Source organism: Blautia sp. AM47-4 (assembly GCF_003479865.1).
GTDB lineage: Bacteria > Bacillota > Clostridia > Lachnospirales > Lachnospiraceae > Fusicatenibacter > Fusicatenibacter saccharivorans.
Map to the genome: position 1 here is coordinate 115,344 of NZ_QUHY01000005.1, position 57,671 is coordinate 173,014.

At 46.8% G+C, this 57,671-nt stretch carries 46 protein-coding genes and 6 pseudogenes (2 of these 52 cut by a window edge); 46 read left to right on the forward strand and 6 right to left on the reverse strand.

Annotation, left to right across the window (positions count from 1 at the left end):
• The 10 genes from DW965_RS04965 to DW965_RS05010 all read left to right on the forward strand — a co-directional run.
• Positions 1 to 515, forward strand: the 3' portion of a protein-coding gene (locus tag DW965_RS04965) for a type I restriction endonuclease subunit R (protein ID WP_117761532.1). The gene continues 2,503 nt to the left of window position 1, outside the view; the window shows 515 of its 3,018 coding nt (coding positions 2,504-3,018); the start codon falls outside the window, past its left edge; the stop codon is at positions 513 to 515.
• Positions 516 to 620: 105 nt separating this feature from the next.
• Positions 621 to 1,502 (forward strand): hypothetical protein, encoded by an 882-nt coding sequence (locus DW965_RS04970; RefSeq protein WP_117761531.1) that lies wholly within the window; start codon positions 621 to 623, stop codon positions 1,500 to 1,502.
• A gap of 257 nt (positions 1,503 to 1,759) precedes the next feature.
• Positions 1,760 to 1,966 (forward strand): AlbA family DNA-binding domain-containing protein, encoded by a 207-nt coding sequence (locus tag DW965_RS04975; protein WP_243004575.1) that lies wholly within the window; start codon positions 1,760 to 1,762, stop codon positions 1,964 to 1,966.
• 150 nt (positions 1,967 to 2,116) lie between these two features.
• Positions 2,117 to 3,895: a GmrSD restriction endonuclease domain-containing protein gene (locus tag DW965_RS04980; protein ID WP_117761530.1), complete on the forward strand. Its 1,779-nt coding sequence runs from the start codon at positions 2,117 to 2,119 to the stop codon at positions 3,893 to 3,895.
• Positions 3,896 to 3,996: 101 nt separating this feature from the next.
• Positions 3,997 to 4,590: a class I SAM-dependent methyltransferase gene (locus DW965_RS04985; protein ID WP_117761529.1), complete on the forward strand. Its 594-nt coding sequence runs from the start codon at positions 3,997 to 3,999 to the stop codon at positions 4,588 to 4,590.
• Positions 4,554 to 6,500, forward strand: coding sequence for a DEAD/DEAH box helicase (locus tag DW965_RS04990; protein WP_119198109.1), 1,947 nt, complete (start codon positions 4,554 to 4,556; stop codon positions 6,498 to 6,500). Before DW965_RS04985 ends, DW965_RS04990 begins: the two co-directional genes overlap by 37 nt.
• On the forward strand, positions 6,497 to 7,090 hold the full coding sequence (locus DW965_RS04995) for a hypothetical protein (RefSeq protein WP_119198110.1): 594 nt from the start codon (positions 6,497 to 6,499) through the stop codon (positions 7,088 to 7,090). The genes DW965_RS04990 and DW965_RS04995 overlap by 4 nt, the downstream gene beginning before the upstream one ends.
• 289 nt (positions 7,091 to 7,379) lie before the next feature.
• Entirely contained in the window at positions 7,380 to 7,547 is a 168-nt protein-coding gene (locus DW965_RS05000; RefSeq protein ID WP_227094077.1) for a hypothetical protein, read from the forward strand.
• Positions 7,541 to 9,040, forward strand: a complete 1,500-nt coding sequence (locus tag DW965_RS05005; protein ID WP_243036427.1) for a S8 family peptidase — start codon at positions 7,541 to 7,543, stop codon at positions 9,038 to 9,040. Before DW965_RS05000 ends, DW965_RS05005 begins: the two co-directional genes overlap by 7 nt.
• Before the next feature lie 24 nt (positions 9,041 to 9,064).
• Positions 9,065 to 10,090: a U32 family peptidase gene (locus DW965_RS05010; RefSeq protein ID WP_119198111.1), complete on the forward strand. Its 1,026-nt coding sequence runs from the start codon at positions 9,065 to 9,067 to the stop codon at positions 10,088 to 10,090.
• A gap of 140 nt (positions 10,091 to 10,230) precedes the next feature.
• Here the strand turns inward: DW965_RS05010 and DW965_RS22015 are convergent.
• Positions 10,231 to 10,434 (reverse strand): annotated as a pseudogene (locus DW965_RS22015) (DUF6783 domain-containing protein).
• Here DW965_RS22015 and DW965_RS22020 point away from each other — a divergent pair.
• From DW965_RS22020 to DW965_RS05030, 4 genes and pseudogenes are all read left to right on the forward strand, one after another.
• Positions 10,384 to 10,503, forward strand: a pseudogene (locus DW965_RS22020) (DUF6783 domain-containing protein); the annotation flags it as partial. The pseudogenes DW965_RS22015 and DW965_RS22020 sit on opposite strands and share 51 nt — an antisense overlap.
• 79 nt (positions 10,504 to 10,582) lie before the next feature.
• Complete coding sequence (locus DW965_RS05020; RefSeq protein ID WP_022461118.1) at positions 10,583 to 10,795, forward strand: ferrous iron transport protein A; 213 nt, start codon at positions 10,583 to 10,585, stop codon at positions 10,793 to 10,795.
• 229 nt (positions 10,796 to 11,024) lie between these two features.
• Positions 11,025 to 12,263 carry an MYG1 family protein gene (locus DW965_RS05025; protein ID WP_119198112.1) on the forward strand — a complete coding sequence of 413 codons (1,239 nt, stop codon included), beginning with the start codon at positions 11,025 to 11,027 and terminating at the stop codon, positions 12,261 to 12,263.
• A 280-nt stretch (positions 12,264 to 12,543) separates the two neighbouring features.
• The gene (locus tag DW965_RS05030; RefSeq protein ID WP_119198113.1) at positions 12,544 to 14,430 is read left to right on the forward strand and encodes a phage tail tip lysozyme; all 1,887 of its coding nucleotides are present in this window, start codon (positions 12,544 to 12,546) and stop codon (positions 14,428 to 14,430) included.
• A 103-nt stretch (positions 14,431 to 14,533) separates the two neighbouring features.
• On the opposite strand, the gene DW965_RS05035 is transcribed toward DW965_RS05030, so the two are convergent.
• The gene (locus DW965_RS05035; protein ID WP_117761524.1) at positions 14,534 to 15,214 is read right to left on the reverse strand and encodes an HAD family hydrolase; all 681 of its coding nucleotides are present in this window, start codon (positions 15,212 to 15,214) and stop codon (positions 14,534 to 14,536) included.
• A 180-nt stretch (positions 15,215 to 15,394) separates the two neighbouring features.
• Here DW965_RS05035 and DW965_RS05040 point away from each other — a divergent pair.
• Positions 15,395 to 16,518 (forward strand): annotated as a pseudogene (locus DW965_RS05040) (DUF362 domain-containing protein).
• Positions 16,519 to 16,862: 344 nt separating this feature from the next.
• Here the strand turns inward: DW965_RS05040 and pdxT are convergent.
• Positions 16,863 to 17,444, reverse strand: coding sequence for a pyridoxal 5'-phosphate synthase glutaminase subunit PdxT (gene pdxT / locus DW965_RS05050; protein ID WP_117761521.1), 582 nt, complete (start codon positions 17,442 to 17,444; stop codon positions 16,863 to 16,865).
• A complete protein-coding gene (gene pdxS, locus DW965_RS05055; RefSeq protein ID WP_117761520.1) occupies positions 17,444 to 18,325 on the reverse strand; it encodes a pyridoxal 5'-phosphate synthase lyase subunit PdxS in 882 nt (293 codons plus the stop codon). Before pdxS ends, pdxT begins: the two co-directional genes overlap by 1 nt.
• A gap of 144 nt (positions 18,326 to 18,469) precedes the next feature.
• On the opposite strand from pdxS, the gene pdxR reads away from it, so the two are divergent.
• The gene (pdxR, locus tag DW965_RS05060) at positions 18,470 to 19,924 is read left to right on the forward strand and encodes a MocR-like pyridoxine biosynthesis transcription factor PdxR (RefSeq protein WP_117761519.1); all 1,455 of its coding nucleotides are present in this window, start codon (positions 18,470 to 18,472) and stop codon (positions 19,922 to 19,924) included.
• Between the two features lie 90 nt (positions 19,925 to 20,014).
• Entirely contained in the window at positions 20,015 to 20,782 is a 768-nt protein-coding gene (locus tag DW965_RS05065) for a GNAT family N-acetyltransferase (protein WP_118666231.1), read from the forward strand.
• On the opposite strand, the gene DW965_RS05070 is transcribed toward DW965_RS05065, so the two are convergent.
• Complete coding sequence (locus DW965_RS05070) at positions 20,777 to 21,778, reverse strand: LacI family DNA-binding transcriptional regulator (protein WP_119198114.1); 1,002 nt, start codon at positions 21,776 to 21,778, stop codon at positions 20,777 to 20,779. The two genes, DW965_RS05065 and DW965_RS05070, sit on opposite strands and share 6 nt — an antisense overlap.
• Before the next feature lie 415 nt (positions 21,779 to 22,193).
• Here DW965_RS05070 and DW965_RS05075 point away from each other — a divergent pair, with 415 nt between their 5' ends.
• A complete protein-coding gene (locus DW965_RS05075; RefSeq protein ID WP_119198115.1) occupies positions 22,194 to 23,948 on the forward strand; it encodes a glycoside hydrolase family 13 protein in 1,755 nt (584 codons plus the stop codon).
• Between the two features lie 203 nt (positions 23,949 to 24,151).
• Here the strand turns inward: DW965_RS05075 and DW965_RS05080 are convergent.
• Positions 24,152 to 25,551, reverse strand: a pseudogene (locus DW965_RS05080) (sodium-dependent transporter).
• Between the two features lie 190 nt (positions 25,552 to 25,741).
• Here DW965_RS05080 and DW965_RS05085 point away from each other — a divergent pair.
• The 28 genes and pseudogenes from DW965_RS05085 to lspA form a co-directional block, all read left to right on the forward strand.
• Positions 25,742 to 26,254, forward strand: coding sequence for a MarR family winged helix-turn-helix transcriptional regulator (locus tag DW965_RS05085; RefSeq protein WP_022461532.1), 513 nt, complete (start codon positions 25,742 to 25,744; stop codon positions 26,252 to 26,254).
• A complete protein-coding gene (locus DW965_RS05090) occupies positions 26,244 to 27,974 on the forward strand; it encodes an ABC transporter ATP-binding protein (RefSeq protein ID WP_119198116.1) in 1,731 nt (576 codons plus the stop codon). Before DW965_RS05085 ends, DW965_RS05090 begins: the two co-directional genes overlap by 11 nt.
• The gene (locus DW965_RS05095; RefSeq protein ID WP_119198117.1) at positions 27,974 to 29,608 is read left to right on the forward strand and encodes an ABC transporter ATP-binding protein; all 1,635 of its coding nucleotides are present in this window, start codon (positions 27,974 to 27,976) and stop codon (positions 29,606 to 29,608) included. Before DW965_RS05090 ends, DW965_RS05095 begins: the two co-directional genes overlap by 1 nt.
• A gap of 188 nt (positions 29,609 to 29,796) precedes the next feature.
• Entirely contained in the window at positions 29,797 to 30,894 is a 1,098-nt protein-coding gene (locus DW965_RS05100) for a hypothetical protein (protein ID WP_119198118.1), read from the forward strand.
• A gap of 22 nt (positions 30,895 to 30,916) precedes the next feature.
• The gene (locus DW965_RS05105; RefSeq protein WP_119198119.1) at positions 30,917 to 31,582 is read left to right on the forward strand and encodes a hypothetical protein; all 666 of its coding nucleotides are present in this window, start codon (positions 30,917 to 30,919) and stop codon (positions 31,580 to 31,582) included.
• A gap of 18 nt (positions 31,583 to 31,600) precedes the next feature.
• Positions 31,601 to 32,368, forward strand: coding sequence for a hypothetical protein (locus tag DW965_RS05110; RefSeq protein ID WP_119198120.1), 768 nt, complete (start codon positions 31,601 to 31,603; stop codon positions 32,366 to 32,368).
• A gap of 280 nt (positions 32,369 to 32,648) precedes the next feature.
• A complete protein-coding gene (gene mutS / locus DW965_RS05115) occupies positions 32,649 to 35,285 on the forward strand; it encodes a DNA mismatch repair protein MutS (protein ID WP_119198131.1) in 2,637 nt (878 codons plus the stop codon).
• A gap of 55 nt (positions 35,286 to 35,340) precedes the next feature.
• On the forward strand, positions 35,341 to 37,371 hold the full coding sequence (gene mutL, locus DW965_RS05120; protein WP_119198121.1) for a DNA mismatch repair endonuclease MutL: 2,031 nt from the start codon (positions 35,341 to 35,343) through the stop codon (positions 37,369 to 37,371).
• 10 nt (positions 37,372 to 37,381) lie between these two features.
• Positions 37,382 to 38,359 (forward strand): tRNA (adenosine(37)-N6)-dimethylallyltransferase MiaA, encoded by a 978-nt coding sequence (miaA, locus tag DW965_RS05125; protein WP_118666330.1) that lies wholly within the window; start codon positions 37,382 to 37,384, stop codon positions 38,357 to 38,359.
• Entirely contained in the window at positions 38,353 to 39,639 is a 1,287-nt protein-coding gene (locus tag DW965_RS05130; RefSeq protein WP_055228136.1) for a methionine gamma-lyase family protein, read from the forward strand. Before miaA ends, DW965_RS05130 begins: the two co-directional genes overlap by 7 nt.
• A complete protein-coding gene (locus DW965_RS05135; RefSeq protein ID WP_055228137.1) occupies positions 39,639 to 40,826 on the forward strand; it encodes an NAD(P)/FAD-dependent oxidoreductase in 1,188 nt (395 codons plus the stop codon). The genes DW965_RS05130 and DW965_RS05135 overlap by 1 nt, the downstream gene beginning before the upstream one ends.
• Positions 40,823 to 42,435, forward strand: a pseudogene (locus tag DW965_RS05140) (NAD(P)/FAD-dependent oxidoreductase). Before DW965_RS05135 ends, DW965_RS05140 begins: the two are co-directional and overlap by 4 nt.
• Before the next feature lie 94 nt (positions 42,436 to 42,529).
• Entirely contained in the window at positions 42,530 to 43,219 is a 690-nt protein-coding gene (gene radC / locus DW965_RS05145) for a RadC family protein (RefSeq protein ID WP_022462847.1), read from the forward strand.
• 56 nt (positions 43,220 to 43,275) lie between these two features.
• The gene (locus DW965_RS05150) at positions 43,276 to 44,289 is read left to right on the forward strand and encodes a rod shape-determining protein (RefSeq protein ID WP_117761507.1); all 1,014 of its coding nucleotides are present in this window, start codon (positions 43,276 to 43,278) and stop codon (positions 44,287 to 44,289) included.
• 21 nt (positions 44,290 to 44,310) lie between these two features.
• Positions 44,311 to 45,141 carry a rod shape-determining protein MreC gene (gene mreC / locus DW965_RS05155; RefSeq protein WP_119198123.1) on the forward strand — a complete coding sequence of 277 codons (831 nt, stop codon included), beginning with the start codon at positions 44,311 to 44,313 and terminating at the stop codon, positions 45,139 to 45,141.
• A gap of 20 nt (positions 45,142 to 45,161) precedes the next feature.
• On the forward strand, positions 45,162 to 45,689 hold the full coding sequence (gene mreD, locus DW965_RS05160) for a rod shape-determining protein MreD (protein WP_022462850.1): 528 nt from the start codon (positions 45,162 to 45,164) through the stop codon (positions 45,687 to 45,689).
• Positions 45,674 to 48,658, forward strand: coding sequence for a penicillin-binding transpeptidase domain-containing protein (locus DW965_RS05165; protein ID WP_119198124.1), 2,985 nt, complete (start codon positions 45,674 to 45,676; stop codon positions 48,656 to 48,658). The genes mreD and DW965_RS05165 overlap by 16 nt, the downstream gene beginning before the upstream one ends.
• A 129-nt stretch (positions 48,659 to 48,787) precedes the next feature.
• A pseudogene (gene minD / locus DW965_RS05170) lies at positions 48,788 to 49,566 on the forward strand (septum site-determining protein MinD).
• A gap of 12 nt (positions 49,567 to 49,578) precedes the next feature.
• The gene (locus tag DW965_RS05175; RefSeq protein WP_022462853.1) at positions 49,579 to 49,839 is read left to right on the forward strand and encodes a cell division topological specificity factor MinE; all 261 of its coding nucleotides are present in this window, start codon (positions 49,579 to 49,581) and stop codon (positions 49,837 to 49,839) included.
• Positions 49,823 to 51,019 (forward strand): FtsW/RodA/SpoVE family cell cycle protein, encoded by a 1,197-nt coding sequence (locus DW965_RS05180; RefSeq protein WP_022462854.1) that lies wholly within the window; start codon positions 49,823 to 49,825, stop codon positions 51,017 to 51,019. The genes DW965_RS05175 and DW965_RS05180 overlap by 17 nt, the downstream gene beginning before the upstream one ends.
• Positions 50,994 to 51,398: a methylglyoxal synthase gene (gene mgsA / locus DW965_RS05185; RefSeq protein ID WP_022462855.1), complete on the forward strand. Its 405-nt coding sequence runs from the start codon at positions 50,994 to 50,996 to the stop codon at positions 51,396 to 51,398. Before DW965_RS05180 ends, mgsA begins: the two co-directional genes overlap by 26 nt.
• Positions 51,373 to 52,458, forward strand: coding sequence for a D-alanyl-D-alanine carboxypeptidase family protein (locus tag DW965_RS05190; RefSeq protein WP_243004573.1), 1,086 nt, complete (start codon positions 51,373 to 51,375; stop codon positions 52,456 to 52,458). Before mgsA ends, DW965_RS05190 begins: the two co-directional genes overlap by 26 nt.
• 221 nt (positions 52,459 to 52,679) lie before the next feature.
• Complete coding sequence (locus tag DW965_RS05195) at positions 52,680 to 53,099, forward strand: hypothetical protein (RefSeq protein ID WP_022462857.1); 420 nt, start codon at positions 52,680 to 52,682, stop codon at positions 53,097 to 53,099.
• Positions 53,100 to 53,304: 205 nt separating this feature from the next.
• Positions 53,305 to 54,588: an HlyD family efflux transporter periplasmic adaptor subunit gene (locus DW965_RS05200; RefSeq protein WP_147345099.1), complete on the forward strand. Its 1,284-nt coding sequence runs from the start codon at positions 53,305 to 53,307 to the stop codon at positions 54,586 to 54,588.
• Between the two features lie 20 nt (positions 54,589 to 54,608).
• Complete coding sequence (locus DW965_RS05205; RefSeq protein WP_022462859.1) at positions 54,609 to 55,304, forward strand: YggS family pyridoxal phosphate-dependent enzyme; 696 nt, start codon at positions 54,609 to 54,611, stop codon at positions 55,302 to 55,304.
• A gap of 89 nt (positions 55,305 to 55,393) precedes the next feature.
• Positions 55,394 to 56,005, forward strand: coding sequence for a cell division protein SepF (locus tag DW965_RS05210; protein ID WP_055217838.1), 612 nt, complete (start codon positions 55,394 to 55,396; stop codon positions 56,003 to 56,005).
• 133 nt (positions 56,006 to 56,138) lie between these two features.
• Positions 56,139 to 57,251 carry a 3-dehydroquinate synthase gene (gene aroB / locus DW965_RS05215; RefSeq protein ID WP_055217839.1) on the forward strand — a complete coding sequence of 371 codons (1,113 nt, stop codon included), beginning with the start codon at positions 56,139 to 56,141 and terminating at the stop codon, positions 57,249 to 57,251.
• Positions 57,241 to 57,671, forward strand: the 5' portion of a protein-coding gene (gene lspA, locus DW965_RS05220; RefSeq protein ID WP_022462862.1) for a signal peptidase II. It continues 106 nt past the right edge of the window; only the first 431 of its 537 coding nucleotides appear in the window; its start codon is at positions 57,241 to 57,243; its stop codon lies beyond the right edge, outside the window. The genes aroB and lspA overlap by 11 nt, the downstream gene beginning before the upstream one ends.

Consider the following 57,671-nt stretch of genomic DNA (forward strand, 5'->3'; position numbering starts at 1 on the left):
ATGATGAATACATTTTCTGTTCTTATTTGGCAAAGGTTGTACCCGCTGATCCCCAAATTCCGTTTGACCTTGGTGATAGAGTAAAACTTAAGTATTATAATCTTGAGAAAACATACGAAGGTTCTATCGGGCTTGTAAAGGAAGAAAAGGGTGTTTATAAAACTGCTAAATTAAAGAAGCCTGTAAAAATGACAGAGACACTTAGTCCATTGGAGCAGGTCATTGAAAAGATTAATCAGCAGTATATGGGTAATTTTACAGATGGTGATAAGGTTGTAATAACTGCATTGCATCAGAAATTGAAAAACAATAAGAAGCTGATAAAAGCTGCAAAGACAGATGGTCGTCAGATTTTTGAAAAGAATATTTTCCCACAGTTGTTCGATGATGCAGCACAGGAAGCATATGTTGAGAGTACGGAAACATATACGAAGTTATTTGAGGATGCCGGAAAATATCATGCTATCATGGGTGCATTAGCTCAGGCAATGTTTGACGAAATGAAGAATGAATAATAATTTGAGAAGATGGCGGCAAATAGAATGATGCGTGAATCTTATATTGATTTGCAGGTGTTATTTTATTTGTCGTTCTTAATGATTTGAAGGAAGGTGTTGGATATGCTGGGTACAGAATTAATAGATAAATACCGCGACAAATTATCATCACCTGATTGTACAGATGATGATAAACATTCTGCCTTATTATTTGCTTTACAGATACCTAGCATCTGTAGCCGAATTGAATATCCGGCAGATAAATATACTGAGTTTTACCAGGAAAATGGTAGACCTATTGATAATAAGCTTTATAAATATTGGATTAGAAATCATAAAGGCAAATTTGAAACATTATGGCGTTTAATTATGAGTGTTGATGAACTTGCAGAAAGAATTTATGGTTTACGAAATCAGTTGACACATGAAGGGTATATCGTTGGAAAAACAACGAAATTCTATTTTACTGATGATTCGGATAAATCCATATTTGTTGATGAGATATTAATCATTTCCATTAAGTCATTTTGTGAAATATTTTTTGATATTGCATATGATGTTTTCAAACAGAATAGAATTGAAATTTCTCCGATGTCTAGTTTGACATTAGAATCTAAAGATGTTGACAACATTTTGAATGATATTTGTAAAACATATCGTGAATTTTGGAAGACACATACGACTTTAGATAATGAATTATTTATGCTTTATGATATGGTTTTTAAGTATGATTCAGATTTATGTGACAATGCAGATGATTTTTTTGCAAAAAATCCTGATAGTGTTTATGTAATTAAGAATTTTGATATGAAATATTCGCAGGTTAATGTTGATAATGAACTGTTTTGGGAAAGAGAAATAGATGTTCCATTTGGAGAAAACAATAAGCTGCACCGTATTGATTGCCATATTACAAAAAGTCAGTATGAGCGTATGAAACAGATACGCGATGATATGGCTGATTTTGAATCGCAACACAGATTTGATATTCGTAAATATCTCTGATAAATTATTCTGTATCAGGACTGTAAAAGAATACTTTTACGCATGACATTTATTAGGTCTGTGACCGCATTGGAGTCTGACCTCTTACGAACTGTAGCAGAATTAAGAAAATGATAAAAAGCGATTAGTTCATTTGAAAAATGGGGGAGAATATGAATATAAAGGATTGGTGAGACAACAGAATATGATAAAAAATTTCATTAGAAGTAAAGAAACCAAAAAGCTGGTGTAAAAGTGTCAGTGTATTTGCGAATACATTGGGTGGAGCGTTAATCTTTGGAATATCTGATGACGAACAAATTGTAGGGCTTGGAAATCCTCAGGGGGATGCTGAAAAAGATAAGGAAATCATTAAAACGAGGTTGACTCCCATTCCGGAGTTTCGGCTTAGATTTGAGCAGGTGAATGGCAAGATATTAATTATTCTGGATATTTTTAAAGGCGAGGAGACAGGTTGGCCATAAGAAGCGTGCAATGGCTGCCAGCGAATCTGGAGCTGACATAAGATTAAACGCGCAATAGCGAAAGGGTAGGTTTCGACTGCATACGTTTATACAGCTGGATTTTTTTGAAGAGGGATGTAATATGCCAGAAAAGGAAAGGAGAGCACGAAAATGGGAAAAGAATTATTCGACAATATTCCCAGCAAGGTATCTGATTTGCTGTCTGATGTAAAGAATGGACGGATCGGTCTGCCGGACCTTCAACGTCCTTTTGTCTGGAAAGATAATAAGGTTCGTGAACTGCTGGATTCTATGATGAAAGGCTATCCAATCGGATATATCATGCTGTGGTCATCTCCGGATGATTATGAAAATACGGGACATATTGGCAAGAATGAAAAAGTTTATAAACGCCCGGATGACCTTGTTATCGATGGACAGCAGCGTTTGACTGCATTACTTGCAGCAATGTATGGCGTGACCATCAAAGATCAGAATTATGAGGAAAGAAAAATCAAAATCTCCTTCAATCCTCTAACGTGCGAATTTGCCGTCTGGACACAGGCGTATGAACGCAATCCAGAATGGATCAGCGAGATTTGCAGCGTGTTTGCGGCGGACCAGGAGCACACTATTTCAAGATTCCGAAAGTCTTTTATCCGATCGGTAAATGAAAGCCGGGAGAAAAACGGGAAAGAGTTGCTTACGGAAGAGGAAGAAGATGTCATTGAAGAAAACATCAATAACCTTTTGAATCTTGGAATTTATTCTCTGCCAACCCTGAAAATCAGTTCAAAAGCGGATGAAGAAGATGTGGCCGAGATTTTTGTCCGTGTAAACTCCGGCGGTCAGAATCTTACGGAAAAAAATTTTATTGAAACTCTGATTGCTGTCTATGATAATGATGTCCATGCAAAGATTAACCAATTTTGTGCGGAATCAAGAGTACCGTCAAATGGAACCGCATTTAATCAGATTCTTCAGGTTGACCCTTCTCATCTGATTCGAATGTCTGTTGGCGTAGGATTTCGGAGAGCGCGTTTGCGATACGCGTATCTGCTGCTCCGCGGAAAGAATTTAAAAACCGGTGAAATTACGCAGGATGTGCGTGAAGAGAATCTGAGAATTTTCAAAGAATCTTTAGACATGGTAACCAATCTCAATAACTGGCATGCCTTCATGAATCTTTTTGCTTCTGCAGGCTATTTGAAAGGCAGCCTGGTGGCATCATCCAATGCGGTAGTTTTCAGCTATGTTTTATATCTGATCGGAAAATATGAGTATAAAGTATCGTCTGTTGAACTTCAGAAAATTATTCGCAAATGGATTTTTATGTCTACGATTACTGGATTTTATACGGGATCTACAGAATCAGAGGTTGAAAAACAGTTTGCTGATTTGCGAGATGTCCATCATGCAGATGAATTCGTATCATATCTGAATTCTGTTATCGGCAACCGATTTACGGATGACTACTTTGTTTATTCGCTGCCAGCCGAATTGAACAGTTCTTCGGCCAATTCACCGGCCTGGTACGGATATATTGCGGCAGTCAATGTACTGGGAACACCTATGCTGTTCAGCACAGCACCTCTGTCACAATACTTTGTATTAGGAGCAAATGGAGACAAAAATTCCGTGGACAAGCATCATATCTTTCCGAAACATTATCTTGAAAAGATCGGGTACGATAATGACCGTGACAGAAACCAGATTGCAAACTTTACATACTTGGACTATACAACAAACATTGATATTTCCGATGAAGCTCCGGCGGAGTATGTCAGCCGGTACCGAGAGAAATTAGGAGAAGAAGGATACCGGCTTGCCTGTGCTCAGAATGCATTACCTGAGAATTTTGAGCAGTTACCGTATCCTGAATTCCTGAAGCAGAGAAGATTATTGATGGCGCAGATCGTCAAAAAGGCATATAACGAACTTGACAAGTAAGTATCTATAAAATGTCTGAAGAAGTGTTTTCGGTTTAAAAAAGAGAAAACAGTTTTGCACAGCACATGCTTTACATTTTCTATCAAGGAGATCATCACAATATGGAAAACCAAACAATCGCTTATTACAACCAAAATGCAGCTTCTTTCATACAAGGCACTGTTTCTGTAGATTTCCAGACGACGCAGGATAAATTTTTAAACGCTTTGCCGGGAAAGAGAGTGCTGGATTTCGGGTGTGGTTCCGGAAGAGACACGAAGTATTTTCTGGGAAACGGTCTTGCTGTTACGGCGATGGACGGTTCAGAAGAACTGTGCAAATACGCCAGTGCCTATACCGGTATTCCGGTAAAAAACATGATATTTCAGGATTTGGAGGAGATGAATCAATATGACGGCATCTGGGCGTGTTCATCGATTCTGCATTTACCGAAAAAAGAATTAAAAATGGTATTCCATAAGATGGTAACAGCGTTGGACACTAATGGGATTATTTATACCTCCTTTAAATATGGAACGTTTGAAGGCGAAAGAAGCGGCCGTTTTTTTACGGATTTCACGCAGGATACTTTTTCTGATTTTATCAAGGATGTGGAGCAGATCCGAATAGAAGAAGAGTGGCTTACGGATGATGTAAGACCGGGAAGGGAGAGGGAAAAGTGGCTGAATCTGATATTGAAAAAGACAGATTTCTAGCAGAACACGCAGATTTTAGATTTCGGGAACAGGTGTGTTATCCAAATGGCGGAATTTCCCGGTTTTATGATAATGGGATAGATATGGTTGTTATTGATGATGGTATCTGCTCTCATGAGCCAAAAGAGCCGGTTTTTCCCTATATGCTGATTACGGAGAAGCAGAATGATTATATGCATCGCTTTCAAAGGGTGTTTCGTTTTCTGGGATATGCGCGGGAAAATCTGGATTCATATCTTGTCAAAGATGGAATTGTCCTGGAAGGCGGTTATATACGAAACACAGGAGATCGGAGCGAGCAGGCCGATGCTTCTCCGCTGGAAATTCATTTCGAAGAGAATTTTTCAAGTGTTTATGGAATGAATGCGCTGAGATATCTGACGCGGGAATATGGAATCTGTGATGAAAATGGAAGGAATTATTTTCTCGATTATTTTGTCAGAACAAAGGATCAGAAATATGCGATCGAAGAAAACGGCCTTGATTACCATCATCCGCAAATTATTGGAGAGGAAAAATATCGCAATCAGCTCAAGAAACAAAATACGTGTGCCCTGTGGGGGATCAAGTTATTTCGCTTTTCCAAAGAGGATTGCGAATTTGCCAGCCGGATCGAGGATGATATCAAGCAGTATTTTGGAAAAGATTCTTCGAATTTTGTGGATGACGGAATCAAAGTTGAAAGAAAAGTTGAGCTGTATGAACATCAGACTGTCAGCCTGCAGGAGATACAAAAGCGCAGAGAAGCGGGTATCAAAGCATTTTTGATTGTGCTGCCTACAGCAGCGGGAAAATCGAAAATTGTGGAAGAAGATTTACGGACATTCGCGGAAGGAAAACAAAAGTTTCGTGGACTGATTCTGGTTCCGGGAGTCAATCTTTTGCTGGACTGGGAAGAGAGAATAAAGGCTTCGCTGCCAGAGTTAAAAGATAAGATTGATATTCGAACGTATGCCTTCGCGGCCAGACATTATACGGACACTACACCAGACTATTACAATTATCTTGTCGTGGATGAAGCACATCATGCGGTTGCGCCAGTGCTGAAAAGAGTTGTGCAATACTATCGGACAGATTTTACGATAGGCCTGACGGCGACGGATCAGCGGCCGGATAAAAGGAAGCTGGAAACGGTGTTTGGATCGTATACGACTTCGTTATCTTTAAAAGAAGCGATGGAAAAGGGAGTGGTCGCGAAAGCGAATGTTTACCGGATTGAAACGAATCTTGATCTTTCCAGTGTAAAGTTCAATGGGCGGGATTATGTCAATGCGGATCTGGAAAAAAGAATCCGGGTCACTTCAAGAAATGAGCTGATTATCCAGGTACTTTCAGAGTATTTTACATCCGGCGAAGCGGGCACGAGACAGGGTGTTGTTTTTTGCGTCAATGTTGCGCATGCAAACGAAATGACAAAGCTCCTTAATAAGGCAAATATTTCAGCGGCCAGCTACACAAGACAGACGAAAAATCAAAGTTCTGTTATGAAAGCGTTTAAAGAAAAGGAAATCCGTTTCCTGTGTGCCTGCAATATGATTTCAGAGGGATGGGATTATCCGGAACTCGGCATTCTGGTGATGGCAAGGCCTACGCTTTCCAAGGTTCTTTATCTGCAGCAGGTCGGAAGGGGACTGCGGAAAACGGACACCAAGAAAAATGTGATTGTGATTGACGTAGTCGATGAGTACGGCGCCATGATCAAGCCCTGCAGTATGCATTCTGTTTTTGCCAATCCTTATTATGTTCCATTTGGCGATATCACAAAAATGGATTATAAGCCGGGAGACCTGGTGGTGATTGATGGAATGGAAGAGCGGATTGAGCGGATTACAGAGGTGGATATCCATTCTTTTGAAGAAAAATACGGCGATTATCTAAGCAGGAGCAGGTTGCCAGGGAATATTTTGTGAATACGGGAACCATCACAAGCTGGATCAGAGCCGGAAAATTAACGCCAGAAGTGCAGTACAAATTCGGAAGTAAAACATTATATTTATTCAGTCCGGATGAAGTGGAAAAATATCGGAAGCAGCTTGGAATTAAGGAACACAACGATGCGACCATCAAAGAAGATTTTTTTGCGTTCCTGGAAGAAAGAGATTATTCACTTTCTTATAAAATGCCGTTTCTGCTGGCTTTTATCCGTCATGTGGATTCTATTGGAGATGCAAAAATAGAGGAGATTCTGGAGGACTATATTGCTTTTTACCAGGACAGAATAACCCGGGGACTTCCAGTAGACCGGAGTACATGCCCGTATAATGAAACGATGCTGCAGGATAAGAAAGCAATGCAGAGAAGTATGCTGACCAATCCGTTTGAGAAATTTGAGAGAAAACGGTTCTTGTATTATTCGAAGGATCTGAGTGTAATCTCGATGAATCATGCGCTGTACAGCCAGATGGAAGCAGGGGACTGGGAGCGGGTGAGAAGGCAGATGGAGGAAGATCTGGCGGAGTATTATGCGAAAGTGGAAGGAGCTGTGCTGGTGAAGAGATAGCAGAAAGAATTTCTTCCCCAGAGATTTGATTTGGAAAGGTGCGTGTAAATATAGCAGGATACAAGAGATTACCGGTGGAATTTGAAGATTTTCAGGAAGTTTGAAAATCTGGATTTTACTATGTGGATAAAGCAAAGCTGATTGAACAGCTTTTTGAAAGTAAACGGTAAATTCCGAGTACCTTTTTATCCCACTACATTTATGCCATAATCATACTGACCAAATTAACATAGTCCAAAAAGTTCAGTACTCAACTTTTTAGACTGACTATAATTAAGGGAGGGATGGTATGGCTACGCAAACCAGTCTTATAGCGCAGCAGGTCAGGATCCGGCAGTGGGCAGAACAAATTCGTGCCTGTCAGAACCGTCCGGCGGTCATGGATGTTGACACCTGGTGCGTACAGAACAATCTCACAAAATCTAATTCTCTGAGATTTCAAGAGACGATGTGTTAGATGCGTATGAGGATATGGAAGAGGATGCCGGATTATTAATCCCACATCCACAGAACGAACCGGTCATAGGTGTGATAGATACACAGTTCAATGAAAAAGTGTATTTTCACGAGTGGGTTGAATATAAAAATCTTTTGGATCCTAATATTCCTCTGTCCAGGAAAGATTATGAACACGGAACAGCTGTCAGCTATATTATCATAGATGGTCCACAGGGAAACCCGGAGCTTGCGGATGGCTGCGGCAGATTTCGCGTAAGACATTTTGGAGTGGCAACAAATAACGGATTTAGTTCTTTTACTGTTCTGAAAATGATCCGAAATATTGTTGCGTCTAATCGAGATATTAAAGTCTGGAATTTATCGCTGGGGTCAAAGCTTGAAATCAAACCAAATTTTATTTCGCCGGAGGCTGCAGAGCTGGATCGTATTCAGAGTGAATATGATGTTATTTTTGTGGTAGCAGGTACAAATATTCCGGCAGGAGTTACCAAAAAGAATATGAGAATTGGATCTCCGGCAGATTCCCTGAATTCTATGGTGGTTAATGCTGTGGATTTTGCAGGAAACTCTGCTTCTTATACCAGGATTGGACCTGTTCTGTCGTTTTTTCATAAACCGGATGTCAGTTATTATGGTGGTGATGGAACGGTCTATACAGATAAAATGGTGGTATGCAAAGACGATATGGGAGCAGCATACGTAGCGGGAACTTCATTTGCAGCGCCATGGATTTCACGTAAACTGGCATATTTGATTCATATTATGGGATTAAGCCGGGAAGTGGCGAAAGCATTGCTGATTGATGCAGCTGCCGGATGGAATCGAAGAGATGATATTTCACATAGAATCGGATATGGTGTTGTGCCAAAGCATATTAATGAGGTTTTAAAAACACCGGATGATGAAATACGTTTCATTATGACAGGGGCATCGGAGGAATATGAAACTTATACTTATAATCTGCCAGTGCCTGTTGTAGATCATGCGCACCCGTTTTATGCAAGAGCTACCCTGGCATATTTTCCACAGTGCGATCGCAAACAGGGTGTTGACTATACGAGTACAGAAATGGATATTCATTTTGGCAGAGTTGTTGCCAAAAGAGGGTCAACCATGATTAAAGCAATTGATGACAATCGACAGTCTGAAGAGAAACAGATTACTTTGTACGAAGAAGATGCAAGAAAAATGTATCGCAAATGGGATAATGTGAAACATATCAGTGAAGAAATAAAAGAAAAAAGGGTTCCCCGAAAGGCTTATGATTCTGGGTTATGGGGACTTAAGATTAATACGAAAGAACGTTTGCAGAAAAGAAAAGATTCTCTTCCGTTTGGTGTGGTTGTAACGTTAAAAGAGATGAATGGAGTAAATCGTATAGACGATTTTGTGAAGATGTGTCTTGCAAGAGGTTGGCTGGTTCAGAGACTTGATATTGAAAATCAGCTGGATTTGTATGCTAAGGCGGAGGAAGAGATTGAATTTGAATGAGGCGCAAGCGAAAGGATTTAACTTATGAAAATCACATCAGGCCTCGGCTCCATTGACGACTATCCCCGTTACGTCCGCGCCGGTGCAGACGAGCTGTTTTGCGGTTACGTTCCATTTTCCTGGTCAGAAAAATACGGAACGGTTCTGCCGCTGAATCGGAGAGAGGTTTTAAACTATAATGTACAAATTGGATCGTTCAGTGAACTGGAAATTCTGGCCAATATGGTGCAGAAATACCAGAAGCCAGTACATCTGGCGTTCAATTCGCTGTATTACCGGCCGGAACAGTATGAAGAAATTACGCAGATCATCCAACAGTGCCGCAGCATAGGGTTTGACAGTTATATTCTTGCGGATCCCGCGCTGCTTGTGTACCTGCGAAAAGAAAAGATCGACTGTGAGGTGCATCTGAGCGGGGATTTGGGAACGGTGAATTCTGCGATGACAGAGGTTTTTGCGAAAGAATACCCGAAGAGGATCATTTTCCAGCGCAAAAATACGATCTCGGAAATGCGTGCAGTGATTCGGCATATAACTGCGCAGAAAGAAGCCGCTCGAAAAGAATGGACTTATCCAACGGAGTTCGAGGCATTTGCTTTGAATGAACTGTGCCAGTTCAGTGGTGCTTTCTGCAATTCCCTGCACTGCGATGAAATGGGATATCTTTGCCGGGTTCCTTACTGGAAGAAACCGATGTCGCTTTCAGAATCTAAATTAGAAAAACAAGAAAAAAATCGTCCGGGAGAAAATATTTCTATATCCGAATGGGATTCTGCATCAGAACTGACGAATCCTGTATCGGAAGATGGTTACCTCTGCGGCGCAACCGGCTGCGGCCTGTGTACATTAAAACAGCTTTCCGATGCTGGAATCACTCATCTGAAGCTGGTAGGCCGGGGAAATTATACCGATTTTATGGAGCGTGATATCCGAAATCTGCGCCGCACGCTGGAGATTCTGGAGGATTCTTCTACGGAAGAAGAATATATCCGAGCGATGAAAGCAGAGCTCTTTCCAAATGGATGCAGTCACATGTGCTATGCCAGATAAAATATGTCAATTCTTTCTGAATCTAAAGAGATAGTGGAGAACGTAATGAGAAATGTTTTCCCAGCACGCTTTAATAATTGACATAATGATGAATCGTCTTCTGCGTGATTATTTATAATAATTACGAAATGCGACGAAAATCAACCAGACGCTGCTGAAACGGATCGTGGCCGTAGCTTCGATTGCGATCGCGTGCAGCAAACTCTTTTTCTGATTGAAAAACTAGAGTGTGTTTGAAAAACCATTTCCGCAGCCTGCACGCCCCACTTTGCGGTATATTTTGCCCTCATTCAGTCGCCGTAGCCCGCTACGCCTCCTTCATTCAGACAAAATCTCCCACAAATTGGAACATGCAGACTACGAAAAGCCTTTTTCAAACACACTCTAGCGCTTTGCACACAAACTTTAGTTAGAAGCGTATCCCAATTGTTCTTATTGACTAAATATTTCCTCAGGGAATACAATATAGAAAAAGTAAAAAGGAGGGATACCATGCAGGCACTTTCAAAGAAAAAAACCGGTGATATCTGTACCATCAAATGGATGTTTGGAATCCCTGATGTTCTGGATTTCCTCCGAAGCCGTAAAATCAAAGAAGGCAGCACCGTACAGGTCATCCAGAGAATAAACGGTGGATTGATCCTTGGCATGGATGGAAAACGGATTGCAATGTGTGATGCAGCTGCAGACCGGATTCAGGTATGAAAGGAAGAAAAATCAAAATGAGCGGAACCTTGGAAGAGGAGCCGCTCATTTTGATTTTCCAAATACCCACAAAAGAATTTTCGTAGATAAGTGTGCAGACTGCGGAAATGATTTTTAATAAATACGCGCCAGGAAGTTTTCAAGCTTTTCTTTACATAGAACCGTTGCGAAACAGCCGCCAGATAGAGTAAAATAGAGCAGATCTTAAGAAAAAGGAAGTTGGAATTTTATGACATTATTAGAACAGATACAAAAAGAACATGCCGCTGCTTTTACGCACGGCGGAAAATTTCATGCGGATGATGTGTTCTCTGCGGCACTGCTTCTGCATTTTAATCCGCAGCTTACTATCCAGCGCGGAAATCGTGTGCCGGAGGATTTTGCCGGGATTGTTTTTGATATTGGAAGAGGAGAATACGACCATCACCAGAAAGACAGCCGGATCCGGGAAAACCAGGTTCCGTACGCGGCGTTTGGCCTTTTATGGGAGGCACTTGGCACAGAAATTTTGAGTCCGGAGATGGCTGCGCAGTTTGACGAGAAGTTTGTACAGCCGCTCGATCTCAATGATAATACAGGAGAAAAGAATGAACTCGCCAGTATGATCGGCATGTTCAATCCGGTATGGGATGATAACAGCGGAAGCGATGCTGCTTTCCTGGAGGCGGTGGCAGTGGCCGGACGGATTTTGGAACATAAATGGGAGCGTTTTCGTGCGGATGAGCGGGCGGAGCAGCAGTTTGCAGATCTTCTTGCCGAACACAGGAAGCGGATCGCAGCGGAGAAAAAGGCAGGAACAATGGATGAAAAGATTCTGATTCTGTCGGAATTTTTTCCATGTCAGAAACAGCTTTCCGCGACTGAAATTGCATTTCTGATATTCCCATCGAACCGCGGCGGTTACTGCGTGCAGCCGGTTCGAAAAGAAAATTCATTCAATTACAAGTATGATTTTCCGGAAACATGGCTTGGCCTGGAAAAAGAAGCACTGCAGGAAGCGACGGGGCTTTCCGGTGTGTCTTTCTGCCACAAAGGAGGATTTCTTCTCACCGCAGAAACGCTTGACGATGCCGTCGCTGCCTGTCGCATCAGCCTTGCGGGAGTGCCAAAAGCACCGGTTCTGATCCACATCGGTACCGATGCGATTGATGCGGATGACGCGCTTTTGCGGCAGATGCCGGGCATGGAGCATGCAGTTATTCTTCATAAACCGCTGCTGGAGGCCCCGGAACTGAACATCTGTGGCAGTTATGCCATGTCATCACTTGAAAAAGCAGAATGGAAGATACGCCTGCGGGAATACCTGTCGGACTTGTTAAAAGAAAAGCCGGAGGCTGTCTGTGTCAGCGGTGATCTCTTTGCGGCCTATCCGGTCATGCACCAGCTCCGCAAGAAACATATTCCGGTTCTGACGGTATCAGAGCAGAATGGAAAACGGCTTCTGATCCGCATTCCGTCCGGTTCCTGAGAATTTACAGAGAATCTCTCTCAATTTCACGCGTTAAACAGAAAAATTCCTCAATATGTGATTTGTTTCTTTGCATCTGATGTTGTCTGTGATACAATATAGAAAATACGTGAAATTTTTTGCACAATGAAAACGAATGATATCATTTTTGGTTTATCTTCAAAAAAAGAGGCCAGACTTTACAGGAACGATACATTTTTGTGATTTCATCCGAACGGCCTCAAAAGCAGAAAATGGCAGGCAGAAATCGACAAACAGCAGAGAGGAGAGCAAAACATATATGATTTCAAAGAAAAAATTTGGCACAACGGTAACAGCGTTCGGCGTGGCAGCTGGAATGCTTCTCGGTTCGGCTGCACCGGCGCATGCAGAGGAGACAGCGAAAACGGTGCAGGAAACGCAGAAAGATCAGGCGGATGCACCGGCCACGCAAAGTGAAACGGAAAACGGAAACACAGAAGAAGCCGTTGTTCCGGCTGTAGAAACACAGGAAACCGAGACACCAGCAGAAGAACCGTCCGTACCATCTCAGGATGAAAATGCCGCTTCCACAGAGGAGCCAGAAGTACCGGAAACGCCAGAACCGACAGAGGATCCGACTCCAACGGAGACACCGGAAGACCCGAATCCAGGCGAGATGCCGGAGCCATCTCCAAGTGAAACCCCGGAACCAACTCCAGGCGAAACTCCAGAACCGTCGGTAACGCCATCCCCAAGTGAAACGCCGACTCCAGTCCCGTCCGAAACCCCGGAACCAACAGAAACACCGGTGCCAACCGAGACGCCTGCACCAGCCCCGACAGAAACACCGAAAAATGATGAGACACAGGCGGATGACTGGATTCAGACGATTGATTACGGAAAATATATCAGCTCCATGAAAAAAGATCTCCGCGCAGGTTTCGCACAGGTCGACAAAGCGTACGCCTACGCAAAGGTCGATACCAGATTAAACGTCCGCGAAAGCGGTTCCACCAGCGCACGGATCGTGGGAACACTTCCGGCAAAGGCACTCTGTTTTGTGATCGCCGATGCGGATCAGGAGTGGGTTTATATTGAATCGGGCGACGTCCGCGGTTTTGTCCGTACGGATTATCTGCAGCAGGGAAAAGAGGCGCTGGAATATGTAACCGGCACCAGAGAGGATCAGATGAAACTGGCGGATCAGGTGATCGATCCGTCTGAAAATGAAGCCTTTCCCTATAAAAAAGAAACGGTTTATGAAGTAAAAACCTCAACCGGAAACGGTATTATCACATTTGCAAAACAGTTCGTTGGCAGACCATACGTCTGGGGTGGAAACTCCCTGACGGACGGTATTGACTGCTCTCATTTTGTATGGCAGATTCTGACCCGTTGCGGTGCGTACGACGGTGAATATACGATCTCCGGCGGATGGCGCAGCCTTGGAACGGAGGTTGCAAGCCTGGATGAGGCACGCGCAGGCGATGTTATTTGCTATAATGGCCATGTGGCGCTGTATGACGGAGAAGGAAAAATTGTAGAAGCGCTGAACGAAAACGCCGGTATCACCTGCGACCGCCCGGTGGACTGTGACACGATTCTGACGATCCGTCGTTTTGCAGCCGACGATGAAATCGGTGGAACGAACGCAGAAAAGATCTGGAATTACTTCCTGATGCACGGATTTACAAAAGAAGGAGCCGCCGGTATTATGGGAAATATTGCAAACGAGGCATCCACAGACCTCAATCCGACACTGCTTGAGTATGGCTCTACCAGCCGCACAAGCCTGAGCGGAGAGCAGTACACGAACCTTGTTGATGCCGGAATCATTTCCCGTGACGAAGTGATCAGAAGTTCCCGTTTTGGCCTTTACAGTGGCGGAAGATATGGATATGGTCTCTGTGGTTTTACAGATCCAACGATCAAAGAGTATCTGTGCCGATATACCATTGATCTTGGAAAGAGCCTTGGAAGCCTGTCCGGCCAGCTCGACAGTCTGATGGCCTACCTTTCCGACTACAATCCGAATCTGCTGGACAGACTGAAAAATGCCGAAGATGTTGACACCGCAGCAACTGCCTTTATGCGTGAATACGAAAAATGCGCAAACCAGAGCACACAGCAGAAACTGCGTACAACAGCAGCAGAACAGATCTACAATGTTATGGAATCGTATGATTCGCCGGTAGATGTAGAATAAACGAACAGATGATGAAAACGTGTTAAAGAAAGTCCTCCACAGCAGAAAGATTCTGTGTGGAGGACTTTCTTACAGTAAAATAATTGAATTTATGTATGATTTTTTACTTCCAGCTTTTCAGTTTGTCCGCTTCTGGAGTCTGCAGCAGAATTTCTTTACAGGCCAAAAGAGAAGGACTCACATAATCACAAAATGGAAAAAGCTCTTTTGTATACGGTGTCAGATCCGGGATCATGCAGGAGATGGCACCAGCTGCACGCGCGGCCTTCAGACCATTGATGCTGTCTTCGGCTACTATGCATGCAGCAATCGGAACTTTCAGAAGAGACGCTGCTTTTAAGAAAATTTCCGGATCCGGCTTGCTGTTGATTACCTCATCCCCGCAGACTGAAGCATCGATATACTGGTCAATGCCAGACTGTTTCCAATAGTCTTCCGCAATGCGCCGCGTTGTAGAAGTAGCAACGGCAACTTTGATCGAATGCTCTTTGAGCCAGGAAAGAAACTCATGAAGCCCTGGTTTTTCCGGGACACCGTTGCGTCGAATATAATCGTTTAGATACGCCGTGCGGATTGCGCGTCCTTCATCGTATGTCACCTGTCCGTGAAACCACTCCTCAAACAGCTTTCTGCTCCGCGGAAGCGCACTGCCGCGCATCTGCGAAAGATGTTCCTCCGTGAGCGTAAAATTCAGCTCCCGGGCAGCTTTTTGCCAGCCCTCTTTCATTACAATCTCGGTGTCAAACAGGATACCATCCATATCGAATAATACTGCCTTTATCATAAACATGACCTCCAAAGCACTTCTGTATTTTCAGTTGCTTAAAAACTATGTTCAGTATACGAAAAATCCAGAAAAAAGACAAGCCCAAGAGACAAACAGAAGACCACAAATTATACTTGACTTCAACCTAGCTTGAAGTGATATGCTGTCAAAAAATGACAAATCAGGAGGAATGACAAAATGGAAAAGTCAACGGTTTATTTTACCGACTTTCGATGTCCGGTTGGAACGAGTCAGCTTGACAAGCTGAAAAAGCTCTGTATTGCTGCTGGCATCAAAGACATTGATATGGAAGGCAAATTCGTCGCAATCAAAATGCATTTTGGCGAACTGGGAAACATGGCGTTTCTTCGTCCGAATTATGCGAAAGTGGTTGCAGATCTCTGTAAAGAGCAGGGAGGCCTTCCGTTTCTGACAGACTGCAATACGTTATATCCGGGCAGCAGAAAAAATGCCCTGGAGCATCTTGACTGTGCGAATCTGAATGGATTCAATACCATTACCACAGGATGCCAGATTATCATCGGAGATGGAGTGCGAGGAACCGATGAAATCGAAGTTCCGGTTGTCAACGGAGAATATTGCAAAACAGCATTGATTGGCCATGCAATCATGGACGCAGATATTTTTATCAGTCTGAGCCATTTCAAAGGCCATGAAGCAACGGGCTTTGGCGGTGCACTGAAAAATATCGGTATGGGATGCGGAAGCCGCGCCGGAAAGATGCAGCAGCATGCCAGTGGAAAACCGGCGATCAATACGGATGTCTGTCGTGGCTGCCACCGCTGTGCAAAAGAATGCGGAAGCGATGCAATTTCCTATGTGGATAAAAAAGCAGTCATTGACTATGACAAATGCAAAGGATGCGGCCGCTGCATCGGTGCCTGCAGTTTTGATGCGGTTTACAATCCAAACAGCAGTGCAAACGAGCTTCTCGACCGGAAAATGGCGGAGTATGCACAGGCTGTCTGTCATGGACGTCCGTGCTTCCATATTTCTCTGGTACAGGATATCAGCCCGAACTGTGACTGCATGGTGAGAACGATGCTCCGATCCTGCCGGATATCGGAATGTTTGCAAGCTTCGACCCGGTTGCTCTTGATCAGGCGTGTGCCGATGCCTGCCTGAAGGCAACTCCGATCGAAAACAGTCAGCTTGGCGAGCATCTTGCAGAGCCGGGATGGCATTGCCACCACGATCATTTCAAGGATTCCAATCCGAATATTGAATGGCAGGCAACCCTTGACCAGGCAGAGAAAATTGGTCTTGGTACGAGACAGTATGAACTGAAACGTATCAAATAATAATTCAAAAATGCTTTATGGCAGGTAAACAACGTGGAAAGCTCCAGCTTCTCGGATGAAAAATCAACGAGAAGCTGGAGCTTTTTGCGATCAGATTTTATTTTCTTCAGAGATAACAACGTTTTTTTCATCCATTATATGGATAATGGTTTCACGGAAAATCTTGTCACACGGGAGAACGTAAGCCGGGAAAAAGACCGGATTCGAATCGGTGACAGGGGAACCCTAAAAATAGATGGTGTTTCTCCGGAAAAGATTCAAATTATTCCATGGGACTGCATTGCGGTATGAAAACAGAGCAAAAGACTGTGCAAATGAATTTATGATTTGCACAGTCTTTTGCTTTATACGTTGCTGATCATCGAAAGAAATGTCTTATGAATCCTCATATCCGGGTCGAGCTCCGGGTGGAAGGAGAAGGCCATCTGGTTTTTATATTTTACACCGACAATCCGCTCTTCCACAACCGCGAGCACTTCCACGCCGTTCCCCACAGATGCGATATACGGCGCACGGATAAACGTCATCGGCACTGTTCCAATGCCCACAACCGGTGCTTCTGTGTGGAAGCTGCCTAACTGTCGGCCGTAGGCGTTCCGCTTGATGCACATGGGAATCGTGCCGAAATACTGCTCTGGCTGTCCCTTCATCTGTCCGTCGATCGTTTCTGCCAGAAGAATTGCACCGGCACAGGTTGCGAGGACCGGCATGCCGTTTTCAATCTGGCTTTTCATGATATCGAACATGCTAAGCTCTTTTAAAAGCTTTCCCTGAACGGTACTCTCGCCGCCCGGCAGTACAAGTGCATCGTAAGGCTCGGCAAGATCGCGGGCCTGCCGCAGTTCGATGCATTCGGCGCCAAGCTGTTCTAATACTTTTTCATGTTCTGCAAATGCGCCCTGCAATGCAAGCACTCCAATTTTCATTATTTTCCTCTTTCTGCCATCAGTAAGGCGATTTCCTGCTCGTTGATGCCGACCATAGCCTCGCCGAGATCAGCGGAGAGTTCTGCGATCCGTTTGGCATCGGTGTAGTTGGTAACAGCTTTTACGATGGAAGCGGCACGTTTTGCCGGGTTGCCGGATTTGAAGATACCGGATCCGACGAAGACGCCTTCTGCTCCGAGCTGCATCATCAGCGCTGCATCGGCAGGCGTTGCCACACCGCCGGCTGCAAAGTTGACAACCGGGAGACGGCCGTTATCATGAACATACTGAACAAGATCGTATGGAACCTGCAGGACCTTGGCTGCCTCAAACAGCTCATCCTCACGCATTGAGGTCAGTTTCTGAATTTCGCTGTTCATTTTTCTCATATGGCGGACCGCCTGTACGATATCGCCGGTTCCCGGCTCACCTTTGGTACGGATCATAGACGCTCCCTCGTTGATCCGGCGGAGTGCCTCGCCGAGATCCTTTGCACCGCAGACAAACGGTACTTTGAAATTTCGTTTGTTAATATGGTAGACATCATCCGCCGGGGAGAGAACCTCACTCTCGTCGATGTAGTCGATTTCGATGGCTTCAAGAACCTGTGCCTCTACAAAGTGGCCGATGCGGCATTTTGCCATAACCGGAATGGAAACGGCTTCCTGAATGCCGCTGATCATCTTCGGATCACTCATACGGGAAACGCCGCCGGCTGCACGGATGTCTGCAGGAATCCGCTCCAGTGCCATAACGGCACAGGCACCAGCTTCCTCGGCAATATGCGCCTGCTCCGGAGTGGTAACGTCCATGATCACGCCACCCTTTAACATCTGTGCCAGTTCTTTGTTCAGTTTGTATCTCTCATTTGCTGCTGTCATAATAAGTTCCTCCGTGTCTGAAAAATTTTAGTTCCTGTTTTAGCTTTACTTTTGCTCTGCCACACAGTATACTGGTAAAGTGACTATAAAAAAATTGCCAAAACAAATATATTCAGTAAGGTCAGATGAGAGGAGAACGGTCGGATGCTGACGTATAATTTTGCGAATATAGGGTCAGATTCCCTGTATGAATATTTATATAAATGTATCAAAAATGACATATTGCTGGGAAATATCCGCCCTGGAGAGAAGCTGCCGTCGAAACGGACGTTCGCGAAAAATCTGGGTATCAGCGTCATTACCGTCGAGAATGCCTATGCGCAGCTTGTTGCGGAAGGCTATCTGTATTCCATGCCAAAGCGCGGATTCTATGCGGCTGATCTGGAAATTGAGGATTCCATGCGGGATGCGGTGCCAAAAGAGATCCTGCAGGTAGCAAACGGGGAGACTTCCTATTTTGCGGATTTTTCCAGTAACCAGACGGACAGCGAGATTTTTCCGTTTACAATCTGGACGCGGACGGTGCGTGCTGTCCTGAATGACAACCGGATCCAGCTCATGATCAATTCCCCGTGCGCCGGGATTTTAAAGCTGCGCAGTGCGATTGCAAAATATCTGCGAGAGTTTCGTGGAATGCAGGTGCTGCCGGAGCAGATTATTGTCGGCGCAGGAACGGAGTATCTGCATAACCTTCTGATTCAGCTTCTCGGAAACGATCTTGTTTATGGAGTAGAGGATCCCGGGTATCACAAAATTGCGCGGATTTATGAGAGTATGAAGGTGCGGTACGAGCCAGTGCCGCTCGACCAGGACGGTGTTTCGGTGCAGGAGCTGGAAAAAAGATCGGTTGATATTATTCATACCTCCCCGTCCCATCACTTTCCAACCGGGACAGTCATGCCGGTCAGCCGCCGTTATGAACTGCTCGGCTGGGCAGCAAAATCAGATCATCACTATATCATTGAGGACGATTATGACAGTGAGCTGCGTCTCGGCGGAAAGCCGTTTCCGACACTGCAGAGTATCGACGTTTCGGACAAGGTCATCTATATGAATACGTTTACGAAAACACTTGCCTCCACGGTACGGATCAGCTATATGGTGCTTCCGCAGACATTAGCGGAGAAATTTTATCGCGAGCTGTCGTTTTATTCCTGCACCGTCTCCAACTTTGAGCAGTACACACTGGCAGAGTTTATTGAGAATGGCAGTTTCGAAAAACATATCAACCGGCTGCGAAACTATTATCAGAACAAACGAGATCTGATTTTACAGGAACTCGAAAAGAAGCCGCTCGGTGATTACGTGACCATCGAGGAGGAAGAAGCAGGCGTTCATTTTCTGATGCATCTTCGCACGGATTTGAAAGAAGAGTCGATTGTCACGCAGGCGAAATCCCGTGGTGTGAAATTAAAGCCGCTCTCCGGCTATTACGCGGATGCGGCGGAGGCAATAAAGCAGGAAAATACGTATGTCATGAACTATTCCTCTATCGATCCGGCTGCAATGGAGCGGGCGGCGGGAGTGCTGCTTCATATTCTGCGGGCGCATATGACGGAAAACACATTTGAGGCAGAGATGAAAAAGAGCCAGGAATAATCATAAATTGATCCACAGAAATAACTGCAGGGAATGAGCTTCTCTGATGCCCAGCAGTTTCTATTACAAACTCATAAAGGAGAAAAGCATATGATGAATCGTGAAATGATGGAGCTTGCCATGAGGCAGTCTGCGGAAGATATGGGGTGCCGCGTGGAAGATTTCAAGGCGGACAAAAATGTTGTTGTTCCCATAAAATTAGGAAAGAAGGCCCGCAAATATTTGAAAGAGCCTATTACCTGCAATCTGGTTTCCTATGGAAATAATATCATGGCGGCTTCCATACCGGAGACGATGGATCTGGTATCTGCGTATGTAGACAAATTCGAATTTTACCACTGTTTTGAGACACCAAACATGCATTGGCTGAATGAACGTTTAGCTGAAAAAGGTCACAAAATATGTTTCATGGCAGAATACTATCTGCCGGACATCAGCCGGATACCGACTCTTTCCTGCGCCTATGAGACACGAGTATTGACACAGGAAGATTTTGCGGATTTGTATCGACCGGAATGGAGCAATGCGCTTTGCGAAGATCGGAAGAATCTGGATGTACTTGGCGTCGGCGCATATGATGGAAGTACGCTGGTGGGACTTGCCGCCTGTTCTGCCGATTGCGACGATATGTGGCAGATCGGTGTGGATGTCTTGCCGGAATACAGACGACAGGGGATTGCCTCTGCACTGACAAGCAGACTTACAAAAGAGATCATAAACAGGGGAAAAGTACCTTTTTACTGTACCGCCTGGTCTAATGTCAGATCTGTAAGAAACGCTGTCAAAAGCGGTTTTATACCGGCATGGGTAGAAATGACTGCAAAACCGGCAAATATTGTTGATGAGATGAATTTATGAAGGAACCTTCCCTGTCGATTCCCGCTGAATCAGCTGTGCATGCAACAAATACGTACTGATTGGGATGTGATTGAGAAGACTTGACAATGCAAAAAATCCACTTTTTCCGAGCTCCAGCCGATCTTGTCTGATGGTTGTAAGGGGCGGTGACGTACAAGCAGCAATCGGCAGGTCATCAAATCCGATAATGCTGATATCATCAGGAATCTGGAATCCCAGCTGCTGACATTGCGTGAGCGTTGCACTTGCCAGGGTATCCTGGTTGCAAATAATAGCAGTGATTCCATTTTCCAGGAAACGGGGAAGGTGCTTTTCCATACATTCTGACAGATAATAAGAACAGCCGATCGTAGCAGGAGAAGTCTTCAGTCCGTGCTGGTGCATGGAACGGAGAAAGGCAGCATGGCGTGCCTGGAGAACCCGGGCACCGAGGGAACTGCTCAGATAGGCGATCTTCCGGTGTCCAAGTCCTGCAAGATAAGAGACGGCAAGTTCCATTCCCTCCTCATTATCAATACCTACATAAGCGGTGGAAGGATTCCCTACCATATAGTTGTCGAAAAGAACAGCCGGTGTGCGGCTGACCTTAAAGTCCTGAATCCAGGGATCGCTCAGGGAAAAGCCGACTACAAAAGCTCCTATATAATCATGCTCCAGCATAAAAACATCATATTGCTGGTTTCTTTGCGCCTTAATATCAACGGGTACAATTTCAACATCAAAGCCTGCAGGTTCTGCCATCTGACGAAAACCTACCAGGATATCATAGGCAAAATGATGCGGTTCCTGATACCGCATATTTTCTTTTTCTATTATAATACAGACTTTTTTTGTTGGTTTCTTATAACGCCGCAGCTTCGTATAACCCAGAGCCACGGCAGTTTCCAAAACCTGTTTCCGTAAAGCTTCGCTGATATCAGGCGCGTCATTGAGCGCTTTGGATACCGTGCTCTTGGAAACTCCCATTTTATCAGCAATATCCTGAATGGTAGTCATAATCGGCAATCCTTTCACAAAACAAAAAATGTAAACTCCCCCAGCTATCATGATGGAGTTCTTTTAACGCTATTATATGAAGATTGCGGGAGTGCAAAGCACGTAGCAATCTGGTATCAAAGGGGTCAAAAAACCTTTTGCCCCCGTATCATTATATAAAAACATAAGATAAAAAGCAATCCATACCGTGAAAAAGAAATGTTTCGCTAAGTTTCGAAAAAAGAAAGCATCCTGCACAAAAATCATCCTGAAAATTATCTGAATTTTACGAAAGCGCAGGGAAAAATGGAAATTGATTGACGAAGAAATAAAAAAGGCTTATAGTAAAGTTACGAAACAATACGAAACAAAAAGTGATCGTGTTTCTTACAAGGATGCAAAAAACAGTTTTAGAGCTATACGGGAGGAAAATGAGATGGAATTTAGCGGTGTATACCATAAAACTTCAGAACAGATGAGTTATGCCCTGGATGAGGACAGACTGATTGTCAATATCAAGACAGGATATGATGTAAAACAGGTTTTTATCCATTACGGAGATCCTTATGAAGCCGGAATTTTGGGTGGAAAAGAAAAATGGATCGGGAAAAGAGAGGAAATCATATATAAAAAACGTCTGCCTTATCAGATCTGGTGGACAACAACGCTTCTTCCGGAATACAAAAGATGCAAATATTATTTCGAGCTGCGGACGGAAAAGGAAGTCTGGTATTATTTTGAGGATGGTTTCCTGACAGAAGAACAGCTCCGGATGGATGGCCGTATGCAGCAGTGCTTTATTGTACCCTGGATGAACCCGGCAGATATCAATCGCACACCGGCATGGGTAAACGAAACGATCTGGTATCAGATTTTCCCGGATCGGTTCTGCAACGGGACACCGGAAAAAAACGGAGATGATATCACACCCTGGAGAAATCACGGAACCGTAACAAACGAAGAAAAATTCGGAGGAAACCTGGAAGGGATCCGTCAGAGATTATCGTATCTGCAGGAACTTGGGATTACCGGTATTTATCTGAATCCGATCATGAAAGCAGAGTCCAACCACAAATATGACACGACCGATTATACAAAAATAGATCCGTTTTTTGGCGATGCGGATACAATGAAAGTGCTTTGCAAAGAAGCACATGAAAAAGGAATCCGCATTATGGTAGATGCAGTGTTTAATCATAGTGGAAGAAAATTTGAGCCGTGGATAGATATCCTGGAGCATGGAAAAGAGTCTCGTTATGCGGACTGGTTTATGGTAGAGGACTGGGAACAGGTTCAAAAAAGGGGAGACACCAGAGACCGACGGTTCTATTCCTTTGCATTTACAGACGGGATGCCAAAGCTGAACACAAACAACGAAGAGGTGATACAGTATTTCTGTAAAATCTGTGAGGACTGGGTACGGGAGTTTGATATCGACGGAATTCGTTTCGATGTAGGAAACGAAGTGTCGCACAGGTTCTTAAAGCGGATAAGAGAGCATTTAAAAACGATAAAGCCGGATATTTATCTTCTGGGGGAAATCTGGCATGATGCAAGCCAGTGGCTGCAGGGAGATGAATATGATTCTGTCATGAACTACCCGCTGCTGAGCGGAATCCATGATTTCTTTCTTGATAAAACAATGAAAAAAGAAGAATTTGAATATATGGTAAACCGTTGCTATACCATGTATATGCAGCAGAATAACGATGTACTTTTTAATCTCCTGGATTCCCACGATACCGAGAGGCTGATGAACCGTTTTCACGATCTGGACAAGTTCTACCAGCAGCTTGCAATCCTTTTTACGCTTCCGGGAAGCCCCTGTATTTATTATGGAACGGAGATCGCAATGGAAGGCGCTCATGATCCGGACTGCAGAAGATGTATGCCTTGGAGTGAAATTGAAAGCGAAGAGAATCAGAAAAAAATTGCAACGATGCGGAAACTGATCATGCTTCGAAGAAATGAAAAAGTGTGCAGAAGCCTGCATTTCCATTTTCCGAATGGTTATGAAAATGATCGGTGTGTAGAGTATATTAAACTAGACGAAGAGGGAAATAAAATCGAAGTTCTGCTCAACGCATCGGATGAGAAGATAAAAGTAAAAGGAGACGGGGAAGTACTTTTTGCCCGGGAATTTGATGGAGAGATACTTGGTGTAAATGGAACGTTAATTCGCAGGATGTAAGGGTTTCACCTGTTAGAAATATGTGCAGACAGGCACAAAAAAAGCATGTTTTCTGGAAAAGCCACCGGAAAACATGCTTTTTTGATCTCTTGACTCGCCAAAAACATAAGTAAGGAGCCATTTTTCGAAGGAAAATGAGCGGATTACGAATGTTTTGAAGATTGCGTGAGTGCAAAGCACATAGCAATCTGGTATCGTAGTGATCAGACGTTTAAAATACCGAACGACTGCAGCAGCAGTGCGGCAAGGAGCACGGGTGCAATAAACTTCACCATGACGATATACAGCCTCTTTCGACCGAACTTATATCCTCCCAGCGTCACCTCATCGATGATGACCTGCGGCTTTACAACCCATCCGATCAGAATACAGGAGAGAAGTGCAACAAGCGGCATCAGAAGGTTATTGCTGATAAAATCCATGACATCCAGGATCTGAGCCGTTGCGCCATTTGGAAGCTTCAGTTCAAAATAAAGTGCATTGTAGCCGAGGCATACGATGATACCGACGAGACATGCATAAACGGTTACAATAACCGTGCTCTTCTTTCTGCTGATGTGAAATTTGTCGATCATACAGGAAACAATGGATTCCATGACCGATACGGAAGATGTAATGGCTGCAAAGGAGACCATAAGAAAGAAAATGGTTCCGATTACGCCGCCTGCTGCTCCCATGGACTGAAAGACCTCGGCAGGGAGACAAACATCAGACCAGGGCCGGCGGACATACCCTCTGCTCCCATAAAGGTAAATACAGCAGGAACGATCATCAAACCGGCAAGCAGCGCAACGATGGTGTCAAAAATCTCAATCTGATTGATCGATTTCATCAGGTTTGTTTCTTTTTTTACGTAGGAACCGTAGGCAACCATGATACCCATCGCAACGCTGATCGAAAAGAAAAGCTGTCCGAGTGCATCGACAAAGACGGTGAAAAATTTCTGCGGCGTCATTCCTTTAAAATTCGGAACGAGATAAATTTTCATACCCTGCAGTCCCGTACGGACTACACCGTCTGCATCGGTATGGGTCAGTGTCAGCGAAAAAATGGAAATTCCGATGATTAAAATCAGAAGGATCGGCATCAGAATTTTGCTGTAGTTTTCAATTCCCTTATTGACACCACGATATACAACGAATGCGGTAAGAAAAAGATAGATTCCCAACCACACAATCGGCTGCCATGTACCGGTAATATAGCCGGTAAAGTAACCATCCTCGGCAGCAGCAGTGCCATGTCCGGTGAGAAACACAGACAGGTATTTTAATACCCAGCCGCCAATGGAGCAGTAGTAAGGCAGGATGACAACCGGCACGATACTGGCGAGAAGGCCAAGACCGTTCCAGCCCGGGTGAATTTTACCGTAAGCGACAAGCGGACTTTGTCCGGTTTTTCTTCCGATGGCAATATCAGTTGTCAGCAGGGTAAATCCAAAGGTCAGAGCCAGTACGATATAAACTAAAATAAAGGTTCCGCCTCCGTCTTTTGCGGCAAGATAAGGGAAACGCCAGATATTTCCCAGTCCAACCGCGCTTCCTGCAGCAGCAAGCACGAAGCCGATCGATCCGGTAAAGCTGCCGCGCGTATGTTTCTTTTCCATATAAGATACATCTCCTTATTGATAGACTGACTGTTTTTAACAGCCGAATACTTCTATTATAAAGTTCGGACGATACTTCGTCAACCAGAAGATCTATAGATTGACAATTTCAATTAGTTGTACTATCATCTAATTAGTTGTATATGCATCTATTTGAAACAGATCGAGAATGGACAGGAGGAACAGAAAAATGGATCCAACAGAACGGAAAATAACAAAAATAGCGCGGGAAGCCGGGAAATTTACGGTGCAGGCAATGAAAGAAGAAGGCATCGGTACGGCAGAATTTGACTTTATCCATCTGGTGCGCCATCATCCGGGCATCACGCAGACGGAAGTGCGCGAACAGTTAAAGATTGATAAAGGAGCTGCTGCAAGACGCGCTGCAAGCCTTGAGGCAAAGGGATATCTGATCCGGAAACCGAATCCGTGGGACGGCAGAAGCCAGCTTCTGTATGCTACGGAAAAAGCAGAAACTTTGAAAAATTCCAAAGCAGAAATTGAAACGGTTTTTTATGAATGGCTGCTTTTGGAGCTTCCGGAAAAGGAGGCAGAAAGCTTCTGCGAAACACTGGACAAGCTGTACTGGAAATCGAAGAGAGAACGGCAGAATCATTTTGCGGAACTTTCAAAAATTTTAAGTGAAAAAGCAGATAAAACAATAAAAGCAACAGCAGAAGGAGGCAGCAGCGATGAAGGATGAAACCTTTCGCCCGAACCGGATGCTCTCTTACTTTCAGGAAGAATGGAAAATTCTCTTTTTTGTTACGGTTTCCGGTCTCATCTATAACCTGGGACTTCTTGCAGGCCCCTGGTTTGAGGGAAAAATGACAGGAAAGCTGGTTGATCTCCTCGGCGGCACAGGAACCTTCCACCAGATGCTGATGCTGGTCACGGCCTATGTCGTGAGTATTGGCATTGTGCAGGTTTCCCGCTATTTCAAACGGTTCTATGTCAGAAGATTTGCCAACAACGTCAACCGGCATATGAAGCAGATTCTTTACGGAACGCTGGTTCGCAAAAGCCGTTTGGAGCTGGAAGCGGAAGGTACCGGAAATGTACTGACGAAGGCCATTCTCGATGTAGACGATTGCGTAGAAGGAATGCGGAAATTTACAACGGAAATCTTTGATACCGGTGTTGCTCTTCTCTCCTATGCGTGTATGCTGCTCTGGTACGACTGGCGCCTGGCTCTTCTCTGCATGATTTTCCCACCCATTTCTTACGTGATTGCCGAAAAGATGAAGGTCATGGTACAGAAAACGGGCGCTGCCTATAAGGTACAGTCGGGTGCATTAAGTGCTACAACCCTGGACCGTGCGACAAATGCCATCACGTATCGTGTCTTTGGCTGTGAGGAGGACAGAAAGGCCGCTTATGAGGAGAATCTTTCGGCTTACGAATCTGCCGCTGTGCGCGCCAATATCTGGAACACAGCTATGCCGCCGATTTACCGTATGATCTCGATGACGAGCATTCTGTTTATCCTGTATTTTGGAGGCAGAAACGTCCTGCAGGAGGGATGGACACCGTGGAACATCGCCGTATTTACCACGTTTTTGTCCTGCTACACAAAGCTTGCCACCAAATCATCGAGCGCTGCGAAGCTTTTTAATGCGGTACATAAAGCGCAGGTTTCCTGGAAACGAATCAAACCTTTGCTGCAGAATTCCAAAACAGAACCGGAGCTTCCAGCCGCAGCGCCTGCAGAGCTTAACGTCGATCACCTGCATTTTGCCTATCCAAACGGAAAAGAGATCATCCATGACCTGTCGTTTCAGGCGGCTCCTGGCCAGATCATCGGTGTAACGGGACCTGTCGCATGCGGAAAGTCAACGCTTGGAAAGACTTTTCTCTGCGAGTCGCCGTATGAGGGAAGCATCACCTTCGGCGGAAAAGAACTTGGAAAAATGGAAAAAGCAGACCGGAACCGCATGGTCGGTTATCTTGGCCATGACCAGGAGCTGTTCCATGGAAGTGTGGAAGAGAATATCCGTCTCGGGGGAAAAGAGGGCGCAGAGGAGATGATCCGAGTCGTCTGCCTGGAAGATGAAGTGAAAGCAATGGAAAACGGAATCCATACCCTGGTCGGAACGGGCGGTGTCCGCCTCTCCGGTGGTCAGGCGCAGCGCCTTGCCCTTGCGCGAACCCTGTACCACAAACGGCCGGTTCTGGTTCTCGACGATCCGTTTTCGGCACTCGACAAAGAGACGGAGGCACAAATTTTTTTAAATTTAAAGGAGCTGGCAAAAGACTCTATTATAATCCTCATTTCCCATCGCCTCTATCTGTTCGACCAGATGGATCAGGTCATCTGGATGGATGAGTGCCATACGAAGGTCGGCACACATGAGGAACTCCTTGCAACGGTTCCGTCCTACGCAGAGCTCTGCAGCAATCAGACGAAGGGAGGCAGCTTTTGATGCAAAAGAAAGAATCTGTATTGCGGGTAATCAAAGAAACCGTTCGAAAACACGGCGTTTTATCAGCCGCACTTTTGGGAGTCGTCTGCGGTGCGGTTATTTTCGCACTGCTCCCGCCTCTTGTGCTGGCACAGCTGATTGACCTTTTGACAAAGAAGCATACCCTCTGGATGGAAGGAATTCTGCTGTATTTCGGACTTCTTGCCCTGACGGGTCTTCTGGAGTCGGCACGAGAGAGTCTTCTGACGGTATTCGGCCAGAAAATTACACATGCACTCCGAAGCAGTCTGATGGAAAAGTTCGGACGCCTTTCCGCCAACGAGCTGAACCGCCAGGAGCCGGGCGCTCTCGTATCAAGATTTGTCGGTGACGTCGACACAGTGGAAAACCTGTTTACCTCCGGGATCATCAGTATGTTTGCCGATACGTGCAAAATCTTAAGCATTCTTGCCGTCATTTGGGTGACTAATCGTGGACTTACGATTGTTCTGATTATTTTACTCCCTGTTCTGTTCCTCTTTACCCGTTATGTTCAGAAAAACATGCTGGCCTCCCAGATTGCCAACCGCCGTGCAGTCAGCCGTGCTTCGGGTCACGTTCCAGAGACGCTGCACAACATCCGTACCATTCACTGTCTGCAGAAAGAGACGTATATGGAGCAGCAGTATGCGCACTATATTGATGACAGCTACAGCGCAATGGAGAAGACCAATTTTTACGATGCCGTCTATTCTCCGGTCGTCCTGATTTTAAATGCCATTGTTGTTGCTGTTGTCATGCTGCTTTCGGCCTCCGGCAATCCGACCGTTTTAAAACTGTTCGGCATGTCCGCCGGAACCGCCGTTGCTGTTATAAACTATATTTCCCAGATCTTTGCTCCGGTCGAAAGTCTTGGTATGGAAATCCAGACAATTCAGTCTGCGTTTGCCGGTATGGAAAGAATCAATGAATTTTACAGCCTGGAAGAGAAGAAAGAGCCGGCTGCGCTGACTGAAAATACAGATTACGGCATAGCGGCTGAGCTAAAAAATGTGACGTTTGGATATGACGAAAGCCAGGTCATCTTAAACGATGTAAGTCTGCAGATCAAAAAAGGCGAGCAGGTAACACTTTTGGGACGAACGGGTGCCGGAAAGAGTACTATTTTCAAACTGCTGCTCGGTTTATATGAACCACAGAAAGGAATGGTTCTGATTTGGGGTGTTCCATCTGTCGATCTGCCGGATGCAAAGAAACGAAAGGTTTTCGGCTATGTGGAGCAGTCGTTCCACATGGTGCCGGGATCGGTAAAAGACCAGATTACTTTGTATGATGCAAAGATTTCGGATACAGATGTAAAAAAAGCAGCAGAGCTGACCGGACTTGCAAAGACCATCGAGGCGCTTCCGAACCAATATGATACGATCTGTACACAGGATCTCTTCTCACAGGGTCAGTGGCAGCTCCTCTCGATTGCCCGTGCAGCCGCAGCGGAGCCTGAAATTCTGCTCCTCGATGAGATTACCGCAAACCTTGATGCAGAGACGGAAAAAATGGTATTAAATGCATTGCAAAGGGTTTCCAAAAACCGTACCGTAATTTCCATTTCCCACCGAACTATGGCAGAAACGGGACGCGTGATTCCAATTTCATAATTTCTTTTCGTTCATTAAATTTTTGAAACAAAGCGTGCCGGATGCATTCTGACAAAAAAAGATGCGCCGACACGCTTTCTTTGTCCCGCCAGGCAGAACAAAATAGAGCGGAGGAGCGAGTTTCAATTGACACAAAAAAGGGGAGCAAGTACAATAAAAGTAACGAAAAGAGAGGAGGCGGTATTCAGTTGAAAAAGAGAAAATGGAAATTCCGCATCGCAGGCGGCGCTGTCACGCTGCTGGGCATCTATCTGATGGCGGTCGGCTACGGAGAGACGATCACACTCACCATCGCCACGGTTGTCCTGATTTTCGGCATTGCCATCTGGTCCATGGCAACCCCGGAGAACTACAATTCCATGACGGATATGATTGCCATGATCTCCATGGAGAAGCCGCGGAAAATCGAAGAATTTTATGAGGCTTACAAGAACGTCGATACACCGTTCGGTTCTGCATGGCTTGCAAAATTCTACACGATGCGGCAGAAAGCACTCGTTTTCGGACCGGACGCCAAGGGAGAATATCTCTACTTCTGGCTGACCAAAGACGGTCATGTCGGTTATTTGGGATATTCCTTCATCGAAGGCTTTATCAAAAAGAAACTCACCACACCCGTGTATCCGATTCATGAAGATGTTGCAGAGAACCTCGCAGACCATCTAAGCTACCATTCCGATCTGATGATGTTCCAGAGCGAATTAAAAGCGAATCTGGAGCATTTCGTCAAAACCGGAACGGTACAGCCGTTTCAGAAGATTTCGGCGTCCCAGATTTACACTTTCACGGAGGATTACCGCCTGACGGGCCAGCATTTCGATCTGGAGGATACAGACGGAAACCTGGTTTACGAGATCGACAGCACCGTGCCGCTGAAAACATTTTATATCTACGATGCGATGCACACCGAAATCTTCCGTATGACGAAGGAACTGCTCCACGCGCTGCCGACGTACCGTTTTTATCTGTACGGCGAGCCGTATGGTGTGTTGAAAAAGCAGTTTGCACTCGTACGGGATCAGTTCTCGATGGAACTGCCGGAGGGAAAACTGGAACTCCGGGAATACGCCGGCTCCATCGGCCACAATTACTCGGTAAAACTGAACGGAACTATGATCGGCGCCATCGTCGACAATATGGATCTTACCGTCGGAAACATCATGTTCGACAATGCGTTTCTGATTATCTACGATGCAAAATATCTGCCGCAGCTGACCGCACTCGCTGTGATGGCGGCAAGAGAACTGGCACGCGACAAGGACGGCGGTCTTTCCAATCGGTCCTGACAAAAGAAAGAGAGGGGAATCTATGAGAAAAACGACAAAATTGTTTTTGGGTTTTACAGCAGGACTTCTGCTTCTGTGCGGATGCTCGGTGGCAGAAGAAAAGTTAGGGTATGAAAACGCGGATGTGGCAAAAGAAGCCCTTGCATCGGCTTCGTCCGTCCGCATGCGCTGTGATCTGGATAACGTTGACGCTTCGGGAAACATTTATGCGGATGAAAAGGCTGCCGCGTATATGAAAAACAGCGGTCTCTTTGATCAGACCTGGACGATCTCTATTTCCGGCGAAGAATGGTTCCATATGAAAATTGTGACGGACGAAGAAATCAATAAGATGACAAAATCCGCTACTACCTATGCATTCTATGATCCGGACAACAACCTGCTTGGCTATGCACAGGAGCGCGTGACGACACCGGATCAGATGCCGGAAGCGTATTACATTATTTTTCTCGATGCAGATCTGAACGAAAAACCATATTACGCATCAGAGGATGGACATACCATTTATACAGAGGGCGGAACGGTGATCGGTTCTGCGAAAAAAGAGATGGACTGGTCCGGTTCACAGTGCAATCTCTATGTGAACCTGGAGGATAACGGTACGCAGGTGATGGATTTCCAGGATAAATACGCCTTGCTCGATATGATGTACGATGAGGCAAATGAGTATTACAAAGATAACAAGTAAGGCGGAGGAAAAAGGCAGTTGAAAAAGAGAATATATACAGCCGCTGGTCTTTTTCTTGCCGCCGCTCTGGTGCTTGGCGGCTGCGGAAAAGAAAAAGTGCCGGAATCTGAGTTTGCAACTGCGGATGAGGCAAAAGAGGCGCTTACATCGGCAGAAACCATAGAAATCTACTTTGACCTGTATGGAAGTAAACGAAAGACGAAGATTGTGGCAGACGGAAAAGTGGCGGGCTATCTTCAGAAGAATACGGTCTATATCAACGATGAGGAGTGGTTTTCGATTGACTATGTGGAGGATGAGCCCATCAATGACAGAGAAGGCTCCGGCACGACGTACGGCTATTACGACGCATCCGGTACGTGTCTTGGCTATGCGCAGGAGCAGTATGTGGATACCTCCTATGGAAAAGATACAAGACTGATTTTCCTTGATGTAGATGAAACGCCGCTCGATTACCAGAGTTCGAGAAGCGGCAGGATTCTGTATGATGAAAATGACGAGGAGATCGGCAGCGGAAAGATCGGGCGATCAGGGGTCAGTCTTCTTGACCAGTGGTACACGAATCTTTACTGTGCCGTCTTTAAGACCGAGACGGACGGCACGCGGCAGATTGATTTCATGGACCGGATGGCGATGCTGTGGCGTCTGGAGCGCGATTACCGCTCAATTGACGACAATCCTGTCAACACCGGCGTGCAGATTTATGAAACGGTTGCCGTTGTTTTTGTGCTGATCCTGTTGATTGGTTCGTCTTTCTCAAAATGGAGACAAAAAAAGAAAAATTAAAGGGAATGCTCGCTTCCTGGACGGCTGGTTTTGAGAAAAAACCACTGACAGGAAGGGGGCATTTTATACGCTTGTGAATCTTGCACAATTTCTGGTTTCATGCTAAAATTGTGCAGGTATGACGTTTGTTATACTTCTTATATTTATTCTTGAGAAAAGGTATGAAATACAAATGAACGATACAGAAACAAAAAACACAGCGGTAAAAGCGCCGGCACTGATGTCCACGCGGCCTGTGACAGCACAGGATGCGCTGGATCAGTGTGAGAAGCTTTCCCCGATGATGGTACATTATTGCCAGACGAAGACGGGCTTAACTGACCCGGCTAATACCATTTTGTTTTACCGCTTAGGTGATTTCTACGAAATGTTCTTCGAGGATGCCACCCTGGTATCCAAAGAACTTGAGCTTACGCTGACCGGAAAGGACTGCGGCATGGAGGAGCGCGCTCCGATGTGCGGTATCCCGTATCACGCTGCAGAAGGGTATATCAACCGTCTTGTAGAGAACGGCCATAAGGTTGCGATCTGCGAGCAGATGGAGGACCCAAAGCAGGCAAAGGGCATGGTAAAGCGCGAAGTCATCCGCGTTGTCACACCGGGTACGACGCTGATCCCGCAGGGACTTGATGAGACGAAGAACAACTACATCATGTCGATCGTCTGCATGGAGGGATGCTTCGGTATCTCTACGGCAGATATCTCCACCGGCCAGTGCCTCGTCACGGAAATGGACAAGCCGCGCCGCCTGGTGGATGAGATCACGAAGTTTATGCCGGCTGAAATCATCTGCAATCAGTCATTCCTGCTCTGCGGGATCGATGTGGAGGATCTCCGGACCCGCCTTCATATCTGCGTGAATGCATTGGAAGACTGGTATTTCGATGATGACATCTGCCGCCGTACGCTGCAGGAACAGTTCCATGCTGCTACGATGGAAGGCCTTGGCATCGCCGATTACAACTGCGGAACAATTGCAGCCGGTGCGCTGTTCCAGTATCTGCACGAGACACAGAAATCGGATCTGTCTCACATGAACTCGATTACACCGTATGTGACGGACAAATATATGCTGATCGACAGCTCCAGCCGCCGGAATCTGGAACTGGTGGAAACGCTGCGGGAGAAGCAGAAACGCGGCTCCCTCCTCTGGGTTCTCGACAAAACCCGCACGGCGATGGGCGCGCGTCTTCTGCGAAGCTACGTGGAGCAGCCATTGATCGACGAGGATGAAATCAATGCAAGACTCGATGCTGTAGAGGCTCTAACGGGGCAGGCGATGCTCCGCGAGGAAATCCGTGAATACCTCCGTCCGGTTTATGACCTTGAGCGTCTCGTCGGAAGAATCAGCTACCAGTCCGCGAATCCGCGTGACCTGATCGCCTTTAAATCGTCGCTGCAGATGCTGCCTTACATCAAGCAGCTCTTAAACTCGTTTGACGGCGGCGCTTTGGCGCAGATTCAGGAGGATCTCGACCCGCTGGAAGACCTCTATCAGCTTGTCGATGCGGCAATCGTGGATGATCCACCGTATCTGATGCGCGACGGCGGTATGATCAAGGACGGCTACAACGAGATGGTCGATAATTACCGTCACGCCAAGACCGAGGGCAAACAGTGGCTGAGTGAGCTTGAGGCAAGTGAGCGCGAGAAAACCGGCATCAAAAATATGAAGGTCAAATACAACAAGGTATTCGGCTATTATCTGGAGGTCACGAACTCGTTTAAAGATCTTGTCCCGGATTACTATACGAGAAAACAGACGTTGACGAATGCGGAGCGCTACATTACCCCGCGTCTGAAGGAACTCGAGGATACGATTCTCGGTGCGGAGGATAAACTGTATGCGCTGGAATACGATCTTTTCTGTACGGTGCGCGATACGGTTGCCGGTGAGGCGGAGCGGATTCAGCGCACGGCGCAGGCTCTGGCACGGCTCGATGTGTATGCATCACTTTCCTACGTTGCCGAGCACAACCACTATGTGCGTCCGAAGCTGAACAGCCGCGGAAAGATTGATATCAAGGACGGCCGTCACCCAGTGGTCGAGAAGATGATTCCAAACGATATGTTTATCGCAAACGATACCCTGCTTGACAACAGTGACCACCGCGTTTCCGTCATCACCGGACCGAACATGGCCGGTAAATCGACGTATATGCGCCAGACGGCCCTCATTGTGCTGATGGCACAGATCGGTTCGTTTGTTCCGGCTTCGAAGGCAAACATCGGTATTGTGGACCGGATCTTTACCCGTGTCGGCGCATCCGATGACCTGGCAAGCGGCCAGAGTACGTTTATGGTTGAGATGACGGAGGTGGCAAATATTCTTCGGAATGCAACCTCGAACAGTCTGCTGATTCTCGATGAGATCGGAAGAGGAACGAGTACGTTCGACGGTCTTTCGATCGCCTGGGCGGTGATTGAGCATGTGGCGAATCCGAAGCTGCTCGGCGCAAAGACACTGTTCGCTACGCATTACCATGAGCTGACTGAGCTTGAAGGAAAGCTTCCGGGCGTGCACAACTACTGTATTGCCGTCAAGGAAAAGGGCGACGATATCGTATTCCTGCGTAAAATTGTACAGGGCGGCGCAGATAAGAGCTACGGTATCCAGGTAGCGCGTCTTGCGGGAGTGCCGGAGTCAGTGCTCTCCCGGGCGCAGGAGCTGGTGGAGCAGCTGAGCGATGCCGATATCACTGCTGCGGTCAAGGATCTGACCATGCAGAAGAAACCGAAGGCAAAGCCGGTTCACTACGACGAGGTCGATATGGCACAGATGTCGCTGTTCGATACGGTGCAGGACGATGATATCATCAAAGAGCTCTCGGAGCTTGATATCTCGAATATGACACCGATGGATGCTTTAAATACCCTGTACCGTTTCCAGGGAAAGGTGAAAAACCGCTGGAAATAGGGGAATACTGGATCAGAACATAAGTTAGAATCAATCCGAAACAGAAAGGAACAACATGGCTACCATAGCAGTACTGGATCAGAATACGATCGATAAAATTGCGGCCGGTGAGGTCGTGGAACGGCCGGCTTCCGTGGTAAAGGAGCTGGTGGAAAATGCAATGGACGCCGGTGCGACGGCGATCACCGTGGAAATCCGCGACGGCGGTATCTCGCTGGTGCGGATCACGGACAATGGAAGCGGCATTCCGGCCGAACAGGTGCCGCTCGCTTTTCTGCGCCACGCGACGAGCAAGATCCGTTCCGTGGAAGAACTCGTGCAGATTGCATCTCTTGGCTTCCGCGGCGAGGCGCTCTCGAGTATCTCGGCGGTTGCGCAGATCGAGATGATTACGAAAACGCCGGATGCGCTGACGGGAACGCGGTATGTGATTGAGGGCGGCGCGGAGAAGGCCAATGAGGAGGTCGGTGCCCCGACCGGAACAACCTTTCTGGTCCGGAATCTTTTTTACAACACGCCGGCTCGTCAGAAATTCTTAAAAACGCCGGTTACGGAGGCGAATGCGGTGACTTCCGTTGTGGAGCAGCTTGCGCTGTCGCATCCGGGGATTTCGTTTAAATATATGGTGAATTCACAGGTGAAGCTCCATACGAGCGGCAACCGGAATTTAAAAGAACTGGTCTATAATATTTACGGCCGCGACATCGCGCGGGAGCTGATCGAGATTCACTCGGAAAGCCCGCTGATGACGATTGATGGTTTTATTGGAAAACCGGTGATCTCGAGGGGAAACCGGAATTTTGAAAATTATTACGTGAATGGACGGTATGTGCGGAGCAAGCTGCTCGCCCGTGCGATTGAGGACGGATATCAGACATCGATGATGCAGCATAAATATCCGTTTACGCTGTTCTATGTCCAGATGGATGGAGAGGCGGTGGATGTCAATGTGCATCCGACGAAGATGGAACTTCGTTTTTCTCATCAGGAGGAGATTTACCGCCAGATGCGCGATATGATCTCAGGTGCGCTGAATCACAGGGAGCAGATTGTGAAGGTTTCGCTTTCTTCCGACAGGGAACGGAAAGCAGAGGAAAAAGCGGCACGGAAAGAACAGATTGTTGTTCCGGAACCGTTCGAGCAGAAACGGCAGGTAAAAGAAGGCTTTGCACGGCAGTCCCTTCCGGTGGAGCCGGTTTCCAGCCAGAGCAGAAGAATGCCAATTTTCCCGGAGGTGGAACGAAATGGATACCGCGCAGCGAAAACGTATGTGCCGGTTCAGCAGATGACGGGAATGACGCGGGAAGAGGAAGAACTGTTTGAGCCGGGTGCAGGAAACGTACCAAAGACGGCAGACCTCTCAAACGCGGACACAATACAGCATCAGCAGGAGCCAGATGCAGCTCCAACGGTATCTTCCATGCCAGAAGAATCCTCATCTGCATCTGCTTCGCCTGAGCCAGAAGGCCAGATGCAGCTCTTTGATGAGCAGTTTCTTACCCCGGAGGCAGAGAAATCGCACCGCATCATCGGCCAGGTTTTCGATACGTACTGGCTGATTCAGTACGGCGAGAATCTCTACATCATCGATCAGCATGCCGCGCACGAAAAGGTACTGTTCGAGCGGATGATGAAAAATTACCGGGAAAAGAACGTCACCTCCCAGATGGTGAGTCCTCCGCTGATCGTCTCCTTAACGCCGCAGGAAGCAGATCTTGTGACCCGTTACATGGACGTTTTCCAGTCCTTCGGCTACGAAATTTCCCCGTTCGGCGGAAAAGACTATGCGATCAACGCCGTGCCGCACAACCTGTACGGTATTGCGACGGAGGAGCTGTTTATCGAGATTCTCGACAATCTTGAGGAGGTCCGCGAAAAGCCGCTGGAGATTTTAAAAGACCGTCTGGCGACGATGTCGTGCAAGGCCGCCGTAAAGGGCAACAATCATCTTTCCTATGCAGAGGCGGAGCAGCTCATTGCCGAGCTTTTGACGCTCGAAGATCCGTATCACTGCCCGCACGGCCGGCCGACGATCATTTCCCTCTCGAAACGGGAACTGGAAAAGAAATTTAAGAGAATTGTGTAGGTGATTTTTTTTGAAAAAACCTTTGATTATCCTGACCGGTCCGACCGCTGTCGGTAAGACGAAGCTGTCGATTTCGCTTGCCAAAGCGGTGAATGGGGCCATTATCTCCGCGGATTCCATGCAGGTCTACCGCCATATGGATATCGGATCTGCCAAAATCCGCCCGGAGGAGATGTGCGGCGTTCCGCATTATCTGATCGATGTGCTCGATCCTTCCGAAGAGTTTCACGTCGTGAAGTTTGTGGAACTGGCGCATGAAGCGATGGAAAAAATATACGCCGCCGGACAGATTCCGATCGTGACGGGCGGCACCGGCTTTTATATCCAGGCGCTTTTAAAAGAAGTTGATTTTACGGAATCGCACGGTGAACTGCCGATCCGGAAACAGCTGGAAGAAAAAGCAGCAACGGAGGAAGGCGCGGCAGAACTGTACCGGGAACTTTCCGAGGTTGATCCTGCTTCCGCGGAGACGATTCACCCGAATAATGTAAAACGTGTAATCCGGGCGCTGGAATATTATCACGAGACAGGACAGAAGATTTCGGAGCACAACGAGGAGCAGAAGCAGAAGGAATCTCCGTACTGTTCTGCTTATTTTGTGCTGAACGACGAACGTTCGATTCTGTATGACCGCATTGACAGGCGCGTCGATCAGATGATCTGCGACGGACTGGTTGATGAAGTTTTCCGTTTGAAAGAAATGGGATACACAAGAGATCTTGTCTCCATGCAGGGACTGGGCTACAAAGAACTGTTCCCGTATCTTGCGGGCGAATGCACGCTGGAGGAGGCCGTCTATATCATCAAGCGGGACACCCGTCATTTTGCCAAACGGCAGCTGACCTGGTTCCGACGGGAAAAGGATGTGATCTGGCTGAACAAGCCGGATTTTGACTACGACGAAGAAAAAATATTATCATATATGCTGGATCGCTGGAACGAAATCGTTTCGGCCGATGCAAAGGAAGAAGGAGAACAATCATGTTGACAGAAAAAGCTGCTATGTACAGCACACTTGGCATTTCCAAAGAGGTTTTCGCATTTGGAACGAAAATTGAGGAAGAATTAAAAGAGCGTTTTGCAAAAATTGATGAAATCGCAGAATACAACCAGTTAAAGGTCATCCACGCCATGCAGGCAAGCAAGGTCAGCGAGGCATGCTTATATGGAACCACAGGATACGGATACAATGACCTGGGACGTGATACGCTGGAGCAGGTCTATGCAACGTGCTTCGGCACTGAGGATGCACTGGTACGCCCGCAGATCGCCTGCGGAACCCATGCGCTTGCAACGGCGCTTTCCGGAAATCTCCGCCCGGGCGACGAACTGCTTTCTCCTGTTGGAAAACCGTACGACACCCTTGAGGAAGTGATCGGCATCCGCCCGTCCGTCGGATCTCTTGCGGAATATGGCGTAACTTACCGCCAGGTAGATTTAAAAGAGGACGGCTCTTTCGATTACGAAGGAATCAAAAATGCCATCAACAAAAAGACAAAGATGGTGACGATTCAGAGGTCGAAAGGATATCAGACCAGACCGACGCTTTCTGTTACCCGCATCGGTGAACTGATTGCATTTATTAAAAATATCAAACCAGATGTCATCTGTATGGTCGATAACTGCTACGGCGAGTTCGTGGAGACGATCGAACCGACCAATGTCGGTGCAGATCTGATGGTCGGATCCCTGATCAAAAACCCGGGCGGCGGACTGGCTCCGGCCGGCGGTTACATTGTTGGAAAGAAAAAGTACGTGGAAAATGCAGCATACCGTCTGCTCTCCCCGGGACTTGGAAAAGAGGTTGGCGCAACACTCGGTGTGAACGGTTCCTTCTACCAGGGATTCTTCCTGGCACCGACCGTTACCGCAGCGGCATTAAAAGGTGCTGTCTTTGCTGCAAATGTTTATGAGAAACTGGGATTTGCCGTTGTTCCAAACGGAACCGAGAGCCGTCACGACATCATTCAGGCGGTAACCTTTGGAAAACCGGAAGGCGTCATCGCATTCTGCCAGGGTATCCAGGCAGCTGCCCCGGTCGACAGCTTCGTTTCCCCGGAACCTTGGGATATGCCAGGTTACGACAGCCCAGTTATCATGGCAGCTGGCGCTTTCGTGCAGGGCTCTTCCATTGAACTTTCTGCCGATGGCCCGATCAAACCGCCGTACGCTGTCTATTTTCAGGGTGGGCTTACGTGGCAGCACGCAAAATTCGGTATTCTGATGAGTCTTCAGAAACTCGTCGATGCCGGTATGGTGACATTATAATGGCAAAAAATGTGGTAATTATCGGCGGCGGCGCGAGCGGACTGATGGCGGCAATTTGGGCCTCACGTCTCGGTGCCGCGGTCACCGTTCTGGAAAAGAACGATAAACCGGGCAGAAAGCTTCTTGCGACCGGAAACGGACGGTGTAATTTTACCAATCGTTATCAGGATGCATCGTGCTACCGCACGGGAAATCAGGAGCGTGCATCACGGGTTCTCGAACAGTTTACCGAACAGGACACCGAACAGTTTTTTGAACAGCTCGGCATCCGCATCCGGAGCCGTGAAGGCTGGCTTTATCCGGCCAGCGAGCAGGCACAGTCCGTTCTTGAGCTGCTGATTTTGGAAGCCAGATTCCGAAAGGTAAAAATCAAGACACGGGAAACGGCTGTTGCAGTGGAAAAAGCCGAAAATGGTTATCTGGTGCGCACCGAAGGATGGCAGTACCCGGCTGACAGCGTCATCATCTGCTGCGGAAGCTGTGCTTCCCAGATCGCCGGTTCCGACGGAGATACACTTCGATTTGCCGATCAGCTTCAGCTCGCTTCGATTCCGTTTTTCCCGGCCCTCTGCCCGCTCCGCTGCAAAGGAAACCAGTTTTCCTCCTGGGCGGGTGTTCGGGTGCGCGCGAAGATTACGCTTCTGGTTGAAAATCAGGAGATTCTGACGGAACAGGGAGAGCTGCAGCTTACCGACTACGGTGTCTCCGGCATCCCGGTATTCCAGATTTCCCGGTTCGCTGTGCGCGCCTGCATGCAGAAAAAACGCGTTGAACTTCTCGTAGACTTCTTTCCGGAACTGACGGAATTGGAGCTTACTGCAGAACTTGTCAGACGGCAGGAAATCTGCCCGTATAAAGCGCCAAAAGAGCTTCTGATCGGTCTTCTTCCGGAAAAACTCATTCCGGTTCTGATCGGAAAGAAAAAGACTCCGGAAGAAATGGCAGGCGCCATCAAATCATATCGTTTACAGATCACCGGCCAGACCGACTTTGGAAAAGCCCAGGTGTGTGCGGGCGGCATCACGCTCGACCAGCTTACGGATTCTCTGGAATCGGTACAGCACCCTGGTATTTTCTTTGCGGGAGAAGCCCTGGACGTCGACGGCGTCTGCGGCGGCTACAATCTCCAGTGGGCCTGGTCCAGCGGAAGTGCAGCCGGAAGAGCTGCAGCAGGAGAACATGCATGATTCGGATACAGCAATTAAAGCTCCAGTCACCCACACACAGGAGGAACTGGAACAGAAAATAAGAAAAACACTGAAAATCGGAAAACACGATCTGCAGGAAATTGAGCTCTTACGCCGCTCAATTGATGCCAGAAAGAAATCCGAATTAAAATACGTTTATCAGCTTGATGTAAAAGTAAAAGATGAGAACGCCGTACTGCGGAAGGCGAAAAATAACCAGATCGTAAAAGCGGAGAAAAAGCCATATGTGTTCCCAAAATCCGGAGAACAGACTCTTGTTCACCGGCCGGTTATTATCGGAAGCGGTCCGGCAGGACTTTTTTGTGCCTATGTTCTCGCAAAGCATGGCTACCGTCCGCTCGTTCTGGAGCGCGGCGAATCTGCAGAACAGAGAAAGAAAAGTGTCGATGCGTTCTGGAAAACCGGCGTTCTGAACCCGGAATCGAACGTACAGTTCGGAGAGGGCGGCGCCGGTACGTTTTCGGATGGAAAATTAAACACTTCGGTGAAGGATCCATCCGGCAGAAACCGTGAGGTACTCCGGATCTTCACGGAATGCGGGGCACCGGAAGAAATTCTGTACGATCAGAAACCGCACCTTGGCACCGATCAGCTCATCGGAATTGTGACAACAATGCGGAAAAAGATCGAGGCATGGGGCGGAGAAGTCCGTTTCGGAGCAAAAGTGACGGACTTTGGGATTGAAAACGGCAGACTCACTTCTGTAACCGTCAATGAAACCGAGAAGATTGCCGCGGAGACTGCAGTCCTTGCGATCGGCCACTCTGCACGCGATACCTTCTTTAAACTCTGCGAAAATAAGATCTCCATGGAAGCAAAATCCTTCGCTGTCGGCGTCCGCATTGAGCATCCGCAGAAGATGATCACGGAGGATCAGTACGGACCGGAGGCACCGGATTTCCTTGGGGCAGCACCGTATAAGCTCACCAATCAGTGTGAAAACGGAAGAGGTGTGTACTCATTCTGCATGTGTCCCGGCGGCTATGTTGTCAACGCATCCTCGGAAGCGGAACGCACCTGCGTCAACGGTATGAGTTATTCTGACCGGGAAGGTAAAAATGCGAACAGCGCTATGATTGTCACCGTAACACCGGAAGACTACCGCCCGTACCATGTAGAGGGAACGCCGGACGTACTCGATGGTGTGGCATTCCAGAGAGCGCTTGAACACGCTGCGTGGGAAGCCGGAAAAGGCAAAGTTCCGGTGCAGCTTTTTGGTGATTTCTGTGAAAACAGAGTTTCTACAGCACTTGGAGAGGTAACCCCTTCCATCTGCGGAGAATGGACTTTCGCCAATCTGCGGGAAGTTCTTCCGACGTTTATCGGAGACTCCCTTGTGGAAGGCATTCGTGCATCTGAGCGGAAAATCCACGGCTTTTCCCGTCCGGACGCCGTTCTTTCCGGCGTGGAAGCGCGTACCTCGTCACCGGTCCGCATTGTAAGAAATGAAACGCTCGAAAGTCCGTCGCTTACCGGTCTTTACCCGTGCGGAGAGGGCGCAGGCTATGCGGGAGGCATCACTTCCGCAGCCATGGACGGATTAAAAACGGCAGAGGAAATTGCAAAAAAATATATGAATTTTTCATAATTCCTATACATCTGCGGAAAGTTGTGCTAGAATGATGGGTGATTCAAACCAATGTATTCCATGAAAATTCCCGGAAGAGTGGTGGGAGGAATACATGAGAAAAAATGGATTACGAAACCTGCCGACGATGGAACAGCCATATGAAAAATGCCTGGAAAACGGCCCGGAAAGCCTTTCCGACGCGGAGCTTCTGGCTGTCATTTTACGATGTGGGGCAAGGGGAAAAACATCCCTGGAGCTCGCAAGAGAAATTCTTTCCCTTCCCGGAAAAGAGGAGGGCCTGTTAGGACTCTATCACTGTACAAGACAGGAACTTCTGCAGATCCGCGGAGTCGGGGAAGTAAAAGCGATCCAGCTCCAGTGCATCGGTGAGCTTTCCAAACGAATGGCCGCGGCCGGAGCAAGAAAAGGTCTCTGCTTTCATGATCCGGCTTCCATTGCGGATTATTACATGGAACGTCTCCGCCACGAGGATCAGGAGGTTCTTCTCTGCATGATGCTGGACACAAAAAATCAGCTTCTCGGAGAAAAGGAAATCACAAGAGGAACGGTCAATGCGACGATGATTTCGCCGCGGGAGCTTTTTCTTGCGGCACTGCAGTTCCGTGCGGTTCATATTCTACTGGTTCACAACCATCCAAGCGGAATCCCGGAACCAAGCGGTGACGACATTACCGTGACACGGCAGATCCGGCGGGCGGGCGAAATGCTCGGCATTACCCTGCTGGATCACATTATTATCGGGGATCACTGTTATACCAGTATGCTGGAACAGGGAATCTGATCCCGAAAATCCGAGGCAGAAATGCCCAAAGGAAGGGAACAAGTTAAAGGAGCACGATGCAGATTCGAAATGTATACGGCATAGACCTTGGCACCAGTACCGTCAAAATCTATGACCTGAAGAAAGACACAATCACAAAAGAAAAAAATATGATTGCCATACGCAACCGCGAACAGGTGATTGCCGTTGGAAATTACGCATATGAAATGCACGAGAGAACGCCTTCCAATATCGAGGTAATTACCCCCATGAGCAACGGACGCATTGCGAATGTATTGATGGTAGAAGCCGTTTTGCACACGCTTCTCCACCGCTGTACGCGCCACATGGGATACCGCCCGGAGCTGTACTTTTCAGTTCCCTGCGATATGACAGAGATTGAACGGCGTTCTTATTATACGATTGCACATAAGGGAGCCTTAAAAAACTGCCGCATGTATCTTGTGGATAAACCAATCGCGGATGCGCTGGCACTTGGCATTCCGATCAACCGCACGAAGGGTTCCATGATTGTCAACATCGGAGCGCAGAGCACAGAGATTTCTGTTATCGCCAACGCGAGGGTTATTTTTTCCAGAATCATCCAGGTAGGCGGAAAACAGTTCAATGAATCGATATGCAATCTGAACCGCCGCAAAAACAATTTCCAGATTGGCTCCAAAACAGCCAAACGTGTCAAGATTGCGCTGGCTGATCTTGGAACAGACAAAAAAGAGGCGCGGAAGGTGCGCGGCGTAGATGGTGCATCCGGTCTTCCAATGGAAGGGATCATTACTTCTTCCCTCGTAAACGAAGCACTCCTTTCCGGTGTTAATGAGATCGGCGAGGAAATCAAGCATGCGCTGGAGCGTACACCGCCGCAGATCCACGATCATATCCAGAAAGAGGGTATTTACATCACCGGCGGAAGCACAAGGATTCCGAACATTGACCGCTATCTTTCAAGACAGCTCGGCTGTCCGGTGCAGCTTTCCCAGTATTATGACCTCTGTACCATCTGTGGGCTCAAGGAACTGATCACGCACGATGCGCTGCATCGCTGGGCTTACACGGTAAATAAAAAGAAGTAAATCTATCAAAAAGGACCCGCTATGAATAAGAAGAAAAAATTTCAGCTAAAAAGCAAACATTTACTTTTCATCATGACGTTCCTGTGTCTCTCCGGCATTTTAGGCAGTGCAGCAGACAAAATGCCGGTCACGCCGATCCGGGAAGCCGCAGGCTTTGTGATCATCCCGTTTCAGAACGGAATTAACCAGATCGGTGCGTATTTGACAGACTGTCTGACCGGTTTCCAGAACGTCAAAAAACTGTCTGCCGAGAAAGAGGAGCTTGAACAGAAGGTCACGGATCTGACTGAGGAAAACAATCAGCTTGTACAGGATCAGCAGGAGCTGCAGCGTCTTCAGGAGCTGTATCAGCTGGACCAGTCCTACTCGGAATATGAAAAAGTAGCAGCACAGGTCATCTCAAAGGATCCGGGCAACTGGTATGATACCTTTGTCATCAACAAAGGATCAAATGACGGGATTCAGAAAGATATGAACGTTATTGCAGACGGCGGCCTTGTTGGACTTGTTGAGGAGGTAAGTTCCAATTCCGCTACTGTCCGCTCTATCATTGATGACTCCAGTTCCGTGAGCGCCATGACAGCATCTACCTCGGATACGTGTATTGTATCGGGTGATCTGCGCCTGATCAGCGACGGAAAGCTTGCCTTTTCCCAGCTGAATACAACCGACACGGTAGCTGAGGGCGAAAAGATTGTGACATCGAACATCAGTGATAAATACCTCCGCGGTATTCTGATCGGCTATGTTAGTGAAATCACCGAGGACTCCAATCACCTGACGAAAAAGGGATACATCATTCCTGTTGTGGATTTTCAACATATTCAGGAAGTTCTCGTGATCAAAGAATAAAACAGCAGGGAGGAGAGTAAATGCGCAGAAAAATCACGCTTGCCTTTCTGATTCTGGCAGCTTTCCTGTTACAGACAACTGTATTTCAGTATTTTCAGATCGCGTCCGTAACGCCGAACCTTCTTCTGATTTTGACGTCCGCCTTTGGGCTGATGCGCGGAAAAAAAGAGGGACTGATGGTCGGATTTTTCAGCGGTCTGATGATTGATCTGTTCTACGGCAGCCTGTTTGGATTTTACGCACTGCTCTACATGTATATCGGTTATCTGAACGGCTTTTTCTGCAAAGTCTTCTATGACGATGATATTAAGGTACACATTGTACTGGTCGCTGCCAGCGATCTTGTCTACAGTCTGCTGATGTATGTGCTGCAGTTCCTGCTGCGCGTGCGCCTGCACTTTTTCGATTATCTGGCGCATATTATTCTGCCGGAAATGGTATACACGGTAGTGCTCTCCATTCTGCTTTACCGGCTTTTATTTATCATCAACCGTAAACTGACCGAAAATGAAATGGAAGGACAACAGTCGCCATGGCTAAGAAGATAAGAAAATTTTTCCGCAGACTCGGTGAAAACCGCACCCTATTGCTTGGTGTGGTTTTCCTTGCTATGTTTGCCGTCCTGATCGGAAGACTTTTTATCCTGCAGGTAGTGCATGGAGAAGAGTATGCGGATAATTTTGAACTGCAAATCACAAAAACCAGAACCCTTGAGAGTACAAGAGGAAATATTTATGACAGGAACGGAAAACTGATCGCTGGAAATAAGGTTTCCTACTCTGTAACCATCGAGGATAACGGAACGTACAACACGACAAAAGAACGTATTCTCTCTCTGAACGCAGAACTCTATCGTCTCTGTAAGCTGATTCGTGCAAACGGAGACTCGATTGACACCAGCACCTTCCCGATTGAAGTGGATGAGAACGGTGCGTTTGTTTTTACAGGTGAAGAGGGAACGACCCGCGACCGTTTCCGTGCAGACATTTATGGACAGAAGAAAATCGACGATATGACGGCAGAACAGAAGAGTTCCAGTGCCGAAACGCTGATGACATTTCTTGCCGGACCGGACGGCTTTGGCCTGGATGCCTATTCTGACGATGAAAAATACGCATATGCTGCCAAAGATTTTGAAGAGTATGGTCTTCCATACCAGACAGACGAATCCGGAAATGCTGTCCTTTCTCTTTCCAATCAGGAGCGTCTGGAAATTCTGGTGATCCGCTATAAGATGAAACAGACGAATTATCAGAAGTATGTCCGCGTGACAGTTGCTTCCGGCGTCAGCAGCAATACAACTGCATCGATTGCAGAGAATGAAGATGTTCTGCAGGGTGTCAGCATTTCGGAAGATTCCGAGCGTGTATATTATGACGGAAAGTATTTTTCCTCTCTGATCGGTTATACGGGCCAGGCGTCCTCAGACGAGCTGACAGAACTGAATGAAGAGCTGAAGAGCCAGGGAAAAGAAGAAACGTATTCCACGGAATCCATCGTCGGAAAATCTGGTCTGGAACAGTATATGGAGACAATCCTTCAGGGAACCGACGGATCAGAAGAGATTATCGTTAATAACGTCGGAAAAGAGCTGGAAACGGTAGAGGGATCCCTGGTTGAGCCAAAACAGGGAAATAACGTCTATCTTTCGATTGATTATGACCTGCAGATTGCGGTATATAAAATTCTGGAACAGAGAATTGCCGGCATTCTGAAACAGTATCTGAGTGATGTAAAATCCGTTGATACCTCAACACTTGCCAATACGGATGCCGTTCCGATTCCAATTTACGATGTATACAATGCACTGATCGAAAACAGCACGATTGATATTTCCCATTTCTCGGCGGCGGATGCCACGGAGCGTGAGCAGCGGATCTATGCACTGTTCCAGCAGAAACTCCAGCAGGTGCTTGCCGAGATTACGCAGGAACTGACCGTTGAAACAGCAACCGTTTACAACGACCTCAGCGATGAAATGCAGGAATATGAGACCTTCATCGTGGATAAGCTGCTTTCCAGTACGATGGGTATTCTTTCTTCAACAGCAATTGATGAGAAAGACGCCACCTATCAGGCATGGAATGACGGAACGATTTCTCTTCGTGATTACCTGACGTATGCGGCAAGCCAGAACTGGATTGATGTCTCAGCACTGACGCAGGATGATGCCTACCTGGATTCTCAGGAGGTTTATCAGAAGCTGACGGAGGTTATTCTGGACCGTCTGGCAAACAATACAACATTTGCAAAAAAGATGTATCACTATATGCTGCTGCAGGATATGCTCGATGGCTATGATATCTGCAATCTGATGTATGATCAGAACCTTCTGACGAAAGAGGATGACGATTATGCCGCTTATGTTGCAGGAAATATGACACCGTTCCAGCTTCTGTCCGATAAAATCGCCAAACTGGAAATCACCCCGGCACAGCTTGCACTCGATCCGTGTTCCGGTTCTGCTGTCATTACGGACCCGAATACCGGTGCTATTTTAGCCTGTGTTTCCTATCCTGGCTATGACAACAACCGCCTGGCAAACCAGATGGATACCGCATACTGGGCAAAATTGAATACCGATGAATCCAGCCCGCTGTACAACAAAGCAACCCAGCAGAAGACGGCTCCTGGTTCCACCTTTAAACCACTGATAGCGGTTGCCGGATTAAGCGAAGGCATAATTACTCCGACCAGTATCATCAACTGCAACGGTCTGTTCGGGGAAGGACTTGTCAACGAATCTGACTATGTCCACTGCCATCAGTTGAGCGGCCACGGAGATCTGAACATTGTCGGTGCCATCCAGAACTCCTGCAACGTGTTCTTCTGTACGCTTGGATATCGTCTGGGACTCGATGAGAACGGCACCTTTACACAGAAGCGCTCTCTGGAAATGATCCAGAAATATGCCGATATGTTTAAGCTGGATGAAAAGACTGGAATCGAAATTTCGGAAACCGATCCGAATGTAACCGATTCCCTTCCGATCCCTTCCTCGATTGGTCAGGGTACCAACAACTATACGACGACACAGCTTGCACGCTATGTCACAACGATTGCAAATTCCGGTACGGTTTATAATCTTTCCCTTCTGCAGAAAGCAACGGATTCGGATGGCAATGACATCGATATGGGCGCAGATTTCGGCCCGACGGTAAATTCAGAAATGGATGTTGATTCCAGCATCTGGGATCTGGTACACGAAGGCATGCGAAAAGTAATCAGCGTATCCAATGCGACCATTTTCCCGGAATCCTGGCCGGTAGAGCTTTCCGGAAAAACCGGTACCGCGGAGGAAGACCATACACGTGCAAACCATGGACTGTTTATGGGCTTCTCTCACTATGAGAGCAGAGACGATATTGCTCTTGCCGTCCGCATTCCGTTTGGATATTCTTCTATGAACGCAGAGTTGGTAGCTAAGGATATCTTAGATTATTACTATGGCCTCTCAGACGATATTCTGTCCGGTCAGGCAAATTCCAACGGTGTTGCAAGCGTGAGAGCAGACTAAGGAATTTTTCCGGCGGAAACGAAGCCTGGGAAGAAAGCTGCAAAAGAGAAAGGATGTGTTTTTAAACAAAGGTTTGGACGCATCCTGCGGCATGAAAATGCAGAACAGTTTTCAACAAGGAGGTTCCAGATGAGTGAAGTCATTGTAATTACATCAGGAAAAGGCGGCGTCGGAAAGACGACAACCGCAGCAAATATCGGAATCGGGCTGGCACAGCTTGGAAAGAAAGTTGTGATGGTAGATACCGACATCGGTCTTCGAAACCTGGATGTCGTGCTCGGCCTTGAAAACCGGATTGTCTACAATCTTGTGGATGTTGTGGAGGGCAACTGCCGGATGAAGCAGGCGCTAATCAGCGACAAACGGTACGAGCAGCTCTACCTTCTCCCGTCTGCCCAGACGAGGGACAAGACAAGCGTAACGCCCGAGCAGATGAAAAAACTCTGCGATGAATAAAACAGAGCTTTGATTTTGTTCTTCTTGACTGTCCGGCAGGCATTGAGCAGGGATTTGCAAATGCAGTTGCCGGTGCCAATAAGGCAATTGTTGTGACTACGCCGGAGGTTTCGGCCATCCGGGACGCGGACCGCATCATCGGCCTTCTGGAGGCGCAGGATCTGAGGGATATCTCTCTTGTCATCAATCGTATCCGGCCGGATATGGTAAAACGCGGTGAAATGATGTCGGTGGATGATGTACAGGAAATTCTTGCTGTTCCGCTGCTCGGCATTCTGCCCGATGATGAGCAGGTAGTAATCGCCACCAACCAGGGCGAAGCGATCGCTGGAAGCGGTTCCAAGGCAGGAGAAGCCTTTACGAATATCAGCCACAGGATCCTCGGGGAGAGTGTTCCCTACTTGGATCTTGACAGCAAAAAGGGATTTTTCCGCCGTGTATTCGGGCGATAGGAGGGAACTGGTATGGGTTTATTTTCAGGCAGAAAGCCGCACTCCGGCCTCGTTGCAAAAGAACGTCTGTCCAATCTTTTAATGGCAGAACGTCTGAACTGTTCTCCGGCATCGCTTCAGATGCTGAAAAATGATCTTTCTGCTGCTGCAGGAAAATACCTTACCGTTGAGGCGGATGAAATTTCCGTCACCATTACACAAACAACCCCTGTCATACTGACAGCGAAAATACCATTGAAAAGAAACGAGGAGTATCATGTTAAGACGATATAAGCTGAAAAATTATAATTTCCGGCTGGTCATTCTTCTGATTGCCATCAGCATCATTGGTGTGCTTCTGATCGGAAGTGCAGACAGTGCAGACCAGAAAAAACAGGCCATCGGAGTCGTATTGGGCGTAGTCATCATGATTATTGTCTCTTTGCTTGACTATAGCTGGCTTCTGAATTTTTACTGGGTTCTTTACATCGGAAATCTGATGATGCTTGGCGTTCTTTATCTCGGCGGTTCTACCGCAAAAAACACGTTTGGTGCGACCCGTTGGATTCAGATCGGAAGCTTTCAGTTTCAGCCGACCGAGCTGTCAAAAATCTTTCTGATCATGTTTTTTGCGATGTTTCTGATGAAGCATGAAGAAGATCTGAATACGGCGAAAACCATTTTTACCGCGATCGGGCTTCTGATTCCGCCGCTCGTTATGATTTACCGTCAGCCGGATTTGAAAAATACGATTACGGTCATGGTTCTGTTCTGCTTTATGATGTATGTGGCGGGCTTAAGCTACAAAGTTATCGCCGTTGTTCTGGTTTCCGGTTCAGCACTGGTACTTGCGCTTCTGCTTGTCATTACGCAGGTGAATTTCCAGCTTCCGGCGGCTCTTGACAAGACGATTGGTTATCAGCTTGGGCGAATTCAGGACTGGTTAAGCGATGATGCCGACAACGCCGACGGCCGTCTCCAGCAGCAGAATTCCATTACAGCCATCGGTTCCGGAAAGCTGACCGGAAAAGGACTCAACAACAATAAAGTTTCTTCCGCAAATAAGGGAAATTTCGTTTCCCAGAACCATAATGACTTTATTTTTGCAGTGGCAGGAGAGGAACTTGGTTTCTTTGGATGCTGCGGAATCATCCTGCTCCTGTTCCTGATTCTCGTCGAATGCATCCGGACTTCCCGGAAAGCAAAAGATCTGTCAGGAACGTTGATCTGCTGCGGTATGGCAGGACTCATTGCCTTTCAGAGCTTTCTGAATATCAGTGTTGCAACCGGAATCCTGCCGAACACCGGTACACCGCTTCCGTTCGTCAGCTATGGACTGACCTCCCTTGTAACACTTTACATCGGAATGGGGCTTGTCCTGAATGTCGGACTGCAGAACCGGGATTTTGTAACCAGAAACTATGAATTACTAAGGAGGAAAACCATCAATGAACATCGGATTGATCGCGCATGATGCAAAAAAAACGCTGCTTCAGAACTTGTGTATCGCCTACCGCTCGGTACTTGCCAAGCATACTCTTTACGCAACCGGAACTTCCGGCCGTCTGGTAGAAGAGGCAACCGGACTTAACGTCCGCAAATATCTGGCTGGACACGTTGGAGGCGTTCAGCAGATGGGTTCTCAGATTGAACAGAATGATCTGGATCTTGTGATTTTCCTGCGGGATCCGGAACAGCCGAAACAGCATGAGCCGGATGTCCATCGGATTATCCGTCTCTGCGACGTACACAGCATTCCGCTTGCCACCAATCTTGCAACGGCAGAAATGCTGATCAAATCATTAGACAGAGGAGAAATGGACTGGCGTGAAATCTACCGGAGAAACGACTAATACTACAGAAAAAGAACAGAAACTGCCTGTAACGGAGAAAAACGGGACTGCTCCGGAAAAAACCGAACATATTTTAAACCGCCTGATCATCGGCGCGGGTGTCTGTGTTGCTGTTATTGCGGTTCTGATCGGTGTGAAACTGTACCGTCAGGACCGCCAGATGGACATTACAGAGCCGTTTGCGCGAAGTATGGTGCTCGCCTCCGATCCGCTTTCGGCAGAAAAACGGTTTCAGGCTGAAACGCTCTCTGCCGATCTCTGTGTCGGTGAGACGAGCGTACCGCTGAATGATATCTCGTTTTCTTCACAGGTAAAGGCCGGACTGTTTGATCTGGATCACAAAAAAGTATTGTTCGCGCAGAATATGTATGATCAGGTCTACCCAGCCAGCATCACGAAGATCATGACGGCTCTCCTTGCCATGGAATACAACCAGCCGGATACGCAGGTAACGATCACAGAAGAGGATCTTGCGCTGGAAGATGGATCCCAGATGAGTGGACTGGCCGTGGGCGATACGGTAACGATGGATCAGCTTTTCCATGCATTGTTGATTTATTCTGCCAACGATGCTGCTATGGCGATTGCCCGCCAGGTAGGCGGAAGTGTAGAGAATTTCGTTCAGATGATGAACGATAAGGCAGCTTCCCTTGCCATGACCGGTACGCATTTTGCAAACCCGCACGGTCTTCACAATGAGAATCATTACACTACTGCATATGATGTTTATCTGATGCTGTATGCTGCCTATCAGCATACGGAATTCCAGAATACGATGTCAATGTCTTCCTACACGCTGAACATGACGCATGCGGACGGTATGGCGGGAACGATCTATTTAAGCTCCACGGACAAATATCTGACCGGAGAGAAAAACGCACCGGAAAACGTGACGGTGCTCGGCGGAAAAACCGGAACGACCGATGAGGCCGGTTCCTGCCTGGCACTGGTATCCCAGAATGCATACGGAGAACCGTTTATCTCAGTCATTCTTCATGCATCAACAAAAGTGGAACTGTACGAGGACATGAACACTCTTCTTTCCAATATCAACTCCTGACGTAATCTTTTTGCAATCCCCCGGACGGCGTTTTTTCTGCCTCTCCGGGAGATTGTCGTATCCGTTTAGAAAAACAGAGCTCCTTTCCCCGCAAATTAGAAGATTTTTCAGAATTTTTTCATTTTACCATTGAAAACGTTGGTGAATTGTACTATAATTAAACCATGAACTTAAAGGTTTTTGGTGAAAATATCTTATTCTAATCTAAGGAGGAAACTGCTATGGTTCAATTAATTGTAGGCAAGAAGGGAAAAGGCAAAACAAAACAGCTGTTAGACAAAGTAAATGCAGAGGTAAAAACCGCAAACGGAAATATCGTGTATATTGACAAGAGCACAAAGCACATGTTTGAATTAAACAACAAAGTACGTCTGATTTCCGCAACCGACTATCCTCTGAAAAACAGTGATGAATTTATCGGATTTATCTGCGGTATCGTTTCTCAGGACCACGATCTCGCAAGCGTTTATCTCGACAGCTTCCTGAAAGTAGCAAAACTGGAAGGCGAGGACATCACAGATTGTGTTGAACAGCTGGAAGGCATTGGCAAGCAGTATAACATTACCTTCGTATTAAGTGTCTCCATGGATAAAGAAGAGCTTCCGGAAGGCATGCAGGATAAGATTATCGTTGCACTGTAACCAAAACTGTATTATAATAATTGCATAGCGACAAAACCAAAGGACGGCGCTTACGGCACCGTCCTTTTAGCGCATGGATTAAACAATAAAAGGAGCATACATTTTGTCTAAGCAGAAAAAGAACAGCCGCCGGCATTCGAGAATCCGTTTCCCTTTTCCAGCGTTGAATATTGGAAATATCATCTTTGGAGCCCTTTTTTTCTATATGGCAGTTTCACTTTTCTTTTACCTGACCGCCGATCATATCAAATCTTTTCAGGTTGTGCAGGGAACTTTATCCCGGAATGATACCTATACCGCATTCGCCATGCGGACAGAGAGTGTGCAGCTTTCCTCCGGCAGCGGATATGTTCAGTTCTATACCCCAAATGCATCGAAAATCAGCCGCGGAAGCGCTGTTTATGGGATTTCCGCAACAGAAAATGCCGATACCTCTGGTATTTCGGCAGATGCGGCAACGAGAACGTCGCTTCGTTCCTCGCTCGCACGTTTTTCTTCTGATTATGATTCCAGTTCCTTTTCCGGCATTTATCAGCTGAAAACAGAACTTTCCGCAAAGCTGCTTGCCGCTGCCGCTGAAAACGGAGATTCCTCATCACAGACGATATTTTATGCAGATCAGGACGGTGTTGTCGTCTACGGCAGTGATGGATATGAAAGCTATACGGAGGACAGCCTTACGCCGGAGCTTTTCTCTACGAAAGCCTCTGTGGTTTCCTTTGATTCCGGCGCGCAGACGGAGACTGGAAATGCAGTATACCGTCTGGTGACAGATGAGCAGTGGGAAATTGCCGTTCCGGTGACGAATAAGCAGGTCGTTACACTTTCCAATTTCAGTACGATAAAAGTTAAATTTCTGAAAGACGGAAAAACACAGACGGGAACACTGAATCTAAAGTCCATTAACGATCAGAACTATGCTGTCATTTCGTTTACAAGCGGGATGATCCGTTATGCGGAAGACCGTTTTCTTTCAATAGAGCTGGTCACAAACACTGGAAGCGGACTGAAAATTCCAAATACTGCCATCACGGAAAAAGATTTCTATAAAATCCCGGCGCAGATGCTCGTACAGGGCGGAGACAGCAATTCTTCCGGTTTCCTGCGGGAAAAGACCGATAAAAAAGGAAATGTCATGCTGGATGATAACGGACAGCCGGTGACAGAATTTGTAAACGCCACGATCTATGAGCAGGTCAATGATGAAAATGATAATCCGGTCGAATATTACGTCGACATGGCCGCTTTTAATGATGGAGATATACTTCGTGCACAGGATTCCGCCACAACGTATCAGATTGGAGAAACGGTTCCGCTGCAGGGTGTTTACTGCATCAACAAAGGATATGCTGTATTCCGCAAAATTCAGATCATCGATCAGAATGCGGAGTATTCTATCATAAAAAAACAAACGCAATACGGCATTTCGCAGTATGATTATATTGTGGAAAATGCATCCACCGTCAGTGAAGAAGATATTGTGCATTAAATACTGGAGGTTAGAAAGATATGCTGAAAGAGAACTATGAAGAAGTCCAGAAGAAAATTACAGAAGCCTGCAAAAGAGCCGGACGGAACCGGGAGGAAGTTACCCTGATTGCGGTCAGCAAGACAAAACCGGTCGAAATGCTTTCCGAAATCTATGATCTTGGCGAACGCAATTTCGGTGAAAACAAAGTGCAGGAGCTGACAGAAAAAGAGGAAGTGCTGCCAAAGGATATCCACTGGCACATGATCGGTCATCTGCAGCGGAATAAAGTAAAATACATTGCAGGAAAAGTTGCCCTGATTCATTCTGTCGATTCTCTTCGTCTGGCAAAAACGATCAGTGAGGAAGCGGTAAAGCACAACTGCGAAATCCCGATCCTGATCGAGGTAAACGTTGCCGGCGAGGAAAGCAAGTTTGGTGTCTCCGTAGAGGAAACCCTTCCATTGATTGAAGAAATCGCAAAACTTCCGGCAATTCATGTGGAGGGACTTATGACCATTGCACCGTATGTGGAAGATCCAGAAGAAAATCGTCCGGTTTTTCGCAAATTAAAGGAATTAAGTGTTGACATTGCCGCCAAAAACATTAATAATGTACGTATGGCCATTTTGAGCATGGGCATGACCGGCGATTACGAAGTAGCAGTAGAAGAAGGCGCCACTTTAGTACGGGTTGGAACCGGAGTCTTTGGCGAACGGGATTACAGTAAAAGATAACAGGAAGTCTTTCCAAGAAGAGTGACCCCGCGCATTCTGCACGGCTGTCTGGCCAAATGCCACAGGACTAAAAATAGGAGAGTATAAGAATGAGTGTTTTAGACAAATTTCTGGATGCCATCCGGCTGAACGACGATTACGAGGAAGAGGATGCTGATTCGGATAGCTTCTTCGATGAAGAAGACGATGATATAGAAGAAAAACCAAAGAAACGTTTCTTCCGTAAACTGGAGAACGAGGATGAGGACGAAGAGGAAGAGCCGCAGGCGAAACCGGTTCACACTGCACCGCGTAAACAGCCGGCGCCAAAGACCACCGCTTCAAGCCAGGCTGCTGCTGCACGAGCTCCAAAGCCAGCTGCTCCGGTTTCCTCGAAAGTTACTCCAATGAGAAAGAAAGCAGGTGCATTAAATATGGAAGTATGCGTCATCAAACCGGCTTCCATGGAGGATACCCGTGAAATCGCGGATACGCTTCTGGCCGGATGTACCGTTGTCCTTAACTTAGAAGGCATTGATGTGGATATTGCCCAGAGAATCATTGATTTCTGCTGTGGTGCATGCTACTGCATGAGCGGAAGTCTGCAGAAAGTTTCCAGCTATATTTTCATCCTGACACCGTCCAGTGTAGAAATTTCCGGCGACATCCAGGATATCTTAAGCGGAGCTTTTGATCTTCCAAATATCCGTACCGATTATTAAAGAAAATTATCTTTGCAGTAAATTAAAATGGATCTACTGGATCAATTATTGATTTACTTAGTAACAAAGGAAAAGCATCAGATGCAGGATTCTGATGCTTTTTTCATGAAAGAACATACAGGAGGCATAATTTATGAAAACACTTACCGTTAAAAGAGAAGGCACATCTACTGAATTTTCTTATGAAATTGTCTGGGACGGCAGCTACGAACGCCTCGCCGGCTGTGTGGAGAACTTAAAACTCCCTGCAAAAAAGGCCTGCATTGTCACAGACAGCACGGTTTCAGAACTGTATCTGGAAGAGGTAAAAAATGTACTGTCCCCGCTGTTTGAGACCGTAACCGCATTTGTTTTCCCAGCTGGTGAAGCAAGCAAAAATCTGGATACCGTCAAAGATCTGTACACGCATCTGATTGAAAACCACTTTGAGAGAAAAGACATTTTATTCGCACTCGGCGGCGGTGTCGTTGGGGATCTGACCGGCTATGCGGCGGCAACGTATCTGCGCGGCATTGATTTCATCCAGCTTCCGACGACACTGCTTGCACAGGTAGATTCCAGCGTTGGAGGAAAAACGGGCGTCGATTTCGACCAGTACAAAAATATGGTCGGTGCATTCCATCATCCACGTCTTGTCTATATGAATATGGCAACCTTAAAATCCCTGAACGGCGAACAGTTTGCCTGCGGTATGGGAGAAGTCCTGAAAACAGGTCTGATCCGCGATGAAAAATTCTACATCTGGACCATCAATCACATGTCTGAGATCGAAGAGCGGATTGAGCCGGTATTAACGAAAATGATCCAGAAATGCTGCGATATCAAACGCCAGGTTGTAGAAAATGACCCAACAGAACAGGGAGAGCGTGCCGTTTTAAATCTTGGCCATACGATCGGTCATGCCATTGAAAAGCTCAAAAACTTCGAACTGCTCCATGGCCAGTGCGTTGCACTTGGAACCGTTGCTGCTGCCTATATTTCCTACAAGAGAAGTTATCTCTCCGATGAAGAGTTTTACGAGATTCGTGATATGAACGTCGGTTTCTATCTGCCAATCACCGTGGACGGCCTGAAATCGGAAGATATTCTGGCTGCAACAAAATCGGACAAGAAAATGGAACAGGGTACGATCAAATTCATCCTTCTGGAGTCTGTCGGCCATGCTGTGGTGGACCGCACGGTTACAGATGAAGAAATGCTGGAAGCTATCAATTCTATTAATGGAGATCTGATCGATGAAGAGTAAAAAACTTTCTCCGCTGGCCGTTTATCTGGTTTGCGCGGCAGCGATTGTCCTTCTGCTTGCAGCAGATCAGTATACAAAATCACTGGCAGTGCAGTATCTGAAGGACCAGCCGTCGATCGAGCTCATTCCAGGGGTTTTGGAGCTGTTTTATCTGGAAAACCGCGGTATGGCATTCGGACTTCTGCAGGATCAGTACTGGCTGTTTGCTATGATGACGGTATTGTTTCTGATCGTCATGGTGATTGTCTTTTACAAGCTTCCAAAGACACGCCGCTTTTTACCGCTTTTTGCCGTGCTGACTGTTCTGACGGCTGGTGCGGTCGGAAATTTTTACGATCGTTTTCTGAATCACTATGTCGTTGATTTCATCTACGTTTCGCTGATCAACTTTCCGGTTTTTAACGTAGCTGATATTTATGT

Excerpts from the sequence above, each read along its gene's own strand:
- DW965_RS05075 (WP_119198115.1), top strand. The coding sequence starts at position 22,194 with ATGGAATTTAGCGGTGTATACCATAAAACTTCAGAACAGATGAGTTAT.
- aroB (WP_055217839.1), top strand. The coding sequence starts at position 56,139 with ATGAAAACACTTACCGTTAAAAGAGAAGGCACATCTACTGAATTTTCT.
- DW965_RS05135 (WP_055228137.1), top strand. The coding sequence starts at position 39,639 with ATGGCAAAAAATGTGGTAATTATCGGCGGCGGCGCGAGCGGACTGATG.
- pdxT (WP_117761521.1), bottom strand. The coding sequence starts at position 17,444 with ATGAAAATTGGAGTGCTTGCATTGCAGGGCGCATTTGCAGAACATGAA.
- DW965_RS05030 (WP_119198113.1), top strand. The coding sequence starts at position 12,544 with ATGATTTCAAAGAAAAAATTTGGCACAACGGTAACAGCGTTCGGCGTG.
- mreC (WP_119198123.1), top strand. The coding sequence starts at position 44,311 with ATGAATAAGAAGAAAAAATTTCAGCTAAAAAGCAAACATTTACTTTTC.
- DW965_RS05065 (WP_118666231.1), top strand. The coding sequence starts at position 20,015 with ATGATGAATCGTGAAATGATGGAGCTTGCCATGAGGCAGTCTGCGGAA.
- DW965_RS04980 (WP_117761530.1), top strand. The coding sequence starts at position 2,117 with ATGGGAAAAGAATTATTCGACAATATTCCCAGCAAGGTATCTGATTTG.
- DW965_RS05205 (WP_022462859.1), top strand. The coding sequence starts at position 54,609 with ATGCTGAAAGAGAACTATGAAGAAGTCCAGAAGAAAATTACAGAAGCC.
- DW965_RS05195 (WP_022462857.1), top strand. The coding sequence starts at position 52,680 with ATGGTTCAATTAATTGTAGGCAAGAAGGGAAAAGGCAAAACAAAACAG.
- mutL (WP_119198121.1), top strand. The coding sequence starts at position 35,341 with ATGGCTACCATAGCAGTACTGGATCAGAATACGATCGATAAAATTGCG.
- DW965_RS05070 (WP_119198114.1), bottom strand. The coding sequence starts at position 21,778 with ATGACTACCATTCAGGATATTGCTGATAAAATGGGAGTTTCCAAGAGC.
- DW965_RS05035 (WP_117761524.1), bottom strand. The coding sequence starts at position 15,214 with ATGATAAAGGCAGTATTATTCGATATGGATGGTATCCTGTTTGACACC.
- DW965_RS05210 (WP_055217838.1), top strand. The coding sequence starts at position 55,394 with ATGAGTGTTTTAGACAAATTTCTGGATGCCATCCGGCTGAACGACGAT.
- DW965_RS05095 (WP_119198117.1), top strand. The coding sequence starts at position 27,974 with ATGCAAAAGAAAGAATCTGTATTGCGGGTAATCAAAGAAACCGTTCGA.
- DW965_RS05180 (WP_022462854.1), top strand. The coding sequence starts at position 49,823 with ATGTTAAGACGATATAAGCTGAAAAATTATAATTTCCGGCTGGTCATT.
- DW965_RS05165 (WP_119198124.1), top strand. The coding sequence starts at position 45,674 with ATGGCTAAGAAGATAAGAAAATTTTTCCGCAGACTCGGTGAAAACCGC.
- DW965_RS05020 (WP_022461118.1), top strand. The coding sequence starts at position 10,583 with ATGCAGGCACTTTCAAAGAAAAAAACCGGTGATATCTGTACCATCAAA.
- radC (WP_022462847.1), top strand. The coding sequence starts at position 42,530 with ATGAGAAAAAATGGATTACGAAACCTGCCGACGATGGAACAGCCATAT.
- DW965_RS05150 (WP_117761507.1), top strand. The coding sequence starts at position 43,276 with ATGCAGATTCGAAATGTATACGGCATAGACCTTGGCACCAGTACCGTC.
- DW965_RS05175 (WP_022462853.1), top strand. The coding sequence starts at position 49,579 with ATGGGTTTATTTTCAGGCAGAAAGCCGCACTCCGGCCTCGTTGCAAAA.
- mutS (WP_119198131.1), top strand. The coding sequence starts at position 32,649 with ATGATGGTACATTATTGCCAGACGAAGACGGGCTTAACTGACCCGGCT.
- DW965_RS05085 (WP_022461532.1), top strand. The coding sequence starts at position 25,742 with ATGGATCCAACAGAACGGAAAATAACAAAAATAGCGCGGGAAGCCGGG.
- DW965_RS05105 (WP_119198119.1), top strand. The coding sequence starts at position 30,917 with ATGAGAAAAACGACAAAATTGTTTTTGGGTTTTACAGCAGGACTTCTG.
- DW965_RS05025 (WP_119198112.1), top strand. The coding sequence starts at position 11,025 with ATGACATTATTAGAACAGATACAAAAAGAACATGCCGCTGCTTTTACG.
- DW965_RS04985 (WP_117761529.1), top strand. The coding sequence starts at position 3,997 with ATGGAAAACCAAACAATCGCTTATTACAACCAAAATGCAGCTTCTTTC.
- mreD (WP_022462850.1), top strand. The coding sequence starts at position 45,162 with ATGCGCAGAAAAATCACGCTTGCCTTTCTGATTCTGGCAGCTTTCCTG.
- mgsA (WP_022462855.1), top strand. The coding sequence starts at position 50,994 with ATGAACATCGGATTGATCGCGCATGATGCAAAAAAAACGCTGCTTCAG.
- DW965_RS05010 (WP_119198111.1), top strand. The coding sequence starts at position 9,065 with ATGAAAATCACATCAGGCCTCGGCTCCATTGACGACTATCCCCGTTAC.
- DW965_RS05200 (WP_147345099.1), top strand. The coding sequence starts at position 53,305 with ATGGCAGTTTCACTTTTCTTTTACCTGACCGCCGATCATATCAAATCT.
- pdxR (WP_117761519.1), top strand. The coding sequence starts at position 18,470 with ATGCTGACGTATAATTTTGCGAATATAGGGTCAGATTCCCTGTATGAA.
- DW965_RS05090 (WP_119198116.1), top strand. The coding sequence starts at position 26,244 with ATGAAGGATGAAACCTTTCGCCCGAACCGGATGCTCTCTTACTTTCAG.
- DW965_RS05000 (WP_227094077.1), top strand. The coding sequence starts at position 7,380 with ATGGCTACGCAAACCAGTCTTATAGCGCAGCAGGTCAGGATCCGGCAG.
- DW965_RS05130 (WP_055228136.1), top strand. The coding sequence starts at position 38,353 with ATGTTGACAGAAAAAGCTGCTATGTACAGCACACTTGGCATTTCCAAA.
- pdxS (WP_117761520.1), bottom strand. The coding sequence starts at position 18,325 with ATGACAGCAGCAAATGAGAGATACAAACTGAACAAAGAACTGGCACAG.
- DW965_RS04970 (WP_117761531.1), top strand. The coding sequence starts at position 621 with ATGCTGGGTACAGAATTAATAGATAAATACCGCGACAAATTATCATCA.